This window comes from Streptomyces sp. NPDC052701, assembly GCF_040678355.1.
Taxonomy (GTDB): domain Bacteria; phylum Actinomycetota; class Actinomycetes; order Streptomycetales; family Streptomycetaceae; genus Streptomyces.
On sequence record NZ_JBFATO010000014.1, the window covers coordinates 56,735 to 114,125 of the forward strand.

General features: G+C 71.1%; 49 protein-coding genes, 4 tRNA genes and 1 pseudogene (2 of these 54 cut by a window edge). 38 read left to right on the forward strand and 16 right to left on the reverse strand.

The features are described 5' to 3' along the window. The 5 genes from AB0L29_RS17950 to AB0L29_RS17970 all read right to left on the reverse strand — a co-directional run. A protein-coding gene (locus AB0L29_RS17950; RefSeq protein ID WP_365828182.1) for a 2-oxoacid:ferredoxin oxidoreductase subunit beta crosses the window boundary here: on the reverse strand, positions 1 to 570 show its 5' portion. The gene continues 510 nt to the left of window position 1, outside the view; only the first 570 of its 1,080 coding nucleotides appear in the window; the start codon lies at positions 568 to 570; the stop codon falls past the left edge of the window. After that, positions 563 to 2,500: a 2-oxoacid:acceptor oxidoreductase subunit alpha gene (locus AB0L29_RS17955; RefSeq protein ID WP_365828184.1), complete on the reverse strand. Its 1,938-nt coding sequence runs from the start codon at positions 2,498 to 2,500 to the stop codon at positions 563 to 565. Before AB0L29_RS17955 ends, AB0L29_RS17950 begins: the two co-directional genes overlap by 8 nt. A gap of 255 nt (positions 2,501 to 2,755) precedes the next feature. Next, the gene (locus AB0L29_RS17960; protein ID WP_365828186.1) at positions 2,756 to 3,427 is read right to left on the reverse strand and encodes a response regulator transcription factor; all 672 of its coding nucleotides are present in this window, start codon (positions 3,425 to 3,427) and stop codon (positions 2,756 to 2,758) included. A gap of 220 nt (positions 3,428 to 3,647) precedes the next feature. Further along, positions 3,648 to 5,021 carry a sensor domain-containing protein gene (locus tag AB0L29_RS17965; RefSeq protein WP_365828188.1) on the reverse strand — a complete coding sequence of 458 codons (1,374 nt, stop codon included), beginning with the start codon at positions 5,019 to 5,021 and terminating at the stop codon, positions 3,648 to 3,650. Positions 5,022 to 5,291: 270 nt separating this feature from the next. Further along, positions 5,292 to 6,686, reverse strand: coding sequence for a sensor domain-containing protein (locus AB0L29_RS17970; RefSeq protein WP_365828190.1), 1,395 nt, complete (start codon positions 6,684 to 6,686; stop codon positions 5,292 to 5,294). Positions 6,687 to 6,892: 206 nt separating this feature from the next. On the opposite strand from AB0L29_RS17970, the gene AB0L29_RS17975 reads away from it, so the two are divergent. The 12 genes from AB0L29_RS17975 to AB0L29_RS18030 all read left to right on the forward strand — a co-directional run bounded on the left by AB0L29_RS17975 (position 6,893) and on the right by AB0L29_RS18030 (position 18,582). Then, positions 6,893 to 7,300 carry an NADH-quinone oxidoreductase subunit A gene (locus AB0L29_RS17975; protein WP_365828192.1) on the forward strand — a complete coding sequence of 136 codons (408 nt, stop codon included), beginning with the start codon at positions 6,893 to 6,895 and terminating at the stop codon, positions 7,298 to 7,300. Continuing rightward, the gene (locus AB0L29_RS17980) at positions 7,291 to 7,941 is read left to right on the forward strand and encodes an NADH-quinone oxidoreductase subunit B family protein (protein WP_365828194.1); all 651 of its coding nucleotides are present in this window, start codon (positions 7,291 to 7,293) and stop codon (positions 7,939 to 7,941) included. Before AB0L29_RS17975 ends, AB0L29_RS17980 begins: the two co-directional genes overlap by 10 nt. After that, complete coding sequence (locus AB0L29_RS17985; protein WP_365828196.1) at positions 7,938 to 9,347, forward strand: NADH-quinone oxidoreductase subunit C; 1,410 nt, start codon at positions 7,938 to 7,940, stop codon at positions 9,345 to 9,347. The genes AB0L29_RS17980 and AB0L29_RS17985 overlap by 4 nt, the downstream gene beginning before the upstream one ends. Continuing rightward, on the forward strand, positions 9,344 to 10,312 hold the full coding sequence (locus AB0L29_RS17990; protein WP_365828198.1) for a complex I subunit 1 family protein: 969 nt from the start codon (positions 9,344 to 9,346) through the stop codon (positions 10,310 to 10,312). Before AB0L29_RS17985 ends, AB0L29_RS17990 begins: the two co-directional genes overlap by 4 nt. A gap of 2 nt (positions 10,313 to 10,314) precedes the next feature. Next, entirely contained in the window at positions 10,315 to 10,977 is a 663-nt protein-coding gene (locus tag AB0L29_RS17995) for an NADH-quinone oxidoreductase subunit I (protein WP_365828200.1), read from the forward strand. Further along, positions 10,974 to 11,615, forward strand: a complete 642-nt coding sequence (locus AB0L29_RS18000; protein ID WP_365828202.1) for an NADH-quinone oxidoreductase subunit J — start codon at positions 10,974 to 10,976, stop codon at positions 11,613 to 11,615. Before AB0L29_RS17995 ends, AB0L29_RS18000 begins: the two co-directional genes overlap by 4 nt. After that, on the forward strand, positions 11,615 to 12,004 hold the full coding sequence (nuoK, locus tag AB0L29_RS18005; RefSeq protein WP_365828204.1) for an NADH-quinone oxidoreductase subunit NuoK: 390 nt from the start codon (positions 11,615 to 11,617) through the stop codon (positions 12,002 to 12,004). The genes AB0L29_RS18000 and nuoK overlap by 1 nt, the downstream gene beginning before the upstream one ends. Then, on the forward strand, positions 12,001 to 13,995 hold the full coding sequence (locus tag AB0L29_RS18010) for an NADH-quinone oxidoreductase subunit L (RefSeq protein ID WP_365828206.1): 1,995 nt from the start codon (positions 12,001 to 12,003) through the stop codon (positions 13,993 to 13,995). The genes nuoK and AB0L29_RS18010 overlap by 4 nt, the downstream gene beginning before the upstream one ends. Before the next feature lie 6 nt (positions 13,996 to 14,001). Further along, positions 14,002 to 15,576 carry an NADH-quinone oxidoreductase subunit M gene (locus tag AB0L29_RS18015; protein WP_365828208.1) on the forward strand — a complete coding sequence of 525 codons (1,575 nt, stop codon included), beginning with the start codon at positions 14,002 to 14,004 and terminating at the stop codon, positions 15,574 to 15,576. Further along, positions 15,573 to 17,096, forward strand: a complete 1,524-nt coding sequence (locus AB0L29_RS18020; protein WP_365828210.1) for an NADH-quinone oxidoreductase subunit N — start codon at positions 15,573 to 15,575, stop codon at positions 17,094 to 17,096. Before AB0L29_RS18015 ends, AB0L29_RS18020 begins: the two co-directional genes overlap by 4 nt. A gap of 233 nt (positions 17,097 to 17,329) precedes the next feature. Continuing rightward, positions 17,330 to 18,190, forward strand: a complete 861-nt coding sequence (htpX, locus tag AB0L29_RS18025) for a zinc metalloprotease HtpX (RefSeq protein WP_365828212.1) — start codon at positions 17,330 to 17,332, stop codon at positions 18,188 to 18,190. Then, entirely contained in the window at positions 18,187 to 18,582 is a 396-nt protein-coding gene (locus AB0L29_RS18030; RefSeq protein WP_365828214.1) for a YccF domain-containing protein, read from the forward strand. The genes htpX and AB0L29_RS18030 overlap by 4 nt, the downstream gene beginning before the upstream one ends. Before the next feature lie 753 nt (positions 18,583 to 19,335). Here the strand turns inward: AB0L29_RS18030 and AB0L29_RS18035 are convergent. Continuing rightward, positions 19,336 to 20,583, reverse strand: coding sequence for an APC family permease (locus AB0L29_RS18035; protein WP_365828216.1), 1,248 nt, complete (start codon positions 20,581 to 20,583; stop codon positions 19,336 to 19,338). Positions 20,584 to 20,751: 168 nt separating this feature from the next. After that, complete coding sequence (locus tag AB0L29_RS18040) at positions 20,752 to 21,240, reverse strand: YajQ family cyclic di-GMP-binding protein (RefSeq protein ID WP_166001462.1); 489 nt, start codon at positions 21,238 to 21,240, stop codon at positions 20,752 to 20,754. A 234-nt stretch (positions 21,241 to 21,474) separates the two neighbouring features. Here AB0L29_RS18040 and AB0L29_RS18045 point away from each other — a divergent pair. Next, positions 21,475 to 21,556 (forward strand) — tRNA-Tyr (locus tag AB0L29_RS18045). Positions 21,557 to 21,658: 102 nt separating this feature from the next. Here AB0L29_RS18045 and AB0L29_RS18050 read toward each other — a convergent pair. The 3 genes and pseudogenes from AB0L29_RS18050 to AB0L29_RS18060 all read right to left on the reverse strand — a co-directional run bounded on the left by AB0L29_RS18050 (position 21,659) and on the right by AB0L29_RS18060 (position 25,357). After that, on the reverse strand, positions 21,659 to 23,023 hold the full coding sequence (locus AB0L29_RS18050; RefSeq protein WP_365828218.1) for a site-specific integrase: 1,365 nt from the start codon (positions 23,021 to 23,023) through the stop codon (positions 21,659 to 21,661). Between the two features lie 26 nt (positions 23,024 to 23,049). Further along, positions 23,050 to 23,234: pseudogene (locus AB0L29_RS18055) on the reverse strand (DNA methylase); the annotation flags it as partial. Positions 23,235 to 23,824: 590 nt separating this feature from the next. Further along, entirely contained in the window at positions 23,825 to 25,357 is a 1,533-nt protein-coding gene (locus AB0L29_RS18060) for an MFS transporter (protein ID WP_365828220.1), read from the reverse strand. A gap of 239 nt (positions 25,358 to 25,596) precedes the next feature. On the opposite strand from AB0L29_RS18060, the gene AB0L29_RS18065 reads away from it, so the two are divergent. After that, positions 25,597 to 25,809, forward strand: a complete 213-nt coding sequence (locus tag AB0L29_RS18065) for a hypothetical protein (RefSeq protein WP_365828222.1) — start codon at positions 25,597 to 25,599, stop codon at positions 25,807 to 25,809. Positions 25,810 to 25,828: 19 nt separating this feature from the next. Here the strand turns inward: AB0L29_RS18065 and AB0L29_RS18070 are convergent, their stop codons facing one another. Both AB0L29_RS18070 and AB0L29_RS18075 read right to left on the reverse strand, forming a co-directional pair. Next, a complete protein-coding gene (locus tag AB0L29_RS18070) occupies positions 25,829 to 26,485 on the reverse strand; it encodes an NAD(P)H-binding protein (RefSeq protein WP_365828224.1) in 657 nt (218 codons plus the stop codon). Positions 26,486 to 26,566: 81 nt separating this feature from the next. Next, positions 26,567 to 27,817 (reverse strand): amidohydrolase family protein, encoded by a 1,251-nt coding sequence (locus AB0L29_RS18075; protein ID WP_365828226.1) that lies wholly within the window; start codon positions 27,815 to 27,817, stop codon positions 26,567 to 26,569. Positions 27,818 to 28,074: 257 nt separating this feature from the next. Between AB0L29_RS18075 and AB0L29_RS18080 the strand changes: the two genes are divergently transcribed. The 8 genes from AB0L29_RS18080 to AB0L29_RS18115 all read left to right on the forward strand — a co-directional run bounded on the left by AB0L29_RS18080 (position 28,075) and on the right by AB0L29_RS18115 (position 33,277). Then, positions 28,075 to 28,147: transfer RNA gene (locus AB0L29_RS18080), tRNA-Thr, on the forward strand. Positions 28,148 to 28,192: 45 nt separating this feature from the next. Then, positions 28,193 to 28,265, forward strand: a tRNA-Met gene (locus tag AB0L29_RS18085). Between the two features lie 88 nt (positions 28,266 to 28,353). Beyond that, positions 28,354 to 28,518, forward strand: a complete 165-nt coding sequence (rpmG, locus tag AB0L29_RS18090; RefSeq protein ID WP_003948671.1) for a 50S ribosomal protein L33 — start codon at positions 28,354 to 28,356, stop codon at positions 28,516 to 28,518. 131 nt (positions 28,519 to 28,649) lie between these two features. Continuing rightward, complete coding sequence (locus AB0L29_RS18095; protein WP_365828228.1) at positions 28,650 to 29,102, forward strand: MaoC family dehydratase N-terminal domain-containing protein; 453 nt, start codon at positions 28,650 to 28,652, stop codon at positions 29,100 to 29,102. Between the two features lie 8 nt (positions 29,103 to 29,110). Continuing rightward, on the forward strand, positions 29,111 to 29,539 hold the full coding sequence (locus AB0L29_RS18100; protein WP_365828392.1) for a MaoC family dehydratase: 429 nt from the start codon (positions 29,111 to 29,113) through the stop codon (positions 29,537 to 29,539). A 108-nt stretch (positions 29,540 to 29,647) separates the two neighbouring features. Further along, a complete protein-coding gene (locus AB0L29_RS18105) occupies positions 29,648 to 30,217 on the forward strand; it encodes a helix-turn-helix domain-containing protein (protein ID WP_365828230.1) in 570 nt (189 codons plus the stop codon). 82 nt (positions 30,218 to 30,299) lie between these two features. After that, the gene (locus tag AB0L29_RS18110; RefSeq protein WP_365828232.1) at positions 30,300 to 31,733 is read left to right on the forward strand and encodes an MFS transporter; all 1,434 of its coding nucleotides are present in this window, start codon (positions 30,300 to 30,302) and stop codon (positions 31,731 to 31,733) included. Between the two features lie 488 nt (positions 31,734 to 32,221). Further along, positions 32,222 to 33,277 (forward strand): UDP-N-acetylmuramate dehydrogenase, encoded by a 1,056-nt coding sequence (locus AB0L29_RS18115; RefSeq protein WP_365828234.1) that lies wholly within the window; start codon positions 32,222 to 32,224, stop codon positions 33,275 to 33,277. A 45-nt stretch (positions 33,278 to 33,322) separates the two neighbouring features. Here AB0L29_RS18115 and AB0L29_RS18120 read toward each other — a convergent pair whose 3' ends face one another. Further along, entirely contained in the window at positions 33,323 to 33,955 is a 633-nt protein-coding gene (locus AB0L29_RS18120; protein ID WP_365828236.1) for an NAD(P)-binding oxidoreductase, read from the reverse strand. Positions 33,956 to 34,060: 105 nt separating this feature from the next. Between AB0L29_RS18120 and AB0L29_RS18125 the strand changes: the two genes are divergently transcribed. Next, positions 34,061 to 34,678, forward strand: coding sequence for a helix-turn-helix domain-containing protein (locus AB0L29_RS18125; protein WP_365828238.1), 618 nt, complete (start codon positions 34,061 to 34,063; stop codon positions 34,676 to 34,678). 111 nt (positions 34,679 to 34,789) lie between these two features. Here the strand turns inward: AB0L29_RS18125 and AB0L29_RS18130 are convergent, their stop codons facing one another. Together AB0L29_RS18130 and AB0L29_RS18135 are read right to left on the reverse strand one after the other, a co-directional pair. Then, a complete protein-coding gene (locus AB0L29_RS18130; protein ID WP_365828240.1) occupies positions 34,790 to 35,830 on the reverse strand; it encodes an adenosine deaminase in 1,041 nt (346 codons plus the stop codon). Between the two features lie 124 nt (positions 35,831 to 35,954). Continuing rightward, positions 35,955 to 37,181 carry a pyridoxal phosphate-dependent aminotransferase gene (locus AB0L29_RS18135; RefSeq protein ID WP_365828242.1) on the reverse strand — a complete coding sequence of 409 codons (1,227 nt, stop codon included), beginning with the start codon at positions 37,179 to 37,181 and terminating at the stop codon, positions 35,955 to 35,957. A 293-nt stretch (positions 37,182 to 37,474) separates the two neighbouring features. On the opposite strand from AB0L29_RS18135, the gene AB0L29_RS18140 reads away from it, so the two are divergent. The 15 genes from AB0L29_RS18140 to tuf all read left to right on the forward strand — a co-directional run bounded on the left by AB0L29_RS18140 (position 37,475) and on the right by tuf (position 56,232). Then, positions 37,475 to 37,547 (forward strand) — tRNA-Trp (locus AB0L29_RS18140). Between the two features lie 108 nt (positions 37,548 to 37,655). Next, positions 37,656 to 37,943, forward strand: coding sequence for a preprotein translocase subunit SecE (secE, locus tag AB0L29_RS18145; protein WP_365828244.1), 288 nt, complete (start codon positions 37,656 to 37,658; stop codon positions 37,941 to 37,943). An 81-nt stretch (positions 37,944 to 38,024) separates the two neighbouring features. After that, complete coding sequence (nusG, locus tag AB0L29_RS18150) at positions 38,025 to 38,864, forward strand: transcription termination/antitermination protein NusG (protein ID WP_365828246.1); 840 nt, start codon at positions 38,025 to 38,027, stop codon at positions 38,862 to 38,864. A 179-nt stretch (positions 38,865 to 39,043) separates the two neighbouring features. Next, the gene (gene rplK / locus AB0L29_RS18155; RefSeq protein WP_028420794.1) at positions 39,044 to 39,478 is read left to right on the forward strand and encodes a 50S ribosomal protein L11; all 435 of its coding nucleotides are present in this window, start codon (positions 39,044 to 39,046) and stop codon (positions 39,476 to 39,478) included. An 81-nt stretch (positions 39,479 to 39,559) separates the two neighbouring features. Beyond that, on the forward strand, positions 39,560 to 40,285 hold the full coding sequence (rplA, locus tag AB0L29_RS18160) for a 50S ribosomal protein L1 (RefSeq protein ID WP_365828248.1): 726 nt from the start codon (positions 39,560 to 39,562) through the stop codon (positions 40,283 to 40,285). A 204-nt stretch (positions 40,286 to 40,489) separates the two neighbouring features. Next, positions 40,490 to 41,347, forward strand: a complete 858-nt coding sequence (locus AB0L29_RS18165; RefSeq protein WP_365828250.1) for an LppX_LprAFG lipoprotein — start codon at positions 40,490 to 40,492, stop codon at positions 41,345 to 41,347. A 294-nt stretch (positions 41,348 to 41,641) separates the two neighbouring features. Then, positions 41,642 to 42,172: a 50S ribosomal protein L10 gene (rplJ, locus tag AB0L29_RS18170; RefSeq protein ID WP_365828252.1), complete on the forward strand. Its 531-nt coding sequence runs from the start codon at positions 41,642 to 41,644 to the stop codon at positions 42,170 to 42,172. A 115-nt stretch (positions 42,173 to 42,287) separates the two neighbouring features. Next, entirely contained in the window at positions 42,288 to 42,677 is a 390-nt protein-coding gene (gene rplL, locus AB0L29_RS18175; RefSeq protein WP_110629789.1) for a 50S ribosomal protein L7/L12, read from the forward strand. 558 nt (positions 42,678 to 43,235) lie between these two features. Then, positions 43,236 to 46,721, forward strand: coding sequence for a DNA-directed RNA polymerase subunit beta (rpoB, locus tag AB0L29_RS18180; protein ID WP_365828255.1), 3,486 nt, complete (start codon positions 43,236 to 43,238; stop codon positions 46,719 to 46,721). A gap of 97 nt (positions 46,722 to 46,818) precedes the next feature. After that, complete coding sequence (locus AB0L29_RS18185; protein WP_365828257.1) at positions 46,819 to 50,718, forward strand: DNA-directed RNA polymerase subunit beta'; 3,900 nt, start codon at positions 46,819 to 46,821, stop codon at positions 50,716 to 50,718. Positions 50,719 to 50,881: 163 nt separating this feature from the next. Continuing rightward, positions 50,882 to 51,436, forward strand: coding sequence for a DUF1707 and DUF4190 domain-containing protein (locus AB0L29_RS18190; protein ID WP_365828259.1), 555 nt, complete (start codon positions 50,882 to 50,884; stop codon positions 51,434 to 51,436). A 435-nt stretch (positions 51,437 to 51,871) separates the two neighbouring features. Then, positions 51,872 to 52,243 carry a 30S ribosomal protein S12 gene (gene rpsL, locus AB0L29_RS18195; RefSeq protein WP_003948652.1) on the forward strand — a complete coding sequence of 124 codons (372 nt, stop codon included), beginning with the start codon at positions 51,872 to 51,874 and terminating at the stop codon, positions 52,241 to 52,243. Positions 52,244 to 52,245: 2 nt separating this feature from the next. After that, a complete protein-coding gene (rpsG, locus tag AB0L29_RS18200) occupies positions 52,246 to 52,716 on the forward strand; it encodes a 30S ribosomal protein S7 (protein WP_003998848.1) in 471 nt (156 codons plus the stop codon). Positions 52,717 to 52,755: 39 nt separating this feature from the next. Continuing rightward, the gene (fusA, locus tag AB0L29_RS18205; protein WP_365828261.1) at positions 52,756 to 54,882 is read left to right on the forward strand and encodes an elongation factor G; all 2,127 of its coding nucleotides are present in this window, start codon (positions 52,756 to 52,758) and stop codon (positions 54,880 to 54,882) included. A gap of 156 nt (positions 54,883 to 55,038) precedes the next feature. Further along, on the forward strand, positions 55,039 to 56,232 hold the full coding sequence (gene tuf / locus AB0L29_RS18210; protein ID WP_365828263.1) for an elongation factor Tu: 1,194 nt from the start codon (positions 55,039 to 55,041) through the stop codon (positions 56,230 to 56,232). Positions 56,233 to 56,574: 342 nt separating this feature from the next. Here tuf and AB0L29_RS18215 read toward each other — a convergent pair whose 3' ends face one another. Next, a protein-coding gene (locus tag AB0L29_RS18215) for a family 16 glycosylhydrolase (RefSeq protein ID WP_365828265.1) crosses the window boundary here: on the reverse strand, positions 56,575 to 57,391 show its 3' portion. It continues 467 nt past the right edge of the window; the window shows 817 of its 1,284 coding nt (coding positions 468-1,284); its start codon lies beyond the right edge, outside the window — the gene reads right to left on this strand; the stop codon is at positions 56,575 to 56,577.

A 57,391-nucleotide genomic window follows, 5' to 3' on the forward strand; every position in this document is an offset into this window, starting at 1 on the left:
CGCCACGAAGGACGCCTCCGCGCCGATCGCCAGCGACACCGGGTTGAAGGGCGCGTCCAGCGAGCCCATCGGCGTCGACTTGGTGATCTTGCCGACCTCGGAGGTCGGGGAGTACTGGCCCTTGGTCAGGCCGTAGATCCGGTTGTTGAACAGCAGGATCTTGAGGTTGACGTTGCGGCGCAGGGCGTGGATGAGGTGGTTGCCGCCGATGGACAGCGCGTCGCCGTCACCGGTGACGACCCACACCGACAGGTCGCGGCGGGAGGCCGCCAGACCCGTGGCGATGGCCGGCGCGCGGCCGTGGATGGAGTGCATCCCGTAGGTGTTCATGTAGTACGGGAACCGGGACGAGCAGCCGATGCCGGAGACGAAGACGATGTTCTCCCTGGCCAGGCCCAGCTCGGGCATGAAGCCCTGCACGGCGGCGAGGATCGCGTAGTCGCCGCAGCCGGGGCACCAGCGCACCTCCTGATCGGACTTGAAGTCCTTCATCGACTGCCGTCCCGCGGCCTTCGGGACGAGGGAAAGCGCCTCGATCGTGCCCGTGCCTTCCGTGGACGTCTCAGCCATCGATGGCCTCCTTGAGCGCCGTGGCGAGCTGCTCCGCCTTGAACGGCATACCGTTGACCTGGTTGTACGAGTGGGCGTCGACCAGGTACTTCGCCCGGATGAGGGTGGCGAGCTGCCCGAGGTTCATCTCGGGGACCACCACCTTGTCGTAACCCCGCAGCACCGTGCCGAGATTGCGCGGGAAGGGGTTGAGGTGCCGCAGGTGCGCCTGCGCGATCGCCTCCCCGGCCGCGCGCAGCCGCCGCACCGCGGCCGTGATCGGCCCGTACGTCGAACCCCAGCCCAGCACCAGGGTCCGCGCGCCGTGCGGGTCGTCGACCTCCAGGTCCGGGACGTCGATGCCGTCGACCTTCGCCTGCCGGGTGCGGACCATGAAGTCGTGGTTGGCCGGGTCGTAGGAGATGTTGCCCGTGCCGTCCTGCTTCTCGATGCCGCCGATGCGGTGCTCCAGGCCCGGCGTGCCCGGGATCGCCCACGGGCGGGCCAGCGTCCGCTCGTCGCGCTTGTACGGCCAGAACACCTCGGTGCCGTCGTCCAGGGTGTGGTTGGGGCCCTGCGCGAACTGCACCCTGAGGTCGGGCAGTTCGTCCGGCTCCGGGATCCGCCAGGGCTCGGAGCCGTTGGCCAGGTAGCCGTCGGACAGCAGGAACACCGGGGTCCGGTAGGTCAGCGCGATCCGCGCGGCCTCCAGCGCGGCGTCGAAGCAGTCCGCCGGGGTGCGGGGCGCCACCACCGGGACCGGCGCCTCGCCGTTGCGGCCGTACATCGCCTGCAGCAGGTCCGCCTGCTCGGTCTTGGTGGGCAGACCGGTGGACGGGCCGCCGCGCTGGATGTCCACGATCAGCAGCGGCAGCTCCAGCGAGACGGCCAGACCGATCGTCTCGGACTTCAGCGCCACGCCCGGCCCGCTCGTCGTCGTCACCGCCAGCGAACCGCCGAAGGCCGCGCCGAGCGCCGCGCCGATGCCGGCGATCTCGTCCTCGGCCTGGAAGGTGCGCACCCCGAAGTTCTTGTGCCGGCTCAGCTCGTGCAGGATGTCGCTGGCCGGGGTGATCGGGTACGAGCCCAGGAACAGCGGCAGGTCCGCCTGCCGGGAGGCCGCGATCAGCCCGTAGGACAGGGCCAGGTTGCCGGAGATGTTGCGGTACAGGCCCGGCGGGAACGCCGTGGCGGCCGGGGCGACCTCGTAGGAGACCGCGAAGTCCTCCGTCGTCTCACCGAAGTTCCAGCCCGCGCGGAACGCGGCGATGTTCGCGGCGGCGATGTCCGGCTTCCTGGCGAACTTGGTCCGCAGGAACTTCTCCGTGCCCTCGGTCGGCCGGTGGTACATCCAGCTCAGCAGCCCGAGCGCGAACATGTTCTTGCTGCGCTCGGCCTCCTTGCGGCTGAGGTCGAACTCCTTGAGCGCCTCCACCGTCAGCGTGGTCAGCGGCACCGGGTGCACCTGGTAGCCGTCGAGGGACCCGTCCTCCAGCGGACTCGTTTCGTACCCGACCTTCTGCAGCGCCCGCTTGGTGAACTCGTCCGTGTTGACGATCACCTCCGCGCCGCGCGGCAGGTCGCCGATGTTCGCCTTCAACGCGGCCGGGTTCATCGCCACCAGCACGTTCGGCGCGTCACCGGGGGTGAGGATGTCGTGGTCGGCGAAGTGCAGCTGGAACGACGACACGCCCGGCAGGGTGCCGGCGGGCGCCCGGATCTCGGCCGGGAAGTTCGGCAGCGTCGACAGGTCGTTGCCGAACGACGCGGTCTCGGAGGTGAAACGGTCACCGGTGAGCTGCATACCGTCACCCGAGTCCCCCGCGAACCTGATGATCACCCGGTCCAACCGGCGGACGTCCTTCGTCCCCGCCGGCTCGCGCTGCGCTCCCACGACGGTTCCGTCCGCTCCGTCGGCCTGCTCCGCTGGGCTACTGACCTGGCTGGTCACTGAACTGGACCTCCCTCGAGGCGGCTGTCCGGGACTAGGCCCTCCCGCAGGCCTTCCCAAAATCAACCCTACGTCCGTAAGGGTCGCCTTCCTGGGGCCATCCACAAGATGGACGTGATCCTGAGACGGCCCGTCGTCCTGGACTGCCATGATGTCCGGCCCTCCGGGCGCTTGTCCCGAAGACGCTCCCGTTCGTCCCGTGGTTCGCGGTCCGGCGGCCGCCGGACCGCCCGTGCGGCCGCACGGGCGCACGGGTCAGGAGTTCAGGTAGGTGAGCACGGCCAGCACCCGCCGGTGGTCGCCCTCGCTCGGGGAGAGCCCGAGCTTCAGGAAGATGTTGCTGACGTGCTTCTCGACGGCTCCGTCGCTCACCACGAGCTGCCTGGCGATCGCCGAGTTCGTCCGCCCCTCCGCCATGAGCCCCAGGACCTCCCGCTCCCTGGGGGTGAGCCCCGCGAGCACGTCCTGCTTGCGGCTGCGCCCGAGCAGCTGCGCGACCACCTCCGGGTCCAGGGCCGTACCGCCCCGGGCCACCCGCACCACCGCGTCCACGAACTCCCGCACCTCGGCCACCCGGTCCTTGAGCAGATAGCCGACACCGCGGCTGGAGCCCGCCAGCAGTTCCGTGGCGTAGCGCTCCTCCACGTACTGCGAGAGCACCAGCACACCGAGCCCGGGGTGCGCCTTGCGCAGTTGCACCGCGGCCCGGACCCCTTCGTCGGTGTGCGTCGGCGGCATCCGCACATCGGCCACCACCACGTCCGGCAGCTCGCCCTGCGCGTCCAGCTCGGTGATGGTCTTGATCAGCGCCCCGCCGTCGCCCACCCCGGCGACGACCTCGTGCCCGCGGTCGGTCAGCAGCCGCGTCAGGCCCTCCCTCAACAGCACGGAATCCTCGGCGATGACCACCCGCACCCTGTCCTCCACGGTCCTCGTTCCCCCGTCTCCACGCCCGCCCGCCCGTACGACGGGTCCAGCATTCCAGCATCCGGGGGCGGATGCGGCCGGGCCACGGGAATCAGGGGGGTCTCGGGGGAGGCGATCGGGGAGACAGGGGATGCGAGGGAGGGGAGCCGGGGGACATGGGGGCGGATGCCGGGTGGCCGGGTGGAGTGCCGGGCAGGGCGCCCCGTGTCCCGGCCGGCGCTCACCGAACCTGCCGCACCCGCTCCTCGCGCCACGGCAGCTCCGCCGTGATCCGCGTGGGCCCACCGGGAGGCGAGTCGACCACGAGGATCCCGTCCACCGCGTCGAGCCGCTCCGCCAGTCCCGCCAGGCCGGACCCCTTGGAGACGTCCGCCCCGCCCACGCCGTTGTCCACGACCTGCAGCATCAGCCGGTTCTCCACCCGCCACACCTCGACGGCCGCCCAGGTGGCCCGCGCGTGCTTGCTGATGTTCTGCAGCAGTTCCGACACCGTGAAGTAGGCGATCCCCTCGATCGCCGGAGCCGGCCGCTCCGCGAGGTCCACCTCCACCCGCACCTGCACCGCGCACCGCGACGCCACCGCCGACAGCGCCGCGTCCAGCCCGCGGTCGGTCAGGACGGCGGGGTGGATGCCCCGGGCCAGGTCCCGCAGCTCCTGCAGCGCCGTCTTCACCTCGCCGTGCGCCTCGTCCACCATCTGCGCCGCCGCCTGCGGGTCCTCCAGGAGCTTCTCCTTGGCCAGGCCCAGCCCCATGGCCAGGTTGACCAGGCGGGCCTGCGCCCCGTCGTGCAGGTCGCGCTCGATGCGCCGCAGGTCGGCGGCGGCCGTGTCGACCACGACCCCCCGGTCGGACTCCAGCTCCACCACCCGCGTGGCCAGCCGCGACGGCCCGAGCAGCCCGTGCACCAGCAGCCGGTCGACCGTCGTCAGCGCCCGCACGATCCACGGCGCGGCGATCGTGAACAGCAGTCCCACCAGCGCGGTCACCGTGATCTCGAAGGGGTTGTCGAGATAGATCCGGTGCTGCTCGTCGCCGTACAGCTGCATGCCGCCCTGACCGGCGTACGCCGGGAACACCCAGAACCACAGCGGATACGTCAGCAGCGCCCAGCCGAGCGTCCAGACGGTCACCGCCACCACGAAGGAGAACGTCGCCCACGGCAGGAGCAGCAGCGCGTACAGCAGGGCCCGCCAGGAGGTGCCGCTCTTCAGGAGGGCCCCCATCCACGCCATCACGCCCCGCCGCTGCACGCGCAGCGGCTCCGGGGCGGCCACCTCCAGGCCCAGCAGCGCCCGCGCCCGCAGCCGCTCCAGCGCCCCGAAGCCGCGGCACCCGGCGAGCGCCGCCGCCAGCACCGGGATGCCGAGGAAGGTCACCAGCAGGCCCGCCCCCAGCGACACCGTCGTGACGGCGTAGGTGAACAGCGCGATGCCGATCGGCAGGCTCAGCAGCACATGGCCGAGTTCCCGCCAGGTGCGCCCCTCGACCGGCGCCCGCAGCGCGACCGGCAGCCGGTGGCGGCGTGCCCCGCCTCCCCGGGGGTGCCCGGGCCGGTCGTCGAGCCCGTATCCCTGTCCGTACTCCGTGGCCATCGGCGTCGTCCTTCTCCTCGTCCCGGCGGCTGTCCTGCCGTACCTCCACCCTGCTCCGCCGCGGGGCGCCGGACCATGGAGTCCGTCGGCCTCTCGGACGGGGGGTTTTCCCCACCTCCGGCCGGAGACGTTCCCCGTCCCCGGGGCGGCCCCCGGAGCGGCCCCCGGGGCGCACGCCGCGGGGCGCCTCGCGCGGGACGGATCCCGGCAGGCGCCCCGCGTGAGGCGGCTGCCGGGCACGGCCCGGCAGCCCCACGAACCGGCCCCGGGTCAGTGCTCCCCGCGGCCGCTGCCGCCGGACCCGTCCGGGTCCGTGCGGTCGCGCCACGGCAGTTCCGCCGTGACCGTCGTGGGGCCACCCTGGGGGGAATCGAGGACGAACAGGCCGTCGACGGCGTCCAGCCGGTCGGCGAGGCCCTTCATGCCCGTACCGCCGTCGAGGCGCGCGCCCCCGCGCCCGTCGTCCCGCACCTGTACGAGCAGCCGGTCGTCCGTCCGCCACACGTCCACCGAGGCCGACTTCGCCCCGCTGTGCTTGCTGATGTTCTGCAGCAGCTCCGAGACGGTGAAGTAGGCGATGCCCTCGATGGCCGCGGCCGGCCGCGCCGGGAGGTCGACCGTCACCTTCACCGGCACCGTGCAGCGCGAGGCGACCGAGGACAGCGCCGCGTCCAGGCCGCGGTCGGTCAGGACGGCGGGGTGGATGCCCCGGGCCAGGTCCCGCAGCTCCTGCAGCGCCAGCTTCACCTCGCCGTGCGCCTCCTCGACCATCGCCGCCGCCGCGTCCGGGTCCTCCAGGAGCTTCTCCTTGGCCAGGCCCAGCCCCATGGCCAGGTTGACCAGGCGGGCCTGGGCTCCGTCGTGCAGGTCGCGCTCGATGCGCCGCAGGTCGGCGGCGGCCGTGTCGACCACGACCCCCCGGTCGGACTCCAGCTCCGCGATCCGCCGCTCCAGTTCGTCGGAGGGCGACAGCAGCCCCCGCACCATCGCCCGGTCCGCGTTGGCCAGGCCCCGCGCGATGAACGGCAGGACCGGCCACAGCACGAACAGCGAGGTCAGCGTGACGGTGAAGGTGACGACACCCCAGGGCAGCCGTATGCACTCGTACAGGACCGTGCGCCAGCCGACCGGGTCCTTCAGGGACATCCACAGCTGCTGGAAGAACCCGCCGGCCCCGCGCAGCGGCAGCCGGCTCGGCTCGTCCACCCGCACCCCGAGCAGTGCCCTGGCCCGCGCCCGCTCCACCCTTCCCAGCTGCCGCGCGCCCATCAGCCCGGCCGCGAGCAGCGGGAACCCGACGACGGTGACGGTCAGCCAGAAACTGGTGAACAGCACCGTCACGACGTACGTGAACCCCAGCAGCGACACCGGAAGGTTCGCCAGAAGGTGGACGATCTCCTTCCAGGTGTGCCGGTCGTAGGCGAAGCGGGGCGGCGGCGGACGGTCGTCGTCCCCGGCCGTCGTCAGGGCCGCCGCCGGGGCCGCCGGGATCTTCGCCGGGGCCGCCTGGGCCGCCGGGGTCGTCGCCCGGGCCGCCGTGGAGGCCGCCGTCGAGACGGTCGTCAAGGCCGTCGCGGGGGCCGTCGTGGCGGCCGTCGCGGAGGCCGCCATGGGGGCGTCCGGCGAGGGCGCCGTCGTACCCGCGGACGGAAAGCGTTCGGTCATATGCGTTAGCGTGCCCGGTGGCGGGCAACCGCGCCATGAGGTGAACCGCCACGATCCACGGGGGTAAACCCCACCCCCGCGTGCAGCGCGGTGACGGTCTGCTTACCGTGCCTTTATCAGGGCCTAGACTCCCGTGCGTACAGATCGTCGAACAGCGGTGTTCACAAGGGTCACGCAAGCGCAGACCAAGGGAGCGAGGGACGGACGTGCCGGAACCGACCGTCGTCGAATCGACCGTCGTCGCGGCGGACTACTTCCAGTCCTACTCGGCCGTCGGACTGCTCGCCGTCGTCGGCGTGCTCTTCGTCGCCGTGGCTTTCGGGGCCGGACGTCTGCTGCGGCCGGTGGTCCCCACACCCGAGAAGCTCCTGACGTACGAGTGCGGCGTCGACCCCGTCGGCGAGGGCTGGGCGCACACCCAGGTCCGCTACTACGTCTACGCGTTCCTGTACGTGATCTTCGCCGTCGACTCGATCTTCCTGTTCCCCTGGGCCACCGTCTTCGCCGACCCCGCCTACGGCGCGACGACCCTCGTGGAGATGTTCGTCTTCCTCGGCTTCCTGGCCGTGGGCCTGCTCTACGCATACAAGAAGGGCGTCCTGGCATGGACGTGACCCCCACCCCCGTGTCGCTCCCCGAGCCCAAGCGGCTGGGCGCGCTCGCCCGCCTGGCCCCCGAGCCGATGAAGGTGGTCCTGAACTGGGGCCGCCGCTACTCGCTCTGGGTCTTCAACTTCGGCCTCGCCTGCTGCGCGATCGAGTTCATCGCCGCGTCGATGGCCCGCCACGACTTCATCCGCCTCGGCGTGATCCCCTTCGCGCCGGGCCCGCGCCAGGCCGACCTGATGGTGGTCTCGGGCACGGTGACGGACAAGATGGCGCCCGCCGTGAAACGCCTCTACGAGCAGATGCCCGAGCCGAAGTACGTCATCTCCTTCGGCGCGTGCAGCAACTGCGGCGGCCCCTACTGGGACTCGTACTCGGTGACGAAGGGCGTCGACCAGATCATCCCGGTGGACGTCTACGTCCCCGGCTGCCCGCCCCGCCCCGAGGCGCTGCTCCAGGGCATCCTCAAGCTCCAGGAGAAGATCGCGCGCGAGTCGCTGGGCGAGCGCTACGGCTCCGGCCCGGCGCGCCCGTCGGCGGCGGCACTGCAGAGCGGCCTGGTGCAGCCGCCCCCGGCCCCTGGTCCGGCTTCGGGTTCGGCCTCGGCTCCGGGTTCGGGTCCGGCTCCGGATTCGGGGGAGGGCCGATGACCGCGGTCGGCTGGCTGCCCGCCGACGTGGCGGAACTGTTCGGCACGGAGGCCACGGCCGAGGAGTCCTACGACGTCCTGACCGTCGACGTCCCCCCGGCGACCTGGACCGACGCCCTGCGGACCGCCCGCGACCGGCTGGGCTGCACCTATTTCGACTGGCTGAGCGCGGTCGACGAACCGGGCACGGGCTTCCGCGTCGCGGCGCACGTCGCGGCCCTGGCGCCGGTGCGCCGGCTGCTGCTGCGCACGACCGTCGCGCACGAGTCGCCGGCGCTCGCCAGCGCGGTCGACGTCTACGCGGGCGCGGCCTGGCACGAACGCGAGACCCACGAGATGTTCGGCGTCGTCTTCGAGGGGCACCCCGGGCTGGAGCACCTCCTCCTCCCGGAGAACTTCGAAGGCCACCCCCTGCGCAAGGACTTCGTCCTGGCGGCCCGGGTCGCCAAGGCGTGGCCCGGCGCGAAGGAACCGGGGGAGCCTGCGGCAGGTGCCGCGCACGGCGGCCCCAAGCGCCGCCAGATGCTCCCCCCGGGCGTCCCCGACCCGAACGAGTGGGGCCCCCTCAAGGGCCAGCTGCCCCCCGCCCCGGCCCGCCCGGCCCGTGCCGCGGGCCGCGCGGCGGGCGACCGCCCCGTACGCCGTACGCGTACCGCGGCGGCCGGCTCGGCGAGCCAGGCGGGACCGTCGCCGGAGCCGGGGGCGCCGGCGGCCGCGCCGCGTCGCACGCGTACGGCGGCCGAGGGCTCGGCCAGCCAGACGGCCACCGGACCGGAGACGACGACCGGCGCCCCCACGCCCGCGCCCGCGGCCCCGGCGGCCACCCCGCGGCGTGCGCGCAGCGCGAGCGAGGGCTCGGCGTCGCAGCGCGCGGGGTCCGACGCACCGGCCGGCACGGAATCCGCGCCGGCCACGGACGGCGACGCCGCGACCGCACGCCCTCAGGACCGTGCCGGGCAGGCCCCCGCGGCCCCGCGCAGCCCGGACGCCCCCTGGCACCACGCCCGCCCGGCCTTCGACGAACCGGAACCCCTGCCGTCGCCCGAGGCGGCCCCGTTGCCGGAACCCCGGCCCTCGGCCGGAGCCGCTTCGACGCGGGACGACCAGGCGTCTTCCGGGACGGAGCCCACGCCGACGTCTCCGGCCGGGCCGTCCCCCGAGCCGGGCAGCCCGGAAGACCGCGACAACCCGGAGGACCCCGGAACCACGGGAGGCTCCGGAAACACGGAAGGCTCCGGAACCACGGGAGGCTCCGGAACCACGGGAGGCTCCGGGAGCGCGGCGGACTCCGAAAACGCACCGGACTCTCCAGACACACCGGACTCCGGAGAGCCGGCACACCCAGACAGCCCAGACGACCCAGACAGCCCAGACGACCCCGAGAAGCCCGCAGGAGGTCCGCGGTGAACGACGCGCTCGACGTCACCCTGCGACTCCTGGTCGTCTTCGTCGTCTTCCTCACCCTCCCCCTGATCATCGGCCAGACCGAGCACAAGGTCATGGCGCACATGCAGGGCCGCCTCGGCCCGATGTACGCCGGCGGTTTCCACGGCTGGGCCCAGCTCATCGCCGACGGTGTGAAGTTCGCGCAGAAGGAGGACGTCGTCCCGGCGGGCGCGGACCGCCGTATCTTCCAGCTCGCGCCGGCCGTCGCCCTCCTGCCGTACCTGCTCGTGCTGCTCGCCATCCCGATCGGGCCGGGCGAGGGCGCCGTCGGCCAGGTCCTGGACGCGGGCGTCTTCTTCGTCCTGGCGGTCATGGGCGTCGGCGTCCTCGGCTCGCTCATGGCCGGCTGGGCCTCCGCCAACAAGTTCTCCCTCCTCGGCGGCCTGCGCACGGCCGCCCAGCTGCTGGCCTACGAACTGCCCATGCTGCTCACCGCCGCCTCCGTCGCGATGGCGGCCGGCACGGTCTCCCTGACCGGCATCCTCGACGCCTTCGAGTGGTGGTGGCTGCCCTGGCAGATCGTCGGCGCGATCGTCTTCTTCGTGGCGGGGCTGGCGGAACTCCAGCGCCCGCCCTTCGACATGCCCGTCGCCGACTCGGAGATCATCTTCGGCGCGTACACCGAGTACACCGGCCTGCGCTTCGCCCTGTTCCTCCTCGCCGAGTACGCCGGAATCGTCGTCCTGTGCGGTCTGACCACCGTCCTCTTCCTGGGCGGCTGGCACGGCCCCTGGGGCGCCGACGGCCTCGGCTGGGTGTGGACCCTGCTGAAGACGGCCGTGCTCGCCTTCGTCGTGATCTGGCTGCGCGTCACCTACCCGCGGCTGCGTGAGGACCAGCTCCAGAAGCTCTCCTGGACCCTCCTCGTCCCCCTCTCCCTCGCCCAGATCGCCCTCACCGGCATCGTGAAGGTGGTGATCCAGTAACCATGGCCCCCATTCCCGGCAGCGGCCTGGCCAAGGGCCTGGCCGTCACCCTCCGCACGATGACGAAGAAGACCGTCACCGAGCAGTACCCGGACGTCCAGCCCGACCTCCCGCCCCGCACCCGCGGCGTGATCGGCCTGTTCGAGGAGAACTGCACGGTCTGCATGCTCTGCGCCCGCGAGTGCCCGGACTGGTGCATCTACATCGACTCCCACAAGGAGACGATTCCGGCGGCGACCCCCGGCGGCCGCGAACGCAGCCGCAACGTCCTGGACCGCTTCGCCATCGACTTCTCCCTGTGCATGTACTGCGGTATCTGCATCGAGGTCTGTCCTTTCGACGCGCTGTTCTGGTCGCCGGAGTTCGAGTACGCCGAGACCGACATCCGCGACCTCACCCACGAGCGGGACAAGCTCCGCGAGTGGATGTGGACCGTTCCGGCCCCGCCGGCCCTCGATCCCGGCGCGGAGGAACCGAAGGAACTCGCCGCCGCCCGCAAGACCGCCGAGAAACTGGCGGCCCAGCAGCAGGCCGAGGCCACGGCGGTGCCCTCCGGCACCGAACCGCACGCCGACGAGCAGGCCCGCGCCGCCGAAGGCCCCACCCGCCCGCACGGCGACTCCCGGCAGCAGTCGGACCAGCCGCGGCAGGAGGGCCGGGAATGACCCTCGCAGCGACCGCCGCCCGGCTCACGGCGGACACCACGGCCACCGCCGCCGAAGCCCACGGCTTCCTCTCCCCGACCGGCGTCGAGATCGCCTTCCTCCTGGTCGGCCTGGTCACCTTCGGCGCCGCGCTCGTCACCGTCACCACCCGGCAGCTGGTGCACGCCGCCCTGTGGCTGGTGGTGACCCTGGGCGGCCTGGCCGTCGAGTACCTCCTGCTCACCGCCGAGTTCATCGCCTGGGTGCAGGTCCTCATCTACGTCGGTTCCGTCGTCGTCCTCCTCCTGTTCGGTCTGATGCTCACCAGGGCTCCCATCGGCCGCTCCCCGGACGCCGACTCCGGCAACCGCTGGGCCGCCCTCACCGTGGCCGTCGCCGCCGCCGCGGCCCTGGTCTGGGTCGTCGTCGACGCCTTCCGCACCACCTGGATCGACCTGGACGGGCCCGCCGCCGGGTCCACGAAGGTCACCGGTGAGAGCCTCTTCCAGAACTGGGTCCTCCCCTTCGAGGCCCTCTCCGTCCTCCTCCTCGCCGCCCTGGTCGGCGCGATCGTCCTGTCCCGCAAGGCGAAGGCGGAGGCGGCCACCCGGTCCGACGGCGCCCCGGGCATCCGGGGCGGGAAGGAAGGGGCCCGCTGATGCACCTCGTCTATCCCGCCGTGCTCTCCGCCCTCCTGTTCTGCACGGGCCTGTACGGCGTCCTCGCCCGCCGCAACGCGATCCTGGTCCTGATGTCGGTCGAGCTGATGCTCAACGCCGTCAACCTGAACCTGGTCGCCTTCGACGTCTGGCTCAGCAAGGCCGCCGAGGAGACCCTGCACTCCGGCCAGGCCCTGACCCTGTTCACCATCGCCATCGCCGCCGCCGAGATCGGCATCGGGCTGGCCATCGTCCTCGCCGTCCACCGCAACCGCGGGACTTCGGACATCGACAAGCTCCGCGACACCGCCGAGGGCCACGAGACCGACGGCCCCGACGGTGACACCCGCACGACCGGAGAGACCGAGAAGGCTGAGGCCACCGCGTGACCACGACCACCCTCGCCGTCCTCGTCCCCCTCCTTCCGTTCCTCGGCGCCGCCGCCGGCCTGCTCCTGGGCCGCACGGCCCCCGGGTTCGTCCGCCCGCTCGCCGTCCTGCCGACGCTCGCGTCCCTGGTGCTCGCCGCGCTGGTCGCGGTGCGCCAGGGCGGCGGCCGGCCCGTGGACGCCGCCACCGAGCTCACGCCCACCGGCTCGGTCCCGGTCGACCTCGCCCTGCACATCGACGGCTTCGCCGCCCTCGTCGCCGTCCTGGTCGGCTTCGTCGCCTCCTGCGTGCAGATCTACTCGACGGGCTACCTGCGCGACGACCCGCGCTACCCCTCGTACGCCGCTCTCGTCTCCCTGTTCACCTCCGCGATGTTCCTGGTCGTCTACTCGGGCGACCTGATGGTGCTGCTGGTCGGCTGGGAGGTCATGGGCATCTGCTCCTACTTCCTGGTCGGCCACTACTGGGAGACCCCGGAGGCCCGCGCCGCCTCCCTCAAGGCCTTCCTGGTCACCAAGCTCGGCGACGTCCCCTTCCTCATCGGCCTGTTCGCCCTCGCCGCCGACGCCGGGTCCTTCCGGATCACCCGCGTCCTCGGCGCCGTCGCGAGCGGCGCGATCGACCACCCGACCCTGATCGCCCTGCTGCTCCTGGCCGGCGTGGCCGGCAAGTCGGCGCAGTTCCCGCTGCACACCTGGCTCCCCGACGCCATGGCGGGCCCGACGCCGGTCTCCGCGCTGATCCACGCCGCGACGATGGTCGCCGCCGGCGTCTACTTCGTCGCCCGTCTCCTCCCGCTCTTCGAGGCCTCGCGGGCCGCGATGGTCGTCCTGGCCGTCATGGCCGCCGTCACGATGGTCGGCTCGGCGCTGGCCGCGCTCGCCCAGGACGACATCAAGCGCGTCCTCGCCTACTCGACGATCGGCCAGCTCGGGTACATGACCGGCGCGCTCGCCGTCGGCGACCGCGGTGCCGCCGTCTTCCACCTCCTGTCCCACGGCGCCTTCAAGGCGCTGCTGTTCCTCGCGGCCGGCGTGATCATCCACGCCGCCGGCACCAACTCCCTGGCCGCCATGTCCCGCATGCGCAACCTGCGCGACCGGGTCCCCGACGCCTACTGGACGATGACCGTGGCGCTCCTCGCGCTCGCCGCGATCCCGCCGTTCAGCGGCTTCTTCTCCAAGGAGGCCGTCCTCGGCGCCGCCGAGCACACCGTCACCGGGCACACCGGCCACGCGCCGTCCGCCGCGGGCTGGACCGTCCTCCTCTCCGCCCTGCTCACGGCCCTGCTCACCGCCGCCTACGCGACGCGCCTGTGGCTGCTGGCCTTCCGCGGGCAGGGCGCCGAAGCCCCCGACCACGGCAGGCAGCCGCTGACCATGACCGTCGTGCTGTGGGTGCTCGCGGTGCCGTCCCTCGCGCTCGGCGGGTTCGCGTTCCGCGTGCTGCCCGACTGGTTCGACGGCCGCGGCCTGGCCCCGACGCTCACCACCTCCGTGCTCGGCACGGGCGTGGCCCTGGCCGGCGGCATCGTGACCTACGCGGCCTGGCGGCACACCACGGCGCTCGCGGCCCGCGTCCCGCTGGGCGCGGTGGCGGCGCACCCGGAGGGCGGCGCCGCCCAGGTCGAGGCCGAGGCCATCGCCGGCCACAAGCCCGCCTACGGCACGGTGGCCGCCGCACCCGACCCGTCCGACCCCGGGCGGCTGCTGCTGGGCCCGCTGCACCGCCACGCGGCCCTCGGCTTCCGCCTGGACGCCGTGTACGCGGCTCTCCTCGTCCGCCCGGTCCAGGCCGGCGCGAGTCTCGTCCGGTTCCTGGACCGCGAGGTCGTCGAGGCCTACGTACGGGGCGCGGGTACGCTGCCCCGCTGGCTGGGGGCCGCCGTACGACGCACCCAGACCGGCAATGTGCAGACCTATGTGAGCGCGCTGCTCGCCGGCACCGTCGTCCTCGCGGTCGCCGCCGTCCTCGTCGCCACGGGAGCGTGAGCAGGCGTGATCGATATCAACGAGTCCGTGATGCAGTTCCTTCTGGCATTCGTCGTCGTCGGCCCGCTCCTCGGTGCCGCCGCCGCTCTCCTGCCGGCCCCGCCCGGGCTGAAGGGGAAGTCGCCCGAGCAGGCCGTGCTGCGGCACGGCGTCACCGTCACCGGCGCCGTCCTCGTCGCGGCGATCGCCCTCGCGCTCGGCTTCGACCACGGCCGGCCGTCGAGGATGCAGGCCACGACCGACATCAGCTGGATCCCCGCACTCGACGTGCGCATCCACCTCGGCATCGACGGCATCTCCCTCCCCCTCGTGGTCCTGACCGCGCTGCTGACCTTCCTGAGCGCGCTCTACTCGTACTTCAAGACGCCCGCGGGCCCCACCCCGAAGGCCTTCGTCGCCCTGCTGCTCGTCCTGGAGTCCGGCACCCTCGCCACCTTCGCCGTCCTCGACCTGCTGCTGTTCTTCCTCGCCTTCGAGATGGTCCTGATCCCCATGTACTTCCTCATCGCCCGCTGGGGCGGCGAGGGGCGGAGCCAGGCCGCGTGGCGGTTCATCCTCTACACGCTGCTCGGCTCCGTGGTCATGCTGCTCGGCCTGCTCCTGATCGGAATCGAGGCGGGCACGTTCGACATGGTGGCACTCGCCACTGACAACGGCCGGTCGCTGACCACGTCCGTGCAGGTCGTCGCCGTTCTGGCGATCGGGCTCGGGCTCGCGGTGAAGACACCGATGTGGCCGCTGCACAGCTGGTTGCCCGACGCCCACACCGCCGCGCCGACCGTCGGTTCGGTCCTGCTGGCCGGCGTCCTGCTGAAAATGGGTACGTACGGGTTCGTCCGGATCCTCCTCCCGGTCGCGCCGGACGGCTTCCGCACCTTCGCCCCCTACCTCGCCGCCTTCGCCGTCGTCGGGATCATCTACGGATCCCTGGCCTGCCTGGCCCTCGCCAGGGCGGGGGCGAAGGGCGACCTCAAGCGCCTCATCGCCTACTCCTCCGTCGGCCACATGGGCTTCGTCCTGCTCGGCATCGCGACCATGACCCCGACCGGCGTGAACGGCGCGCTGTTCGCCAACATCGCCCACGGCCTCATCACCGGCCTGCTCTTCTTCCTGGTCGGCGCCCTGAAGGACCGCACCGGCACCACCGACCTCGACACCCTCGCCGAGGAGACGGGCGCCGCCCTGTACGGCAGGGCCCCGCGTCTGGGCGGCCTGCTCGCCTTCGGCGCGGTCGCCTCGCTCGGCCTGCCGGGCCTGGCCGGATTCTGGGGCGAGATGCTGGCGCTGTTCGGCGCGTTCCGGCCCGCCGACGGCCTCAGCCGCCCCGCCTTCCTCACCTTCATGGCGATCGGCGCCTTCGGCACGCTGCTGACGGCCGGGTACCTGCTCGTCGTGGTCCGCCGCGTCTGCATGGGCGCCGTGCCGCAGGACGCCGCCCGGCTCACCGACGTACGCAGCTACGAGTTCGCCGCCTGGACCCCGCTCGTCGTCCTCACCGTCGTCGCGGGTCTGTGGCCCAAGATCCTGCTGGGCCTGTCCGACCCGGCCGTGCAGCAGCTCCTCGCAGGAGGCACCCGATGAGCTCCCTGGCCCAGCCCCTGGCCGGCTCGGCGGTCCAGTCCGTCGACTGGGCGGCCATCGCGCCGCCCACCATCGCCGCCGTCGCCGCACTCGTCGTCCTCGTCGCCGACCTGTTCGTCGGCGAGGGCCGCAAGGCGCTGCTCGGCCGGCTGTCGGTGGCCGGCCTCGCCGGCTCCACGCTCATGCTGCTGCCCCTCCTGGACGGCGACCGCAGCACCTTCTGCCTGACCGGCGACCCCGGGACCTGCAGCTACACCGCGGACCGCTTCACCCTCGTCATCCAGTTCCTGGTCCTCGGCGGAGCCCTCCTCACCGCCCTGCTGTCCGTCACGGCGCTGAAGGACGCGCGCGGGGGACTGCCCGAGGGCGAGTTCTGGTTCCTGCTGCTGTCCTCCGCGGCCGGTGCCGCCCTGCTGCCCGCCTCCCGGGACCTCGCGACCCTGATCGTCGCCCTGGAGGTCGCCTCCCTGCCCGCCTTCGCGCTCGTCGGCCTCCGGCACGGCGACCGGAGGTCCTCCGAGGCCGCGCTGAAGTTCTTCCTGTCCTCGGTCACCGCCACCGCGGTCAGCCTCATGGGCATCAGCTTCGTGTACGCCTCCACGGGCACCCTCTACCTGACCCGGGTGGCCGACCGCATCCAGGACGTCGACGGGCAGCTCACCACGCTCGCCCACACCGGAGTCGTCCTCACCCTCGTCGGCTTCGCCTTCAAGACGGCCGCCGTGCCCTTCCACTTCTGGGTGCCCGACACCTACGTGGGCGCGCCCCTGCCCATCGCCGCCTACCTGTCGGTCGTCGGCAAGGCGGTCGGCTTCACCGGCCTGATCCTGGTCACGGTCGTCGCCCTCCCGTCGTACGGCGACGTCTGGGGCCCGGCCCTGGCCGTGCTGGCCGCGCTCACCATGACCGTCGGCAACGTCGCCGCCCTGCGCCAGCAGGCCGCGCGCGCGTACAGTGCGGTACGGCTGCTCGCCTGGTCCTCCGTCGGCCAGGCCGGCTACCTGCTGGTGCCCATCGCGGCCGCCGCCCGCTCCGGGGACGCCGAGCGGTCGGTCGGCTCCACCGTCGCCTACGCCCTGATGTACGGCGCCGTGAACCTCGGCGCCTTCGCGGTGGCCGCCCTCCTGGGCCGCACGCGCCCCCTCAACCGCGTCACCGACTACCGCGGCCTGTACGCCGCCAGCCCCCTGACCGCGCTGCTCCTGGCCTTCTTCCTGCTCTGCCTGGCCGGACTGCCGCCGGGCGTCATCGGCCTCTTCGCCAAGGTCACCGTCTTCTCCGCGGCCGTCGACGCGGGCCTCGGCTGGCTCGCCGTGGTCATGGCGGTCAACGTCGTCATCGCGCTGTTCTACTACCTGCAGTGGACGGCCCTGCTCTTCCGCGCCCCCGAGGGCACGCCCGAACGGCACCGCGTCCCCGCCCCCCTCACCGCGGCGATCGCCGTGACCGGCGTCCTGGGCATCGTGCTGTCGGGAGCGCCCCAGCTGGTCCTGCGCTTCACCGACACCGGGCTCTTCTGACCACCGGCCGCTTCCGGCACGTGCGCGCGGGGCACCCACCCCCACGCGCGCGTGCCGCATGCCCCGGCCGCCACCCGGACGGCCCGTGCGCGCCGCCGCGCGCACCGGGGAACCAGTCCCTTGCGCCCGGCGTTGACCAGTACGGGAGGGTCCGCCGGACGTGACACCGCGACACCGGTGGACACCGCGACAGCAAGCAAGGGTTCCCCTGCCGCACACTTGGAGGGCGTACCGTGCACCGCCGGCACAACGGGCTCAGGACCGCAGTACTCCTCGGGGGACTGTCCGCCCTCATCATCGCCATCGGCAGCTTCTTCGGCCGCATGGGACTCGTCGTCGCCGTCCTGGTCGCACTGGGCACGAACGCGTACGCGTACTGGAACAGCGACAAACTGGCGCTGCGCGCGATGCGCGCCCGCCCGGTGAGCGAGTTCGAGGCGCCCGGCCTGTACCGCATGGTCCGCGAGCTCTCCACCCAGGCCCGCCAGCCGATGCCCCGCCTGTACATCTCGCCGACGGACGCGCCCAACGCCTTCGCCACCGGCCGCAACCCGCGCAACGCCGCCGTGTGCTGCACCGACGGCATCCTGCGCCTGCTGGACGAGCGCGAGCTGCGCGGTGTCATCGGCCACGAGCTCAGCCACGTCTACAACCGCGACATCCTCATCTCGTCCGTCGCCGGCGCCCTCGCCTCCGTGATCATGTTCCTGGTCAACTTCGCCTGGCTGATCCCCATCGGCCGCTCCGAGGACGACGACGGCCCCGGCCTGCTCGGCATGCTGCTGATCATGATCCTGGGCCCGCTCGCCGCCGGCCTCATCCAACTGGCCATCAGCCGTTCCCGGGAGTACGAGGCCGACGCCTCCGGCGCCCAGCTCACCGGCGACCCGCTCGCCCTCGCCAGCGCCCTGCGCAAGCTCGAGACGGGCACCAAGCAGCTCCCGCTGCCGCCCGAACCCCGCCTGGAGACGGCCGGCCACCTGATGATCGCGAACCCGTTCCGACCGGGGCAGGGCCTGTCGAGGATGTTCTCCACCCACCCGCCGATGGCGGACCGCATCGCCCGGCTCGAGAAGATGGCAGGTCATCAGTGAAGACCGTCCTGAACGTCATATGGCTCGTCCTCAGCGGCTTCTGGCTGTTCCTCGCCTACCTGCTCGCGGGTGTGCTGCTCTGCGTCACGATCATCGGCATCCCCTTCGGCGTCGCGGCCTTCCGCATCGGCGTCTACGCCCTGTGGCCCTTCGGGCACACCACGGTGGAGCGCCGTGACGCGGGCGCGCCGTCCTGCGTCGGCAACGTCCTGTGGCTGGTCCTCGCGGGCTGGTGGCTGGCACTCGGCCACATCGTCACCGGGATCGCCCTGTGCGTCACGGTCATCGGCATCCCGCTCGGCATCGCCAACTTCAAGCTGATCCCGGTCTCGCTGCTCCCGCTGGGCCGCGAGATCGTGCGCACGGACCAGCCGTTCACCCAGTACCGGTGACACCGGGCCGGGCCCGTCCCGGAGCCCGTGGACCGGGCCGTCGTCCACAACCGCCGGGTTGTCCACAGGCCCGCCCGACGCCCGGTGGCGCCCTGCAGGATGGCCCCATGACCGAGACCGAGCAGGTGCCGCCCCGGACGGCGGCCGAGGCCCGCAACACCCGCCCCCGGAGCCGGACTTCCCCTCCCGATCCCCTCGACGTGGCCACTCCGGCCCGCGCCCGGGACGCCCCGGGCCTCTTGCCCGCCCCCGCCGCTCGCCGACCTCCACCCGCGGACAGCGGACGGCCGATTCGGCCCCGAGCACGGCCGGTCGCCCCTGCTCCGCACCCCGCCGGCCGATCAGCCCGCGGCTGCTACGACAGAAGGGCCGAAGGGGCGAAGACACCGATCCGGACCGGCCTGAGCGGACACCCGGCACCCGCGCCGACGAACTGACCCCCGTACGGCACGCGCCCCTGCGCCGGACGCGCACGCGCGTCCACACGGACAACGCCCGGCACACGTGCTCGGCGCGTACGGCGGACACGCCCCTGTGTCAGGAGGGCACGAAGCCCCCGCCCCTGCGCACTGCCCGCTAGGGCCTGTCGTCGAACTCCCGCCTGCCCCGCGACGCCCTGCACGCACTCTCGCCGCACCGGGCGCAGACCCGAGTACGTCCAGTACGAGGGCCCGCGCCCGGCACGCCGAGAGCACGCACCCGACGCCGCGGGGCCCGCCCTCCGGGCGGACGACGGGAGTCCGACGACAGACCCTAGGTCCTCCGTCCGGCCGCCCACCGCCGCGCCCCGTACGCCGCCGCGCCCACCGCCAGCACGCCCGCTCCCACGACCACCGACACACCCGGCAGCGAGAACGCCAGCACCACGCACCCGACGAGCCCCACCGCCGGCACCACACGTGCCACCGGGGCCGAATCCAGCGTCCAGGCCGAGGCGTTGGCCACCGCGTAGTACGCCAGCACACCGAAGGAGGAGAAACCGATCGCGCCCCGGACGTCCACCGTGGCGGCCAGGACCGCGACCGCCGCGCCCACGGCCAGCTCCGCCCGGTGCGGAACCCGGAAACGCGGATGCACGACGGCCAGCGCGCCCGGCAGATGCCGGTCCTTGGCCATGGCCAGCGTCGTCCGCGAGACGCCCAGGATCAGGGCGAGCAGGGAGCCCAGCGCGGCCACGGCGGCGCCCGCCCGCACCACCGGCGCCAGCCCGGGCACCCCGGCCGCCCGCACCGCGTCGGCCAGCGGCGCGGTCGCCTCACCGAGCCCGTCCGGCCCCAGCACCGAGAGGACGGCCACCGCCACGCACGCGTACACCGCCAGCGCGATCCCCAGAGCCAGCGGGATCGCCCGCGGGATGGTGCGCGCCGGATCCCGCACCTCCTCCCCGAGGGTCGCGATACGGGCGTACCCGGCGAAGGCGAAGAACAGCAGACCGGCCGCCTGCAGGAGGCCCGCGCCGTCCGGGGCCCCGAGGTCCAGCCGCCCGGCGCCGGCCTCGCCGGACCCCAGGCACACGACCACCACGGAAGCGAGGACCGCCAGGACCACCGCCACGATCGCCCGCGTCAGCCACGCGGACTTCCGGACACCGCCGTAGTTCGCCGCGGTCAGCGCCACCACCGCCGCGACCGCCACGGCGTGCGCCTGGTCCGGCCGGACGTACGCCCCCACGGTGAGCGCCATCGCCGCACAGGAAGCCGTCTTCCCGACCACGAACGACCAGCCCGCGAGGTAACCCCAGAACTCCCCGAGCCGCTCACGTCCGTACACGTACGTACCGCCCGAGGCCGGATACAGGGCGGCCAGGCGCGCCGACGACGCGGCGTTGCAGTAGGCGACCACGGCGGCGACCGCGAGCCCGGGCAGCAGCCCGGACCCGGCCGCGCGCGCCGCCGGCGCCAGGGCGGCGAAGATCCCGGCTCCCACCATCGAGCCGAGGCCGACGACCACGGCGTCGCCCACGCCGAGGGTGCGCCGCAGCTCGGAGCCGGAAGACGTCATGGGCCGCACCCTACTGATCGCCGCAACCGCCGGGCGGACCCGGCTCGCCCCCTTCATCGGGCCGGCGCGAACGCGCGGGACGAGCACGGCCCGTCCGCAGTGCGCGGCAGGCGAGAAGGGCGGGCACCACCAGGTGCCCGCCCTTCCGCGCGAACCCGCGACGCGGGCCTACCGGTAGTTCACGAACTGCAGCGCGAAGTCGAAGTCCTTGCCCTTCAGCAGCGCGATGACGGCCTGCAGGTCGTCGCGGCTCTTGGAGCTGACCCGCAGCTCGTCGCCCTGCACCTGGGCCTTCACGCCCTTCGGGCCCTCATCGCGGATGATCTTCGCCACCTTCTTCGCGTTCTCCTGGGAGATGCCCTCCTGGATCGACGCGAAGATCTTGTACTCCTTGCCGGAGAGCTGCGGCTCGCCCGCGTCCAGGGCCTTGAGCGAGATGCCGCGCTTGATCAGCTTGGACTGGAAGACGTCGAGGACAGCCTTCACCCGGTCCTCGGAGTTCGCCTCCATGAGGATCTTGTCACCGGACCATGAGATCGAGGCGCCCACGCCCTTGAAGTCGTAGCGCTGCGAGATCTCCTTGGCGGCCTGGTTGAGGGCGTTGTCGACCTCCTGCCGCTCGACCTTCGAGACGATGTCGAAACTGGAGTCGGCCATGTCCTGTGGCTCCTTGTATCAGGGTGCGAATCGGGGTGCGTTCCGGGCGCGTACCGGTGTACGCGGGCGGCCGCCGAGTCCGGCAGGTTCCCGGGCCGCATCCGGACAAGCCTAGCCACCCCCCGCCCCCCGGGCGCCGATCAATCGGGTGGCGAAGCACCCCTCCCCATCGGGTATTGTTTACGTCGTTGCCACGGAGCACCGCCGAAAGGCGGTCCGAACGGCAGCAACCCCGGCGGTGTGCCCGAGCGGCCAAAGGGAGCAGACTGTAAATCTGCCGGCTCAGCCTTCCCAGGTTCGAATCCTGGCGCCGCCACAAGACCGAAAGGGTCTGTGACCAGCAGCAATGCTGATCGCAGGCCTTTTTGGCGTTCACGGGCCCGGCCTAATCGTTATGGATGCTTTTTCCTGGTGTGTCTCACTCTGATTCGGGTGTTGACCAGTCCGTGTGGGGCAGGCGTGGGGCAGCTTTCCAGCCCTCCTGGCTGCCGGTCTTCGGTGCCCGCTCGATTCGGGCGTTCGCTGTGGCGGCGCCGTCCAGACACTTCGCGTACACCCGGAACAGCACGGCCACGCTATGGCCGGCACGAGCGGCCACCTCCTGTGGCTCCCCACCGGAGCTGGACCATGTGGATACGACGGCGTGACGTAGATCACATGGCCGCTTGGCCGGCGGTGACGCGCACTGCGCGGGCGTGAGGGCACGTGCGCGAGCTTCCGCCCACACCTCGCCGTATCCGGTGTCCCGGATGAGCCCGCCGCGCTGCGTCCGGAACAGCCGCCCGTCCGGTGCGACGCCGTACGCCGTGATGTGCCACCGCAGCAGGTTCACGAGGTCGGGCGGGATCGGCACGGTACGGGCCGCCTTCCGGGGCCGGTGTCTCAGGCCCCGCCGGTCGTGGGCTTCGCCGCTGTTCGTCCAGGCCGATCCCGACCGCGGACGGGTCTCCCGGAGCCGCAGAGTTCCCCACCCTCGGCGGGGCAGGTCGCAGTCCTGCAGGCGCAGGCCGATGACTTCCGCCGGCCGTGCCGCCGCGTGGTACATGCACCCGAAGAACGCGACCAGGCGGCGCCCGCGGGTGCTCTGTGTCCGCACGGCGTCGAGCAGTGCGAGCGCCTGTCGGGGATCGGGCACTGAAACGGGGTCCAGCTCCTCGGCCACCTGCTCCGGAGCCTTCCACTGAACCTGCTGCAGGGGGTTGTCCGTCAGACGGCCGGCGTCGACGGCATAGCCGAGTGCGTTGTGGAAGATGGCCCGCTTCCGGCGGATGGTCGACGCGGACGCCGTGGTGCCGTCCAGTTTCTTGGTCAGGGCGTCCAGAGCGGCGCGCACGCGCATCCGGTCGGCCAACGAGGACGTGGGCGGGGACTTCCGCTCGAACCACGCCAGCACGGCGGCCACCTCGTCCGACGGTTCCAGGTCGCGGCGGCTCACGTTGAATGCCCAGCTGTGGAGGGCCGTCCGTACCGTCCTGGCGTCGACCATGCCCTTGGTGCCCTTGGTGCCCTTGACGAGGGCGGGCGTGACGGTGGCCCTCGCTTCCGCGAGCGTCCGGCGTGTCGAGCCGGGGGAGTGCTGCCACTTCATCTCGATGTACTCGCGGACGTGCTGGTACCAGCTCACGCCGTTGCGCTGCCGCAGCTCGGAGAGCGGCACCCCGGTGGCCTCGTCGAACAGCTCTCCGTCGTGCGCCGCCCGCAGCAACTGAGCGCGCCGGCCCTCCGCCAGGGTCTTGGCGCGGAACGTCTGGGAGTGCGGGGTGTCGCCCGTCTTCCGGCGCAATTCCGCGGAGGACCCGGAGCCCGGTTCGGGGGAGAGGCGTGGATGAAGTCGGATTCGTGGCCGTGCGCGCGGATGAACTCGATGGCGTCGCCCTGGTGGAAGACGTCACCGCAGTAGTCCGGCTGCGCCTGGATGTCGACGCCGGTCACGTGCCAGCCGAGCCGCCGGTAGCCGTGCGCGGCGCCGCCGATGAGTAGTAGGCGTCCAGCACCCGTAAGGGCCGGAACGTGCCCGGTACTCGCCGGACGGTGGTGGAGTCGGCCCTGCTGGAGACCTCCAATAGGTCTGTAGTGGACTGGTTGGGCGAGGGCGGCCCCGGACTTTGGCGAGACGGGGGCCGCCCTTGACATGGCTAGGTGGTGCAGCACGTTCCGCGCATGCATGGCCCTCCGGGGTAGCCGGTCGTGCATGGCGGAGGAGAGACAGAGCGGCGGCGTTGAGCCCCGATCGGCTCGATTGCGTTGGGGATTACGGCTGCGGAGATTCGTTGTTGCTTTGGCTGTCTACGGGTGCTGCGCAGTGCTCGCGCACGTCCTGACTGGTAAGTCGTGGGGTAGCGCGCTCTCGTTGGCCGTCGGACTTGCCGTGGGCTGGGTGGTGACGCGGGAGTTCTGGCCGCCCCCGGACCTCCGACGGAGGCAACGCCGTAACCGGTGAGCGTCGGCCGTGAAAGTGGCTGCGCTTGAACGTGGCCTTGCGGATGTTGACCGTGGTGTTCCCCCTGTGGCCGGGGTGCGGCTCACGGCCGTGGCAGGGCGCGGCCACGGCCGCCTGAGGGACCGCACCCCGCGTGTCCAGCGCCTACCGCTCCGCCACCCCGTCCGCCGCCTCCCTGCCGTCCGACCCCACGGGCACGTCCTGGGCACCCGCCCCGGCCGGCACGGAGTCCTCCCGCACGGCCCGCTCCGCCGCCCCGGCCGCCCGCTGCCGGGGGATGAACGCGGCGACCGCGAAGGCGAGCAGCGCGGCGCCCGCGCCGCTGGCGAGGACGGCCTTGAACCCGTTCTCCGACGGCAGGGCCGTCTGCCCGAACCGGGTCGTCATCTGGGCCAGGATCACCCCGGCCACCGCACTCGCCGTCGACGTGCCGATCGACCGCATCAGCGTGTTGAGGCTGTTGGCCGCGCCGGTCTCCGAGGCCGGCACCGCGCCCATGATGAGCGCCGGCATGGCGCCGTAGGTGAAGCCGATACCGGATCCGATGACGCAGGAGACCAGGACGAGGTGCCAGACCTCGGACATCAGCACGATGTTCAGGCCGTACCCGGCGGCCACGATCAGGGCGCCGGTCATCAACGTGATCTTCGGCCCCCGGGCGTGGGAGAGGGCGGCGGAGACCGGCGCCGTGGCCATCATCACCAGGCCGGACGGGGCCATGACCAGGCCGGCGGCCAGCAGCGACCTGCCGAGACCGTAGCCGGTCGCCTCGGGCAGCTGCAGGAGCTGCGGGAGGACCAGGGACATCGCGAACATCGCGAACCCGAGCGCGATGGAGGCGAGGTTGGTGACCAGCACCTGGCGGCGCGCGGTGGTGCGCAGGTCGACCAGCGGTTCCTTCACGCGCAGTTCCCACCAGCCCCACACCGGCACGACGGCGGCGGTCGTCGCGAACAGGCCGAGGGTCGTGCCGCTGGACCAGCCCCAGTCGGCGCCCTTGGAGATCGCCAGCAGCAGGCACACCAGCCCGGTGGCCAGACCGGCGCCGCCGACCAGGTCGAAGCGTCCGCCGGTGCGCACCCGCGACTCCGGCACGATCACCGGCACCAGGACGAGGGCGAGGACGCCCATGCCGGCCGAGGCCCAGAACAGCGCGTGCCAGTCGAGGTTGTCCGCGATGAGCGCGGCGGCGGGCAGGCCGAGGGCGCCGCCGACGCCGAGCGAGGCGCTCATCAGCGCGGTGGCGGAGCCGAGCCGTTCGGCGGGCAGCTCGTCCCTCATGATGCTGATGCCGAGCGGGATCACGCCGGACGCCAGGCCCTGCAGCGCCCGCCCGACGATCATCGGGGTCAGCGAGTCGCTGAGCGCGGCGGTGACCGAGCCGGCCACCAGCATGACCAGGCTGATCAGGAGCATCCGGCGCTTGCCGTACATGTCGCCGAGCCGTCCGGTCATCGGGGTGGCGACGGCGGCGGCGAGCAGCGTGGCGGTGACGGCCCAGGCGGTGTCGGACGGCGAGGAGTGCAGCAGCCGGGGGAGTTCCGGGACGATCGGGATCACCAGGGTCTGCATCAGTGAGACCACGATCCCGCCGAAGGCCAGGACCGCCACGACGGCGTTGGCGCGCGGCGCCGCGCGCCCCGTGTCGTCGGCGGGGCGGGCAGGGGCAGGGGGCATGGTCGGGCCTCCGTAGGGGTGGGGACGGAACGACCCGCACACGCTAATCCCTATTGATTGACTTAAGCAAACATACTCGGATCCCGCGGTCGCCCGCCCGAAGGAACGGGGAGGGGCCGGGCCCGCACCACCCGCCCCGCCGCGCCGGCACCCGCCCGCGTCCCCGCCGCGCCGGCACCCACCCGGGCACACCGGCCTCGTCCCCGCCGTGCCGGCACCCGTCCGGGCACACTGATCCCATGTCCTCCCGCCGCAGACCCTGCCCCGAGTGCCGCCGCGAGATCGCCGTCGTGGCCGGGCGCTACGCACGCCACGACCCGCCCGGCGCGCGGGGCAGCGGCGAACTCACCTCGTGCCCCGGCTCCCGCCGCCAGGCCCGGCCCGGCGCCGAGCAGCCGTCGCTGGACGGCTACGCCGTACCGGAGTTCCCCGGCCAACTGCCGCTGTTCTGAGGCGTCCGCCAGGGACCGCTCAGTTCCCCGCCACCGACTTGACCGCCACCGACACCGGCGCCGGCCCGCTGATCAGCTCCAGCGTCAGCCCGGCCGTCGCGGGCGTGTCCAGCAACTCCGCCAGGACGGCGGCCACGTCGTCGCGCGGGACCGGACCGCGGCCCGTGTGGGCCTCCAGGCGCACCAGGCCGGTGCCGGCGTCGTCCGTCAGCCGGCCCGGGCGCAGGATCGTCCAGTCCAGCGCGTCGAGGCCGCGCACGTAGGCGTCCGCCTCGCCCTTGGCGCGCAGGTACACGTCGAAGACCTCGTCGCCCCGGTGGGCCGGGTCGGCACCCATGGACGACACGATCACGAAACGGCGTACGCCCGCGCGGACCGCCGCGTCCGCGAACAGGACCGCCGCGGCCTTGTCCACCGTCTCCTTGCGGCCCGCCCCGCTGCCCGGGCCCGCGCCCGCGGCGAACAGCGCCGCGTCGGCGCCCCGCAGCCGCTCCGCGACCTCCTCCACGGACGCCGACTCCAGGTCCAGCACGACCGGTTCGGCGCCCGCCTGCCGCAGATCGTCGGCATGTTCCGCCTTGCGGACGATCCCCGCGACCTCGTCCCCGCGCGCCGCGAGCAACCGCTCCAGCCGCAACGCGATCCGACCATGACCACCAGCGATGACAATGCGCATGCCTCCGACCGTACGCCCGCCCGCCCGCGTCCGCCGCACGGCCTCGGTCCGCCCCCTCCCGCGGCACGCCCCGCGCCGGCGTCACAACGGCTGTCCGCGCCCCTGCCGCGGCAGGGGCGGCTCCGCCGACGCCGCCGGACTCCGGTACTCCCGTACCGCGCTGGTCCGTGCCACCACGCGCCCGGCGTGCACCACGATCCGGCTGTACCCCAGCGACAGCGCCCCCGCCAGCCGGTCCCCGCGCACCGCCAGCAACTCGGCGGGGAAACCCGCCTCCACCCGCACCTCGGGCAGTCCCAGCGCCGCCCGCGCCGACGCGCTCACGGCGTCGTAGGCGTCCTCGGGCGGCAGGCCGTGGCGCGAGGCCAGCAGGTACGCCGCCTCCAGCGGATCCCCGCGGCCCACGGGGTTCGACACGTCCCGCAGCGCGCCGCTCCCGGCGGTCACCCGCACCCCGGCCGCCCGCAGCAGCCGCACCGGGGCCGTGCCCCGCCGGTCGGAGCCCTCGCAGCCCCCCTGCGGCAGGCACACCACCGTCACCCCGGCCGCCGCGAGCCGGTCCGCGGTCCGGGAGGCCACCTCGCGGGGCAGCCGGCCGAGGGCGCCGCACGGGCTCAGCGCCACCCCGGGGCGCAGTCCGCCCGCCATCGCCGCCAGCCGGGACAGACGCGCGGGATCGGCGGCGTCGGTGTGCAGGTCGACGGGGCAGCCGTACTCGGAGGCGATCTCGAGGACCCGCTCCGCGTGGCCCGCCGGGTCGGGGTCGAGGTCCGGGCAGCCGCCCACCGCCGAGGCGCCCATCTTCAGCGCGTCGCGCAGCACCGCGAGCCCGTCCGCCCCGGCCGTCCCGGTCAGCACCCGGGGCACCGCCACCGCCGTCAGCTCCACCAGCCCGCGCAGCGCGCGCCGCGCCCGCAGGACGGCCGCCAGCGCGCCCAGCCCCTGGACGCCGCCCACGCGCACGTGCGCCCGCAGCGCGGTCGCCCCGTGCCCGAGCTGGAGCAGCGCGGCCTGCGTCGCCCGGCGCTGGACGTCCCGCGGATCGTCGGAGACCGGGCCGTCCGCGTCGGCCGACAGGGCCGTGTCGGCGTGGACGTGCGGCTCGACGGGGGCCGGCAGGAGCAGGTAGCCGCCGAGGTCCACGCGCGCGTGCGCGCCGCCCGCCGCGAGGCTCCCGGCCGTGCCGACCGCCTCGATGCGCCCGCCGCACAGCCGTACGTCCACGGCCCGGCCGTCGGTCAGCCGCGCCCCGCACAGCAGCAGCGGGGCCGGGTCCGCGGCACCCGACGGGGACGGCGAGGGCGGCGGTGGCTGCGGCCGGCTGTCGGGCATCGTGCTCCAGGGGCTCGGGACGCGCGCGGAGGACGCAAGATCACGCAGAGTGAGTCGAGCCTAGGACGGCCACCTGGTCGTCGCGGGGAGGAGCGCAATAGTCGTACCGGTGTGGTCCGCCGCTCCGCCGCGGGCCCGCAGGGCCGGCGGGAGGGCCGCGCGGCGGGCCGCGGCGGGGGCCGCGCGGCGGGCCGCGGCGGGGGCCGGGAAACGGATTTGGGCGAACGGCCGCCGAGCGTGTAATGTCTTCATCGCTCGCCCCAATAGCTCAGTCGGCAGAGCGTCTCCATGGTAAGGAGAAGGTCAACGGTTCGATTCCGTTTTGGGGCTCTGGTGTGACGGTTCCCGCCGCGAGGCGGGGCCCGGCCGCATCAAAGCGGTGTAGCTCAGTCGGTAGAGCAAGCGGCTCATAATCGCTGTGTCACCGGTTCAAGTCCGGTCACCGCTACTCTCAGTAGCCGATTGCGGGGTCGGTCCTTCGATCGGCTACTCTTCTTGCGTTAAATCAGTCCACCCGTTCGTCAAGGAGCACTCACGTGGCTGCCACCGACGTCCGCCCGAAGATCACGCTGGCCTGCGTGGAGTGCAAGGAGCGGAACTACATCACCAAGAAGAACCGGCGTAACAACCCGGACCGTCTTGAGATGAAGAAGCACTGCCCGCGTTGCAACGCGCACACCGCGCACCGCGAGACGCGATAAAACAGGCTCGTTCGCGAGGCCGTCCCCGTATTGCCGGGGGCGGCCTCGCGGCGTTTCGGTCCGCCGGTCACCTCTGGGTGCCGGCCGGCGGTCCCAGGTCATCCACAGCAGACACCAGGAGGTGCCGGGCCATGGCGCTCGACCAGTCCTTCGTGGGGCGGACCTATCCGCCCACCGAGCCCTACGAGGTGGGGCGGGAGAAGATCCGTGAGTTCGCCGAGGCGGTCGGGGACGCCCATCCGGCCTACACGGACGTGGAGGCCGCCAAGGCGCTCGGCCACCCCGACGTGATCGCGCCGCCGACCTTCGTCTTCGCGATCACCTTCAAGGCGGCGGGTGAGGTCATCCGGGATCCGCAGCTCGGCCTCGACTACAGCCGCGTGGTGCACGGCGACCAGAAGTTCGCCTACCACCGCCCGGTGCGCGCCGGCGACCGGCTCACGGTCACCTCGACCATCGAGTCGATCAAGTCCCTGGCGGGCAACGACGTCCTGGACATCCGCGGCGAGGTGCACGACGAGGCCGGTGAGCACGTCGTGACCGCCTGGACCAAGCTCGTGGCCCGCGCGGCCGAGGAGGCGTGAGCACCACCATGACGGCGAAGATCGCGTACACCGACGTCGAGGTCGGCACCGAGCTGCCCGCGCAGACGTTCCCCGTGACCCGCGCCACCCTCGTCCAGTACGCGGGTGCCTCCGGGGACTTCAACCCGATCCACTGGAACGAGAGGTTCGCCCGGGAGGTCGGGCTGCCGGACGTCATCGCGCACGGCATGTTCACCATGGCCGAGGCGATCCGCGTGGTCACCGACTGGGCCGGCGACCCCGGCGCGGTCGTCGAGTACGGCGTCCGCTTCACCAGGCCCGTCGTCGTCCCCGACGACGACCGGGGCGCCGTCATCGAGGTCGGCGGCAAGGTCGCCGCCAAGCTCGACGGCAACACGGTCCGCGTGGACCTGACGGCGACCAGCGCCGGACAGAAGGTGCTGGGGATGGCGCGGGCGGTCGTGCGGCTGGCCTGAGCGCACCCGCGCGCAGTCCGAAGGACGGGGGGCGTCCGCGACCGCGGACGCCCCCCGCGGTCCGTCGGCTCCTTGACCCGGTTAGTGATTGAGCACTAACTTTCTTCCGTGGTCAGGATGAGTGCAGAAGACAGGCGGGAGAGCGTCATCCGCGCGGCGACGGCCGAGTTCGCCCGCGGGGGCTATCACGGCACGTCGACCGAGGCGATCGCCAAGCGGGTCGGCGTCTCGCAGCCGTACCTCTTCCGGCTCTTCCCGGGCAAGAAGGCGATCTTCCTGGCGGCGGCGGAGCGCTGCGCCGAGGAGACCGTCCGCACGTTCAGGGAGGCCTCGGAAGGGCTGGAGGGCGAAGCGGCCCTGCACGCCATGGCGAACGCCTACACCGAGCTCATCGCCGAACAGCCCGAGCGGCTGCTGATGCAGATGCAGATGTACGCCGCCGCGGCGGCCGCCGAACAGGAGGGCGACCGCGAGATCGGGGAGACGGTGCGGGCCGGCTGGATGCGGCTGTGGGACACCGTCCACCTGCCGCTGGGCGCCGACGTCGACGAGACGACGACCTTCCTGGCGTACGGAATGCTCGTCAACTGCCTGGTGGCCATGGGGTTCCCGCCCGAGCACCGGGTGTGGGAGGGGCTCTACCCCTCGGCGCGGAGCAAGGGCCGGCTGGAGCACTAGGCGCACGAAGGGCGGACCCGTCCGCCTCTTCGTGACCGCGAAAGTTAGTCATTGATAACTAATCATGGATTCCGGGGGAACGATGTCGGAGCAGACCGCACGTCGCGGGGGAGCCGTCTGGGCCCTCGCCCTCACCAGCGTCGCCGGTTTCATGGCGGCCCTCGACAACCTCGTCGTCACCACCGCGCTGCCGTCCATCCGCGAGGACCTGGGCGGGGGTCTGCACGACCTGGAATGGACCGTGAGCGCCTACACGCTCACCTTCGCCGTCCTGCTGATGACCGGCGCGGCCCTCGGCGACCGCTTCGGCCGCCGCCGGCTCTTCCTCGCCGGCCTCACCGTCTTCACCGGCGCCTCCGCCGCCGCGGCCCTGGCACCCGGCATCGACTCCCTGATCGCCGCCCGCGCGGTCCAGGGCGCCGGAGCGGCGGTGATGATGCCGCTGACGCTGACCCTGCTGACGGCCGCCGTGCCGGCCGCCAAGCGAGGCATGGCGTACGGCGTCTGGGGGGCCGTCAACGGACTCGCCGTGGCCTCCGGTCCGCTGGTCGGCGGCAGTCTCACCGAGCACGTCTCCTGGCAGTGGATCTTCTGGCTGAACGTTCCGCTCGGTCTGGCCCTGCTGCCGCTCGCCCGCCTGCGCCTCGCCGAGTCGTACGGCAGCGGGGCCCGGCTCGACGTCCCCGGCACCCTGCTGGCCAGCGGCGGCCTCTTCGGGATCGTCTACGGCCTGGTCCGCGGCCCCGTCGACGGATGGACCGGCGTCACGGTCCTGACCGGCCTGTTCGCCGGCTCCGCGCTGCTCGCCGGGTTCGTCCTGTACAGCGCGCGGGCCGCGCACCCCATGCTGCCGATGCGGCTGTTCCGCTCCCGCGCCTTCGCCGGCATCAACGCCGCGAGCCTGCTGATGTTCCTCGGCATGTTCGGCTCGATCTTCCTGCTCAGCCAGTACATGCAGGGCGTGCTCGGCTACTCGCCCACCGAGGCGGGCCTGCGGATGCTGCCCTGGACCGGCATGCCGATGCTCGTCGCGCCGATCGCCGGCATCCTCTCCGACCGCGTCGGCGGACGCCCGGTCGTCGCCGCCGGTCTCTTCCTGCAGGCCGCCGGGCTCGGCTACATGGCCGTCGTGGCCACGGCCGACGCCTCCTACGCCGCCCAGCTGCCCGCCCTGGTCGTCAGCGGCGTCGGCATGGCCCTGTTCTTCGCCCCGGCGTCCCACCTGGTCATGTCCAGCGTCCGCCCCCAGGAGCAGGGCATCGCCTCCGGCGCCAACAACGCCCTGCGCGAGGTGGGCGGCGCGCTCGGCATCGCCGTCATGGCGTCGATCTTCGCGGCCCGGGGCGGATACGAGTCCGGCCAGGCCTTCGTCGACGGCCTGCGGCCCGCGCTGGTGACGGGTTCCGCGGTGGTCGGCCTGGCGGCGGTCGCGGCCCTGCTGATCCCGGGGCGGCGTCCCGCGCGGCCCGCGACCCCGGACACGTCCGCTCCCGTCCTCGAGACGGCCACCCCCTGACACCACACCCGAAGGAGCAGTCGTGCCCCCTCTCCTGCGGACCGCGCCGGACACCCCCGCGCGCGACACCGAGGCGCACGTCCTCGCCTCCCGCTTCGAGACCCGCACCCGGTGGGAGCCCCGCGGTTCCTCCTGCGGACACCGCGCGCGGGGCGGCAGGCGGCCCGGGCCCCCGGCGCCTGCCGGGCCACGCTGACGGCCGGACCCCTGCGGCGGACCCTCCGGACCCCGTCCGCCCGGGAGTCGTCCGAGGCGCTGCGCGCCTTCGCCCGCTCCGGCCCTCGCGCACCGGCCTCGCGGAGCCCCGCCCCGCAGACGCCGGACGCGGAGCCCGCCACCCGGACGGCGAGGAGCGACGAGCTCCCGCCCGGCCGGGCCGGGACGCCGCGCCGCCCGGTGTGAGCACGCGCGCGTCCGGTCCCGCCACCGGCGGCGGGACCGGACGCGCGCGTGCCGGCCCGCCGGCGCCGTCTCGTAGTCTTGGGCGCGTGCAGGAACTCCACGACGCCCCCCTCGCCCCGCTGACCACCTTCCGGCTGGGCGGTCCCGCCACCCGCCTGGTCACCGCGACCACCGACGACGAGGTGATCGCCGTCGTGCGCGAGGCCGACGACACCGGCACGCCGCTGCTGGTCATCGGCGGCGGTTCCAACCTGGTCATCGGCGACCAGGGCTTCGCGGGCACCGCGCTCGTCATCGCCACCGAGGGCTTCTCCCTCGACGGCACCCGGCTGGAGCTGGCCGCGGGCGAGGTGTGGACCGACGCCGTCGCCCGCACCGTCGAGGCGGGCCTGGCCGGCGTCGAGTGCCTGGCCGGCATCCCCGGCTCGGCGGGCGCCACCCCCATCCAGAACGTCGGCGCGTACGGCCAGGAGGTCTCCTCCACGATCACCGAGGTGATCGCCTACGACCGCACCACCCGGCGGACGGTCGCCCTGGCCAACGAGGAGTGCGCCTTCTCCTACCGCCACAGCCGCTTCAAGGCCGACCCCGAGCGGTACGTCGTCCTGCGCGTCCGCTTCGAACTGGAGGACGCCGGCGGCCTGTCGGGCCCCCTGAGGTACGCCGAGACCGCCCGCGCCCTCGGCGTCGAACCCGGCGACCGGGTGCCCCTCGCGGACGCCCGCGACACGGTCCTGAAACTGCGCGCCGGGAAGGGCATGGTCCTGGACCCCGAGGACCACGACACCTGGTCGGCCGGGTCCTTCTTCACCAACCCGATCCTCACGGACGCCGAATTCGCCGCCTTCCGCGCGCGCGTGCGCGAGCGGCTCGGCGACGGCGCGGAGCCGCCCGCCTACCCGGCGGGGGAGGGCCGCACCAAGACCTCCGCGGCCTGGCTGATCGACAGGGCCGGCTTCCCCAAGGGCTACGGCGACGGGCCCGCCCGCATCTCCACCAAGCACACGCTCGCGCTCACCAACCGGGGCGGGGCGACCACGGAGGACCTGCTCGCCCTGGCCCGCGAGGTCGTCGCCGGCGTCCGCGACGCCTTCGGCATCACGCTGGTCAACGAGCCGGTGACGGTCGGGGTCAGCCTTTAGCCCCTGTCGTCAGGGCCCGGGCGCGCCCTTCGGGCCACGCCCGGTTCAGTAGGCCACTCCCACGCCCTGCTTCACGGTGGCCGGGTCGCCGACCATCGCCAGCATGGCGTGTGCCACGTCGGCGCGCCCGATGAAGCGGCCCTTGGCGGGGAACCCGCCGACGACCCTCCGGTAGGCCCCGCTGACCGGCTTGTTCCGCAGCCGCGGCGGCCGTACCACCGTCCAGTCCGTGGCACTGCGGGCGATGCCGGCCTCCATCTCCCGCAGATCCGCGTAGATGTCCTTGAGGACCGCGGAGACGATGCCCCGCACGGCACGGTCGAAGGGCCCGTCCTCCCGCGGTTCCGGCCCCACCGGCGCGGCGCTCACCACCAGCAGCCGCCGTGTCCCCTCCGCCTCCATCGCGTCCAGCACCGTGCGGGTCAGCCGGGCCGCGACCCCGGCGTCCCGGCGGCTGCGGGCGCCGAGCCCGGAGAGCACCGCGTCCCGTCCGGCCACCGCCGGGCGCACCGTCTCCGGGTCGGCCAGGTCGGCCCGGACCACCTCCAGGCCCCGGCCGGTGACGGACAGCCGCGCGGGATCCCGTACGACCGCGGTGACCTGGTGCCCGGCCTGCAGTGCCTGCCGGACGATCTCCTGCCCGATGCCTCCCGTGGCACCGAAGACCGTGAACCTCATGACGTACTCCCCCTTGCTCCCACCAGTGGGTGAGTACTCACTCACCCTGGTCTCCCCTAGAGTGAGTAAGCATTCACTCACCCGTCAAGCCCGGTTGGAGCAGCCATGCAGTCACCGGCCCTCAAGCCGGCCCGGGAACGCGTCCTGGACGCCGCGCACCACCTGATGCTCACCGTGGGGCTCGCCCGCGCCACCACCAAGGAGATCGCCCGGGCCGCCGGGTGCTCCGAGGCCGCGCTGTACAAGCACTTCGTGAGCAAGGAGGAGCTGTTCATCCGCGTCCTGACCGAACGGCTGCCGCAGCTGGCACCGCTGCTGCACGGCCTGACCGCCGAGCCCGGGCGGGGAACGCTGGTGGACAACCTCACCGAGATCGCCCGCCGGGCGGCCCTGTTCTACGAGCAGAGCTTCCCGATCGCGGCCTCGCTGTACGCGCAGACCCAGCTCAGGCAGCGGCACGACGACGCGATGCGCCGGCTGGGCAAGGGCCCGCACCTGCCGATCGAGGACCTCGCCGGGTACCTGCGGGCCGAACAGGCCGCGGGCCGCGTCAGCGCCGACGCGGACACCTTCGCGGCGGCCTCCCTCCTGCTGGGCGCGTGCGCGCAGCGGGCCTTCGCCTACGAGGCGAGCCCCGGCGGACGCCCCGACGTGGACGACTTCGCCCGGCGCCTCGCCCGCACCCTGCTGAGCGGAATCTCCGTCGCCGACACCCCGGCGTGACCGCGGACCCCGCTGTGTGGGGTTCCCGCGCGCGGCCGAGGCTCCGGCGGCTGCGGCCCGGAACCCGGCAGACCACCGTCCGGTTCCGGCCGCGCCCGCCCCGCGCCCGCCTCAGGCGGCCGGGGCGGTGAGCCAGTCGTCGATCCCCGCCAGCAGCTTCGCCTTCACGCCCTGCGGCGCCGCCGAGCCCCGGACCGACTGCCGGGCCAGCTCCGCCAGCTCCGCGTCCGTGAAACCGTGGTGGCGGCGCGCGAACTCGTACTGGGCCGCCAGCCGCGCACCGAACAGCAGCGGGTCGTCCGCGCCCAGCGCCATCGGCACGCCCGCCTCGAACAGCGTCCGCAGCGGCACGTCCTCCGGCTTCTCGTACACCCCGAGGGCCACGTTCGACGCCGGGCACACCTCGCACGTCACCTGCCGGTCGGCGAGCCGCCTCAGCAGCCGCTCGTCCTCCGCCGCCCGCACCCCGTGACCGATCCGGTGCGCCCGCAGGTCGTCCAGGCAGTCCCGCACCGAGAACGGCCCGGCCAGCTCACCGCCGTGCGGCGCCGACAGCAGCCCGCCCTCCCGCGCGATCGCGAACGCCCGGTCGAAGTCCCGCGCCATGCCCCGCCGCTCGTCGTTGGACAGGCCGAAGCCGATCACGCCCCGGTCCGCGTACCGCACCGCCAGCCGGGCCAGCGTGCGCGCGTCCAGCGGATGCTTCATCCGGTTCGCGGCCACCACCACCCGCATCCCGAGCCCGGTCTCCCGCATCGCTGCGTCCACCGCGTCCAGGATGATCTCCAGCGCCGGGATCAGCCCGCCCAGCCGGGGCGCGTACGAGGTCGGATCGACCTGGATCTCCAGCCAGCCGGAGCCGTCCTTCAGGTCCTCCTCCGCGGCCTCCCGCACCAGCCGCCGGATGTCCTCGGGCTCCCTCAGGCACGAGCGCGCCGCGTCGTACAGCCGCTGGAAGCGGAACCAGCCCCGCTCGTCCGTCGCCCGCAGCCTGGGCGGCTCCCCGCCGGTCAGCGCCTCGGTCAGCGCGTCGGGCAGCCGCACGCCGTACTTGTCGGCCAGCTCCAGCAGGGTGGCGGGCCGCATCGACCCGGTGAAGTGCAGGTGCAGATGGGCTTTCGGCAGCTCAGAGAGATCACGTACACGCTCCATTCCGTGATCCTGCCGTACGCCCCGGCCGCCGCGGTAGCGCTTTCCCCGAACGTGGTCCCGCCGCACGCGCACACGAGAAGCGGGCCGCCCCCCGGGGGAGGACGGCCCGCGCTCGGGAACGGCGTCAGTCCCTGGCCTCCGCCAGCAGCTTCTGGAGCCGGCTCACGCCCTCGACGAGGTCCTCGTCGCCCAGCGCGTACGACAGCCGCAGATAGCCCGGCGTGCCGAAGGCCTCACCGGGGACGACCGCGACCTCGGCCTCCTCCAGGATCAGCGCGGCCAGCTCGACGGTGTCCTGCGGGCGCCTGCCGCGGATCTCCTTGCCGAGCAGGGCCTTCACCGACGGGTAGGCGTAGAACGCGCCCTCGGGCTCCGGGCAGAGCACGCCCTCGATCTCGTTGAGCATCCGCACGATGGTCCTGCGGCGGCGGTCGAAGGCCTCGCGCATCTCGGCGACGGCCTCCAGGCCGCCGGAGACGGCGGCGAGCGCGGCGACCTGGGCCACGTTGGAGACGTTGGACGTGGCGTGCGACTGGAGGTTCGTCGCGGCCTTCACCACGTCCTTCGGGCCGATGATCCACCCGACCCGCCAGCCGGTCATCGCGTACGTCTTGGCGACCCCGTTGACCACGATGCACCTGTCGCGCAGCTCGGGCAGCAGCGCGGGCAGCGACACGGCCGCCGCGTCGCCGTAGACCAGGTGCTCGTAGATCTCGTCGGTCAGCACCCACAGCCCGTGCTCCACGGCCCAGCGGCCGATCGCCCCGGTCTCGGCCTCGCTGTAGACCGCGCCGGTCGGGTTGGACGGCGAGACGAACAGCACGACCTTCGTCTTCTCCGTACGGGCCGCCTCCAGCTGCTCCACGGTCACCCGGTAGCCGGTCGTCTCGTCGGCGACCACCTCCACCGGCACACCGCCCGCCAGCCGGATCGACTCGGGGTACGTCGTCCAGTACGGCGCCGGGACGATGACCTCGTCGCCCGGGTCCAGGATCGCGGCGAAGGCCTCGTAGATGGCCTGCTTGCCGCCGTTGGTGACCAGGACCTGCGACGCGTCGACCTCGTAGCCCGAGTCGCGCAGCGTCTTCGCGGCGATCGCGGACTTCAGCTCCGGCAGGCCGCCGGCCGGGGTGTAGCGGTGGTACTTGGGGTTCTTGCAGGCCTCGACCGCGGCCTCGACGATGTAGTCCGGGGTCGGGAAGTCGGGTTCACCGGCGCCGAAGCCGATCACCGGACGCCCGGCGGCCTTGAGGGCCTTGGCCTTGGCGTCCACGGCGAGGGTGGCGGACTCGGAGATCGCGCCGACTCGGGCGGAGACCCGGCGCTCGGTGGGAGGGGTTGCAGCGCTCATGGGGCCCATCGTCCCAGACCGGAAACGCGCGCGGCACACGGGTTTCACAGACTGAACGGCCCCGGGCAAACCCGTGGACACCAGTGCGGACCAGCCCCGCGGCCAGGGCGATCTCCAGCCGTTCCCCGGCCGGGCCGCCGCCGTTTCACGGCCCCCGGCGCCACCGTCGGGCGCTTTCTGTTCGACGACCGGGCCAGGACCACGTACACTCTCACGTCGTTGGCCTTCAACAGCCGCGCCCGCACGGTGCACACCCAGCATCCGGGCGGATGCGGTACGTTGGGGACACACAAAGGGTCGTAGCTCAATTGGTAGAGCACTGGTCTCCAAAACCAGCGGTTGGGGGTTCAAGTCCCTCCGGCCCTGCTACACACACCTTCGCCAGGATGTGTGCGCATGTACGTACAGCATTGCACCGCCGTGCGGCTCAGACCGGGCGCGGCACGGCCACGACCCGGAATCAGGTGAGGACGAGTGACGGACGCCGTGGGCTCCATCGACATGCCTGATGCCCAGGACGAGGCGCCGGAGTCCAGGAAGAAGAACCGCAAGGGCGGCAAGCGTGCCAAGAAGGGCCCGCTGAAGCGCCTCGCGCTCTTCTACCGTCAGATCATCGCGGAGCTCCGCAAGGTCGTCTGGCCGACGCGATCGCAGCTGACCACCTACACCACCGTGGTGATCATCTTCGTCGTCATCATGATCGCTCTGGTGACCGTGATCGACTATGGGCTCGGCCACGCCGCCAAGTACGTGTTCGGCTGAGCCGCGAGCGAAGAGCGCCGAGGTACCCGGCGCTCCTTTTCGCATGTTCCACCCCTATGTATCCAGGAAGAAGCAGCCACCGTGTCTGACCCGAACGTGAACGACGCCGTCGAGCCTCGCGGCGAAGGGGCCGAGTCCGTCGAGGACGAGCTCGACACCGTCGCGGGCGTGGACAGCGAGGACACCGAGACCTTCGACGAGGTCGAGGCTGCCGACGCCGATGCCGCCGAGGACGAGGACGAGGGCGTCGCCGAGGACGAGGACGCCGAGGAGGCGGAGGCCGAGGTCGAGCCCGAGCCCGAGATCGACCCGGTCGAGAAGCTCCGCCGTGAACTGCGCGGCCTGCCCGGCGAGTGGTACGTCATCCACACCTACGCCGGCTACGAGAAGCGCGTGAAGGCCAACCTGGAGCAGCGCGCCGTCTCGCTGAACGTCGAGGACTTCATCTACCAGGCCGAGGTGCCCGAGGAAGAGATCGTCCAGATCAAGAACGGCGAGCGCAAGACGGTCAAGCAGAACAAGCTGCCGGGCTACGTCCTGGTCCGCATGGACCTGACGAACGAGTCCTGGGGCGTGGTCCGCAACACCCCCGGCGTCACCGGCTTCGTGGGCAACGCCTACGACCCGTACCCGCTGACCCTGGACGAGATCGTCAAGATGCTCGCCCCGGAGGCCGAGGAGAAGGCCGCCCGCGAGGCCGCCGAGGCCGAGGGCAAGCCGGCTCCGCAGCGCAAGGTCGAGGTCCAGGTGCTGGACTTCGAGGTCGGCGACTCGGTCACCGTCACCGACGGCCCGTTCGCCACCCTCCAGGCGACCATCAACGAGATCAACCCGGACTCGAAGAAGGTCAAGGGCCTGGTGGAGATCTTCGGCCGCGAGACGCCGGTCGAGCTCTCCTTCGACCAGATCCAGAAGAACTAGCCGCAGCCGGCCGCTTCTGGACGTACGGCTTCCGAACAGGTCAGACGGGCTTCACGGCCTGTCTGACCTGCTCGGTTTTTGGCCGCGCATGGATACCCGTTATCGTTGTGCGGTATGCCTCCATCCGGATGATCCGGATCGGACGGTGGAAAACTCTCACTAGGACCCGGAGAGAGCACATGCCTCCCAAGAAGAAGAAGGTCACGGGGCTCATCAAGCTCCAGATCCAGGCCGGTGCCGCCAACCCGGCCCCGCCGGTCGGCCCCGCGCTGGGCCAGCACGGCGTCAACATCATGGAGTTCTGCAAGGCCTACAACGCCGCGACCGAGTCGCAGCGCGGTTGGGTCATCCCGGTGGAGATCACGGTCTACGAGGACCGTTCCTTCACCTTCATCACCAAGACCCCGCCGGCCGCCAAGATGATCCTCAAGGCCGCGGGCGTGGAGAAGGGCTCCGGCGAGCCGCACAAGACCAAGGTCGCGAAGATCACCCGCGACCAGGTCCGCGAGATCGCCCAGACGAAGATGCCCGACCTCAACGCCAACGACCTGGACGCCGCCGAGAAGATCATCGCCGGCACCGCCCGTTCCATGGGCGTCACGGTCGAGGGCTGACCTCAACCCCCGTACCAGCAGAAGTGTGGCAGGGCCTGCTCGGCCCGGACCACGACTCCTAAGAACCCCCAGGAGCTTTAAGTGAGCAAGCGCAGCAAGTCTCTCCGCGCTGCGGACGCCAAGATCGACCGGGAGAAGCTCTACGCTCCCCTCGAGGCCGTCCGTCTCGCCAAGGAGACCTCCACGACCAAGTTCGACGGCACCGTCGAGGTCGCCCTGCGTCTGGGCGTCGACCCGCGCAAGGCCGACCAGATGGTCCGTGGCACCGTGAACCTCCCGCACGGCACCGGTAAGACCGCCCGGGTCCTGGTCTTCGCGACCGGCGACCGTGCCGAGGCCGCGCGTGCCGCGGGCGCCGACATCGTCGGCGCCGACGAGCTGATCGACGAGGTGTCGAAGGGCCGTCTGGACTTCGACGCCGTCGTCGCCACCCCGGACCTCATGGGCAAGGTCGGCCGCCTCGGCCGCGTCCTCGGCCCGCGTGGTCTGATGCCGAACCCGAAGACCGGCACCGTCACCCCCGACGTGGCCAAGGCCGTCACCGACATCAAGGGCGGCAAGATCGAGTTCCGCGTCGACAAGCACTCCAACCTGCACTTCATCATCGGCAAGACGTCGTTCGACGACACCAAGCTGGTGGAGAACTACGGCGCGGCGATCGAGGAGATCCTCCGTCTGAAGCCGTCCGCCGCCAAGGGTCGCTACATCAAGAAGGCCGCCATCACCACCACGATGGGCCCCGGCATCCCGGTCGACCCGAACCGCACCCGCAACCTCCTCGTCGAGGAGGACCCGGCCGCGGTCTGAGCCCCGGCGGCTCACGCAACCGGTCACGGGCCCGGCACCTTCACGGTGCCGGGCCCGTTCCCTTTGCCGGCCGACGGCGGCCCGGTCCGCGTGGGACGACCCGGAGCGGCCCCCACCGGCGGAAACCACGGGCCCCGCGCGGCTCCCTGGGATAGGCTCGCGAGCCTGCTGTGCAGCAGCCGTGCATTTCCTTGGGGGGAATCGATGAAGTCGTCCGTGCCGTCCGTGCCGTCCGTGCCGTCCATATCGGCCGCCGCGCTCGCCGCGCTGCTGCTCGCCGGCGGTGCCGTCGGCTGCGGCACCGAGCAGTCGTCCGGGATGACGCCCGCGGCGGCCGTCGCGAAGGCGGCGGAGAAGACCGAGGACATCTCCTCCTTCCGGTACACCATGACCGGCAGGGTTCCGGAGGAGGGCCGGATCGAGGCCGAGGCCGAGATGAGCATCAAGCCCTCCCTCGCCATGAGCATGAAGATGACGGCGCTCGACCGGGGCGCGGACGGCACCGCGCAGATCCGGCTCGTCGACAAGGCGATGTACATCGGCGGGGGAGCCGAGGCCGCCAAGGAGATGGACGGCAAGAGCTGGCTCAAGCTCGACCTGTCCGCGCTCGGCGCCGGCAAGGAGCTGAACGAGCTCGGGACCGCCGGCCAGGCCGACAAGAACCCGGCGGCGGAGTCCGCCCTCCTCACCGGCGCCAAGGACGTGAAGAAGGCCGGCACCGAGCGGGTCGACGGCGTCGAGACCACCCACTACTCGGGCACCGTCACCCTCGACGACTTCCGCGCCTCCCTCGAGGACGAGGAGAAGGCCACCCGCGAGCGGCGCGAGAAGACCATCGAGCAGTACGAGAAGATGGGCGTCGACGAGCTCACCGTGGACATGTGGGTGGACGGCGAGGACCACACCAAGAGGTTCCGCATGCGCGGTGACGCCGACAAGGGCCCGCTCGACATGACCATCACCTTCTTCGACGTCAACAAGCCGGTGACCGTCACGGCGCCGCCCGCCGAGGAGGTCGTCGACTTCGCCGGGATGATGGAGGAGGCGGGCGCCGGCGCCTGAGCGCCGTGAGGAGCGGATTTGCTTGACGGCGACCCGTTCACGTACGCTTCCACAGAAGCCAAAGACCGCTGGTCGTTGCCGTGCGCTCGCATGAGGGCTCGGTGGCCGAAGGATCCGCTGAACTGCGGACGACCCGCGCAGGTGACAGTGGAAGAGCTCCCGGAGTTCGCTGCCGTGTGTGTGCGAATGACCGGTCGAGCTACGCCCCGTGCGCCTGCGCCGGGGCGTTTCGTTTTCCCCAGTCCTCCTTCGGGTCCGCGCGGTCCGAATCACCCGGAAGGAGGCCGAGGCTCTATGGCGAGGCCCGACAAGGCTGCCGCAGTGGCCGAGTTGACGGACCAGTTCCGCAACTCCAGCGCTGCCGTGCTGACCGAGTACCGCGGTCTCACCGTGGCCCAGCTCAAGCAGCTGCGCCGTTCGCTCGGTGAGAACGCCCAGTACGCCGTGGTGAAGAACACGCTGACCAAGATTGCGGCCAACGAGGCCGGGATCACGACGCTGGACGACCTGTTCAACGGTCCGACGGCGGTCGCCTTCGTCACCGGTGACCCGGTGGAGTCGGCGAAGGGTCTTCGTGACTTCGCCAAGGACAACCCGAATCTCGTCATCAAGGGCGGTGTCCTTGACGGCAAGGCGCTGTCCGCCGACGAGATCAAGAAGCTTGCGGACCTCGAGTCCCGCGAGGTTCTGCTCTCCAAGCTGGCCGGTGCCTTCAAGGCGAAGCAGTCCCAGGCTGCCTCCGTCTTCCAGGCGCTGCCGTCGAAGCTCGTCCGCACCGTGGACGCGCTCCGTGCCAAGCAGGACGAGCAGGGCGGTGCCGAGTAATTCGGCTCGCTTTCCGGCCCTCGCCGACCTGAGGCAAGGGTCTTAGCGGGCCCGACGTACGCCCGCCTCACCCAGTACATCCGGCACCTGCCGATTTAGTGGAAGGACCGCCATCATGGCGAAGCTCACCCAGGACGAGCTGCTGGCCCAGTTCGAGGAGATGACCCTCATCGAGCTCTCCGAGTTCGTGAAGGCCTTCGAGGAGAAGTTCGACGTCACCGCCGCCGCGGCCGCCCCGGTCGTCGTCGCCGGTGGTGCCGCCGGTGGCGCCGCCGCCGAGGCCGAGGAGGAGAAGGACGAGTTCGACGTCATCCTCACCGGCGCCGGCGACAAGAAGATCCAGGTCATCAAGGTCGTGCGCGAGCTGACCTCCCTCGGCCTGAAGGAGGCCAAGGACCTGGTCGACGGCACCCCGAAGCCGGTCCTCGAGAAGGTCAACAAGGAGCAGGCCGACAAGGCCGCCGAGGCCCTCAAGGGCGCCGGCGCCTCCGTCGAGGTCAAGTAAGACCTTCCGGGTCCCAGAGACCTGCCGCACAAGGTCCGTCAAGGCCTTGTAACGCTCAAGCGCCGAAGAGCGATCATCCATCCGGGTGGTCGCTCTTCAGCGTTCCCGGAGGCCGGCCACGGTTGCCTTGCACCCGCCGTCGCGGGGGGTATGGTGATCTTCGTCGTGTCTCCGCCCGTCCCGGTTCGGGCAAGGGGGCCTTGACGAACCGCACGCAGCGCGCAATTCTCAGGACGCGTCGTCACAAGGATCCGAATCCGAGGCATGGATCGACGACGAAGAGGGCAGTATCAACGTGCGTTGAGGGCAAGCATGCCGAGGGCGTTGAGGACAACGAGGGTCAACAGGGGTTACGAAAACCCGCACTGGACATCAGTGTGCCAAGTGGCTACACTGACCCTTTGCGCTGCCTGTTAGCTGCCCCCTGCCCGTCACCAGGGGTCTGCCCTCGCCCAAGTACCGACGAACAGATCATCTCCGACCTGGGATATCTGTCTCTGTGCACGGCGGGGGACCGGTACGCGCGTAGTGAGTCCGAGCCCTCGGAAGGACCCCCTCTTGGCCGCCTCGCGCAACGCCTCGACCGCGAATACGAACAACGCTGCCAGCACCGCCCCGCTGCGCATCTCCTTTGCAAAGATCAAGGAGCCCCTCGAGGTTCCGAACCTTCTCGCGCTCCAGACCGAGAGCTTCGACTGGCTGCTCGGCAACGACGCATGGAAGGCTCGCGTCGAGGAGGCCCTGGAGAACGGTCAGGACGTCCCCACCAAGTCCGGCCTCGAGGAGATCTTCGAGGAGATCTCCCCGATCGAGGACTTCTCCGGGTCGATGTCGCTGACCTTCCGCGACCACCGCTTCGAGCCGCCGAAGAACTCGATCGACGAGTGCAAGGAGCGCGACTTCACGTACGCCGCGCCCCTCTTCGTGACGGCCGAGTTCACCAACAACGAGACCGGCGAGATCAAGTCCCAGACGGTCTTCATGGGCGACTTCCCGCTCATGACCAACAAGGGCACCTTCGTCATCAACGGCACCGAGCGTGTCGTCGTGTCGCAGCTGGTGCGTTCGCCCGGCGTCTACTTCGACTCCTCCATCGACAAGACGTCCGACAAGGACATCTTCTCCGCCAAGATCATCCCGTCCCGGGGTGCCTGGCTGGAGATGGAGATCGACAAGCGCGACATGGTCGGCGTCCGCATCGACCGCAAGCGCAAGCAGTCCGTCACCGTCCTGCTCAAGGCGCTCGGCTGGACCACCGAGCAGATCCTCGAGGAGTTCGGCGAGTACGAGTCCATGCGCGCCACCCTGGAGAAGGACCACACCCAGGGCCAGGACGACGCGCTGCTCGACATCTACCGCAAGCTGCGCCCGGGCGAGCCCCCCACGCGCGAGGCCGCGCAGACGCTGCTGGAGAACCTCTACTTCAACCCCAAGCGCTACGACCTGGCCAAGGTCGGCCGCTACAAGGTCAACAAGAAGCTGGGCACGGACACCCCGCTGGACGCCGGGATCCTGACCGTCGAGGACATCATCGCGACGATCAAGTACCTGGTGAAGCTGCACGCCGGCGAGACCGAGACGGTCGGTGACAACGGCCAGTCCGTGGTCGTCGAGACCGACGACATCGACCACTTCGGCAACCGCCGCCTGCGCAGCGTCGGCGAGCTCATCCAGAACCAGGTCCGCACGGGTCTGGCCCGCATGGAGCGCGTCGTCCGCGAGCGGATGACGACCCAGGACGTCGAGGCGATCACGCCGCAGACCCTGATCAACATCCGGCCGGTCGTCGCCTCCATCAAGGAGTTCTTCGGCACCAGCCAGCTGTCCCAGTTCATGGACCAGAACAACCCGCTGTCCGGGCTGACGCACAAGCGTCGTCTGTCCGCGCTCGGCCCGGGTGGTCTGTCCCGTGAGCGGGCCGGCTTCGAGGTCCGTGACGTGCACCCCTCGCACTACGGCCGCATGTGCCCGATCGAGACGCCCGAAGGCCCGAACATCGGTCTGATCGGCTCGCTCGCCACCTACGGCCGCGTCAACGCGTTCGGTTTCGTCGAGACCCCGTACCGCAAGGTCATCGACGGCCAGGTCACCGACACCGTCGACTACCTGACCGCCGACGAGGAGGACCGCTTCGTCATCGCGCAGGCCAACGCGCCGCTGACGGACGAGCTCCGCTTCGCCGAGGCCCGCGTGCTGGTCCGCCGCAAGGGCGGCGAGGTCGACTACGTCGGCCCCGAGGACGTGGACTACATGGACGTCTCGCCGCGCCAGATGGTGTCGGTCGCGACCGCCATGATCCCCTTCCTGGAGCACGACGACGCCAACCGCGCCCTCATGGGCGCGAACATGATGCGCCAGGCCGTTCCGCTGATCCAGGCGGAGTCCCCGCTCGTCGGCACCGGCATGGAGTACCGCTCCGCCGTCGACGCCGGCGACGTGGTCAAGGCCGAGAAGGCGGGCGTGGTCCAGGAGGTCTCCGCGGACTACATCACCACCGCCAACGACGACGGCACGTACATCACGTACCGCCTGGCCAAGTTCGCCCGCTCCAACCAGGGCACCTCGGTCAACCAGAAGGTCATCGTCAACGAGGGCGACCGCGTCGTCGAGGGCCAGGTCCTCGCCGACGGCCCGGCCACCCAGAACGGCGAGATGGCGCTCGGCAAGAACCTGCTGGTCGCGTTCATGCCGTGGGAGGGTCACAACTACGAGGACGCGATCATCCTGTCGCAGCGCCTCGTGCAGGACGACGTCCTCTCCTCGATCCACATCGAGGAGCACGAGGTCGACGCCCGTGACACCAAGCTCGGCCCCGAGGAGATCACCCGGGACATCCCGAACGTCTCCGAGGAGGTCCTCGCCGACCTCGACGAGCGCGGCATCATCCGCATCGGCGCCGAGGTCATCGCCGGCGACATCCTCGTCGGCAAGGTCACGCCCAAGGGTGAGACCGAGCTGACGCCCGAGGAGCGCCTGCTGCGCGCGATCTTCGGTGAGAAGGCCCGTGAGGTCCGTGACACCTCGCTGAAGGTGCCGCACGGCGAGACCGGCAAGGTCATCGGCGTGCGCGTCTTCGACCGCGAGGAGGGCGACGAGCTTCCCCCCGGTGTGAACCAGCTGGTGCGCGTCTACGTCGCGCAGAAGCGCAAGATCACCGACGGTGACAAGCTCGCCGGCCGCCACGGCAACAAGGGCGTCATCTCCAAGATCCTGCCGATCGAGGACATGCCGTTCCTGGAGGACGGCACCCCGGTCGACATCATCCTCAACCCGCTGGGCGTGCCGTCCCGGATGAACCCGGGACAGGTCCTGGAGATCCACCTCGGCTGGCTCGCCAGCCAGGGCTGGGACGTCTCCGGCCTGGCGGACGAGTGGGCGCAGCGCCTGCAGCAGATCGGCGCCGACCGCGTCGAGCCCCGGACGAACGTGGCGACCCCCGTCTTCGACGGTGCCCGTGAGGACGAGCTCGCCGGTCTGCTGGAGAACACCCTGCCCAACCGCGACGGCGAGCGCATGGTGCTCCCGACCGGCAAGGCGCGGCTGTTCGACGGGCGTTCGGGTGAGCCGTTCCCGGACCCGATCTCGGTCGGCTACATGTACATCCTGAAGCTGCACCACCTGGTCGACGACAAGCTGCACGCCCGCTCGACCGGCCCGTACTCCATGATCACCCAGCAGCCGCTGGGCGGTAAGGCCCAGTTCGGCGGTCAGCGGTTCGGCGAGATGGAGGTGTGGGCACTCGAGGCGTACGGCGCCGCCTACGCGCTCCAGGAGCTGCTGACCATCAAGTCCGACGACGTCACCGGCCGCGTGAAGGTCTACGAGGCCATCGTCAAGGGCGAGAACATCCCCGAGCCCGGCATCCCCGAGTCCTTCAAGGTGCTCATCAAGGAGATGCAGTCGCTCTGCCTGAACGTGGAGGTGCTGTCCAGCGACGGTATGTCCATCGAGATGCGCGACACCGACGAGGACGTCTTCCGCGCTGCGGAGGAGCTCGGCATCGACCTGTCCCGGCGCGAGCCGAGCAGCGTCGAAGAGGTCTGACGGGAGTCCGGCGGGGCCCTGACCCACAGGGCCCCGCCGACCCCCAGGCCCCCGTTTCAGACCAAAGACTCACGACCCTGAGAGGGATTGACGCATAGTGCTCGACGTCAACTTCTTCGACGAGCTCCGGATCGGCCTGGCCACCGCTGACGACATCCGTCAGTGGAGCCACGGCGAGGTCAAGAAGCCCGAGACCATCAACTACCGCACCCTCAAGCCCGAGAAGGACGGACTCTTCTGCGAGAAGATCTTCGGTCCGACCCGGGACTGGGAGTGCTACTGCGGCAAGTACAAGCGCGTCCGCTTCAAGGGCATCATCTGCGAGCGCTGCGGCGTCGAGGTCACCCGCGCCAAGGTGCGCCGTGAGCGGATGGGCCACATCGAACTGGCCGCCCCCGTCACGCACATCTGGTACTTCAAGGGCGTTCCGTCGCGGCTGGGCTACCTGCTCGACCTCGCCCCGAAGGACCTGGAGAAGGTCATCTACTTCGCCGCGTACATGATCACGTACGTGGACGAGGAGCGCCGTACGCGCGACCTGCCCTCGCTGGAGGCCCACGTCTCCGTCGAGCGCCAGCAGATCGAGCAGCGCCGCGACGCCGACCTGGAGGCCCGCGCCAAGAAGCTCGAGAGCGACCTGGCCGAGCTGGAGGCCGAGGGCGCCAAGGCCGACGTGCGCCGCAAGGTGCGCGAGGGTGCCGAGCGCGAGATGAAGCAGCTGCGCGACCGCGCCCAGCGCGAGATCGACCGGCTCGACGAGGTGTGGAACCGGTTCAAGAACCTCAAGGTCCAGGACCTGGAGGGCGACGAGCTGCTCTACCGCGAGCTGCGCGACCGCTTCGGTACCTACTTCGACGGCTCGATGGGCGCCGCGGCGCTGCAGAAGCGCCTGGAGTCCTTCGACCTCGAGGAGGAGGCCGAGAAGCTCCGCGAGATCATCCGCACCGGCAAGGGCCAGAAGAAGACCCGCGCCCTCAAGCGCCTGAAGGTCGTCTCCGCGTTCCTGCAGACGTCCAACAGCCCCAAGGGCATGGTGCTGGACTGCGTGCCGGTCATCCCGCCGGACCTGCGTCCGATGGTGCAGCTGGACGGTGGCCGCTTCGCGACCTCCGACCTGAACGACCTGTACCGCCGCGTCATCAACCGCAACAACCGCCTGAAGAGGCTGCTCGACCTCGGCGCGCCCGAGATCATCGTCAACAACGAGAAGCGCATGCTTCAGGAGGCCGTTGACGCCCTCTTCGACAACGGTCGTCGCGGCCGTCCGGTGACCGGCCCGGGCAACCGTCCGCTGAAGTCGCTGTCCGACATGCTCAAGGGCAAGCAGGGCCGCTTCCGTCAGAACCTGCTCGGCAAGCGCGTCGACTACTCGGCGCGTTCCGTGATCGTCGTCGGTCCGCAGCTGAAGCTGCACCAGTGCGGTCTGCCGAAGGCGATGGCGCTGGAGCTGTTCAAGCCGTTCGTGATGAAGCGCCTGGTCGACCTGAACCACGCGCAGAACATCAAGAGCGCCAAGCGGATGGTCGAGCGCGGCCGCACGGTCGTGTACGACGTGCTCGAAGAGGTCATCGCGGAGCACCCGGTCCTGCTGAACCGTGCGCCCACCCTGCACCGCCTCGGCATCCAGGCCTTCGAGCCGCAGCTGGTCGAGGGCAAGGCCATCCAGATCCACCCGCTCGTGTGCACCGCGTTCAATGCGGACTTCGACGGTGACCAGATGGCCGTGCACCTGCCGCTGTCCGCGGAGGCGCAGGCCGAGGCCCGCATCCTGATGCTGTCCTCGAACAACATCCTCAAGCCGGCCGACGGCCGTCCGGTGACGATGCCGACGCAGGACATGGTCCTGGGTCTGTTCTTCCTCACCACCGACGCCGAGGGCCGCGACGTCAAGGGCGAGGGCCGCTCCTTCGCCTCCGTCGCCGAGGCGATCATGGCGTTCGACGCCGGCGAGCTGTCGCTCCAGGCGCCGATCGACGTCCGCTTCCCGGTGGGCACCATCCCGCCGCGCGGCTGGACGCCGCCGGCGCGCGAGGAGGGCGAGCCGGAGTGGCAGCAGGGTGACAGCTTCCGTCTGCGGACCACGCTCGGCCGTGCGCTCTTCAACGAGCTGCTGCCCGAGGACTACCCGTTCGTCGACTACGAGGTCGGCAAGAAGCAGCTCTCCGAGATCGTCAACGACCTCGCCGAGCGCTACCCGAAGGTCATCGTGGCGGCGACGCTCGACAACCTGAAGGCGGCCGGCTTCTACTGGGCCACCCGCTCCGGCGTCACCGTCGCCATCTCCGACGTCGTCGTCCCCGAGGCGAAGAAGGAGATCGTCCGCGGCTACGAGGCGCAGGACGAGAAGGTCCAGAAGCAGTACGAGCGCGGTCTGATCACCAAGGACGAGCGCACGCAGGAGCTCATCGCGATCTGGACCAAGGCGACCAACGAGGTCGCCGAGGCGATGAACGACAACTTCCCGAAGACGAACCCGATCTTCATGATGGTGAACTCGGGCGCCCGAGGGAACATGATGCAGATGCGTCAGATCGCCGGTATGCGCGGTCTGGTGTCCAACGCCAAGAACGAGACCATCCCGCGGCCCATCAAGGCGTCGTTCCGTGAGGGTCTGTCCGTGCTGGAGTACTTCATCTCCACGCACGGTGCCCGTAAGGGTCTGGCGGACACCGCCCTGCGTACCGCCGACTCGGGTTACCTCACCCGTCGTCTGGTCGACGTCTCCCAGGACGTCATCATCCGCGAGGAGGACTGCGGCACCGAGCGCGGCCTGCGGCTGCGGATCGCCGAGCGCAACGCCGAGGGCACCCTGCTCAAGGCGGAGAACGTCGAGACGTCCGTGTACGCGCGCTGCCTCGCCGAGGACATCGTGGTCGACGGGCAGGTGCTGGCCCCGGCCGGCACCGACCTGGGCGACGTCCTCATCGAGGAGCTCGTCCAGCGCGGCGTCGAGGAGGTCAAGACCCGCTCGGTCCTGACCTGCGAGTCCGCCGTCGGCACCTGTGCGATGTGCTACGGCCGTTCGCTGGCCACCGGCAAGCTGGTCGACATCGGTGAGGCGGTCGGCATCATCGCCGCCCAGTCCATCGGTGAGCCCGGTACCCAGCTGACGATGCGTACCTTCCACACCGGTGGTGTGGCCGGTGACGACATCACCCAGGGTCTGCCGCGTGTCGTCGAGCTCTTCGAGGCCCGTACCCCGAAGGGTGTCGCCCCGATCTCCGAGGCCTCCGGCCGCGTGCGGATCGAGGAGACCGAGAAGACCAAGAAGATCGTCATCACCCCGGACGACGGCAGCGACGAGACGGCGTACCCGATCTCCAAGCGCGCCCGTCTCCTGGTCAGCGAGGGCGAGCACGTCGAGGTGGGCCAGAAGCTCACCGTGGGTGCCACCAACCCGCACGACGTGCTGCGCATCCTGGGCCAGCGCGCCGTCCAGGTCCACCTGGTCGGCGAGGTCCAGAAGGTGTACAACTCGCAGGGTGTGTCGATCCACGACAAGCACATCGAGATCATCATCCGGCAGATGCTGCGCCGTGTGACGATCATCGAGTCCGGCGACGCCGAGCTGCTGCCCGGCGAGCTGGTCGAGCGCTCCCGCTTCGAGCAGGAGAACCGTCGTGTGGTCCAGGAGGGCGGTCACCCGGCCTCCGGTCGTCCGCAGCTCATGGGTATCACCAAGGCCTCGCTGGCGACCGAGTCCTGGCTGTCGGCGGCGTCCTTCCAGGAGACGACCAGGGTCCTCACGGACGCGGCGATCAACGCCAAGTCCGACTCCCTGATCGGCCTCAAGGAGAACGTCATCATCGGTAAGCTCATCCCGGCCGGTACGGGTCTGTCCCGCTACCGCAACATCCGGGTCGAGCCGACCGAGGAGGCCAAGGCCGCGATGTACTCGGCCGTCGGCTACGACGACATCGACTACTCGCCGTTCGGCACGGGCTCCGGCCAGGCCGTGCCGCTGGAGGACTACGACTACGGTCCGTACAACCAGTAAGGCGTACGTCTGACGCGTCGAAGGGCGGTCTCTCCCCTGCGGAGGGCCGCCCTTCGGCGTGTGCGGGCGGCCGTTCGCCGGCTCCCGGCGGGAACCGATGCCGCCGCCGGTGCGTTGGAGGATGATGGAGCCACCATCCGGCTTCCGGCGGGGGAGGTGTTTCGTGTCGTATCCGACACCGTGGCAGGGGCAGCACCCCTGGCCAGGGCAGAGCAGCTCATCGATGCTGGCCTCGCACGCCGACCGGGAGCGCGCCGTCGACGTGCTGCGCGCGGGCTTCGGCGAGGGGCGGCTGCAGCAGACCGAGTTCGACAAGCGGATAGCGCGGGTCTACGAGGCGCGTACGGTGGGCGAGCTGGCGCTGCTGGTCGCCGACCTGCCGCAGGGTCCCGTGGCGCAGCCCGCGCCCTTCCAGGGCCCCGGAGCGCAGCCCGTACCCTTCCCCCAGGTCCCCCGGACGTTCCTGCCGGCCCCGGCGCCGCCCACGAACGGCAAGGCGGTCGGTGCCATGATCTGCGGTGTGCTCACCACCATGACCGCCGGGCTCACGGGCGTCCCCGCGGTGATCCTGGGGCACACGGCCCGCGCGGAGATACGCCGTACCGGCGAGGGCGGCGAGGGTCTTGCCCTGGCCGGGCTGATCCTGGGCTGGCTGTCGGTGGCGGGCTGGGCGGTCTTCGTGACGGTCCTGGTCGTGGCGAGCGTGGCGTCCGTGTGACGGCCGTCGGCAGGAGGGCACGACCGCCCGTGCGGCGCCTCCGGACACGGGGGCGTGGCGTCCCGGCGGCGGCCGTACGCCTACCATGTGAAGATCGTGGGCGAAGTTCGTGGAGGGGTGTCCTGACCTGCGCCGCTCGTGGACGCGAAGATCATTCGTTGCGCGTGGTCTTGACAGGGGCCGTACGGCGATGCGGGCCGGGCCCATTTGTTTTGACCGCAGCGAATGCGATAGGTACGCTCAGACCTTGTGCCTGGGGTGTGCCTTGGCTCTCCTGCGTGCCTTCAACCGCATAGGGAGCTGTGAACGGCCACCGTAATCTGCGCCTCTTTCTGCCGCTCGGCAGGAATCCGCGGGATTCGACACACCCGACCGCGTGGGTCGGCGACGTTCCAGGTTAGCTGTACCCATCGGCACACAGAAACCGGAGAAGTAGTGCCTACGATCCAGCAGCTGGTCCGCAAGGGCCGGCAGGACAAGGTCGAGAAGAACAAGACGCCCGCACTCGAGGGTTCCCCTCAGCGCCGCGGCGTCTGCACGCGTGTGTTCACGACCACCCCGAAGAAGCCGAACTCGGCCCTCCGTAAGGTCGCGCGTGTGCGTCTGACCAGCGGTATCGAGGTCACGGCCTACATTCCGGGTGAGGGACACAACCTGCAGGAGCACTCCATCGTGCTCGTGCGCGGCGGCCGTGTGAAGGACCTGCCGGGTGTTCGCTACAAGATCATCCGCGGTTCGCTCGACACCCAGGGTGTCAAGAACCGCAAGCAGGCTCGCAGCCGTTACGGCGCCAAGAAGGAGAAGTAAGAATGCCTCGTAAGGGCCCCGCCCCGAAGCGTCCGGTCATCATCGACCCGGTCTACGGCTCTCCTCTGGTGACCTCCCTGATCAACAAGGTGCTGCTGAACGGCAAGCGCTCCACCGCCGAGCGCATCGTCTACGGCGCCATGGAGGGCCTGCGCGAGAAGACCGGCAACGACCCGGTCATCACGCTCAAGCGCGCTCTCGAGAACATCAAGCCGACCCTCGAGGTCAAGTCCCGCCGTGTCGGTGGCGCCACCTACCAGGTCCCGGTCGAGGTCAAGCCCGGCCGTGCCAACACCCTGGCGCTGCGCTGGCTGGTCGGTTACTCCCGCGCCCGTCGCGAGAAGACCATGACCGAGCGTCTGCTCAACGAGCTCCTCGACGCCTCCAACGGCCTCGGTGCCGCGGTGAAGAAGCGCGAGGACACGCACAAGATGGCCGAGTCCAACAAGGCCTTCGCGCACTACCGCTGGTAGTCGGAACCCCTTCGAGAACCGAGAGAAGACTGAAGCCTTATGGCTACCACTTCGCTTGACCTGGCCAGGGTGCGGAACATCGGCATCATGGCCCACATCGACGCGGGCAAGACGACCACCACCGAGCGGATCCTGTTCTACACCGGTGTGTCCTACAAGATCGGTGAGGTCCACGACGGCGCTGCCACCATGGACTGGATGGAGCAGGAGCAGGAGCGTGGCATCACGATCACCTCTGCTGCCACCACCTGCCACTGGTCGCTGGACGACGTCGACCACACCATCAACATCATCGACACGCCGGGCCACGTCGACTTCACCGTCGAGGTGGAGCGTTCCCTGCGCGTGCTCGACGGTGCCGTGACGGTGTTCGACGGCGTCGCCGGCGTCGAGCCGCAGTCCGAGACGGTGTGGCGTCAGGCGGACCGCTACGGCGTTCCGCGCATCTGCTTCGTCAACAAGCTCGACCGCACCGGTGCCGAGTTCCACCGCTGCGTCGACATGATCAGCGACCGCCTGGGTGCGCAGCCGCTCGTCATGCAGCTCCCGATCGGCGCCGAGGCCGACTTCAAGGGCGTCGTGGACCTGGTCCGCATGAAGGCCCTGGTCTGGTCCGCGGAGGCGACCAAGGGCGAGATGTACGACGTCGTCGACATCCCGGCCACGCACACCGAGGCCGCCGAGGAGTGGCGCGGCAAGCTGCTGGAGGCCGTCGCCGAGAACGACGAGGAGATGATGGAGCTGTACCTGGAGGGCGAGGAGCCCTCCGAGGAGCAGCTGTACGCGGCGATCCGCCGTATCACCATCGCCTCCGGCAAGGGCCAGGGCACCACGGTGACCCCGGTCTTCTGCGGCACCGCCTTCAAGAACAAGGGCGTCCAGCCCCTGCTCGACGCGGTCGTGCGCTACCTGCCGTCCCCGGTCGACATCGAGGCCATCGAGGGCCACGACGTCAAGGACCCCGAGACGGTCATCAAGCGCAAGCCGTCCGACGAGGAGCCGCTCGCGGCGCTGGCGTTCAAGATCATGAGCGACCCGCACCTCGGCAAGCTCACCTTCGTCCGCGTGTACTCCGGCCGCCTGGAGTCCGGCACCGCCGTGCTGAACTCCGTCAAGGGCAAGAAGGAGCGCATCGGCAAGATCTACCGCATGCACGCCAACAAGCGTGAGGAGATCGAGTCGGTGGGCGCCGGCGACATCATCGCCGTCATGGGTCTGAAGCAGACCACGACCGGTGAGACGCTGTGCGACGACAAGAACCCGGTGATCCTGGAGTCCATGGACTTCCCGGCGCCGGTCATCCAGGTCGCCATCGAGCCCAAGTCGAAGGGCGACCAGGAGAAGCTGGGCGTCGCGATCCAGCGCCTGGCCGAGGAGGACCCGTCCTTCCAGGTCCACTCGGACGAGGAGACCGGCCAGACCATCATCGGCGGCATGGGCGAGCTGCACCTCGAGGTGCTGGTCGACCGCATGCGCCGTGAGTTCAAGGTCGAGGCCAACGTCGGCAAGCCGCAGGTCGCGTACCGCGAGACCATCCGCAAGTCGGTCGAGAAGGTCGAGTACACCCACAAGAAGCAGACCGGTGGTACGGGCCAGTTCGGCCGCGTCATCATCTCGGTCGAGCCGATCGAGGGTGGCGACGCCTCCTACGAGTTCGTCAACCAGGTCACCGGTGGACGTATCCCGAAGGAGTACATCCCCTCGGTCGACGCCGGCTGCCAGGAGGCCATGCAGTTCGGCATCCTCGCCGGTTACGAGATGACCGGTGTGCGCGTGACGCTGCTCGACGGCGCCTACCACGAGGTCGACTCCTCCGAGCTCGCGTTCAAGATCGCCGGTTCGCAGGCCTTCAAGGAGGCCGCGCGCAAGGCTTCGCCCGTGCTCCTCGAGCCGATGATGGCCGTCGAGGTCACCACGCCCGAGGACTACATGGGCGACGTCATCGGCGACATCAACTCCCGCCGTGGCCAGATCCAGGCCATGGAGGAGCGGGCGGGTGCCCGTGTCGTGAAGGGCCTCGTGCCCCTGTCGGAGATGTTCGGCTACGTCGGCGACCTCCGCAGCAAGACGTCGGGTCGCGCAAGCTACTCGATGCAGTTCGACTCCTACGCCGAGGTTCCGCGGAACGTCGCCGAGGAGATCATCGCGAAGGCCAAGGGCGAGTAACGGAGCCCGTCTCCACGCCGTAGGCTTGACTCCGGAGCCTCGCGGGGCAAACACCCGTAACCAAGGGCGTTTGCCCCCGGGATCCGGGCCATCCAGCAAAGATCACCTGGCGCCGATGAAGTAAGGCGTACAGAACCACTCCACAGGAGGACCCCAGTGGCGAAGGCGAAGTTCGAGCGGACTAAGCCGCACGTCAACATCGGCACCATCGGTCACATCGACCACGGTAAGACGACCCTCACGGCCGCCATTACCAAGGTGCTGCACGACGCGTACCCGGACCTGAACGAGGCCACCCCGTTCGACAACATCGACAAGGCGCCCGAGGAGCGTCAGCGCGGTATCACCATCTCCATCGCGCACGTCGAGTACCAGACCGAGGCGCGTCACTACGCCCACGTCGACTGCCCGGGTCACGCGGACTACATCAAGAACATGATCACGGGTGCGGCGCAGATGGACGGCGCCATCCTCGTGGTCGCCGCCACCGACGGCCCGATGCCGCAGACCAAGGAGCACGTGCTCCTGGCCCGCCAGGTCGGCGTTCCGTACATCGTCGTCGCCCTGAACAAGGCCGACATGGTGGACGACGAGGAGATCCTGGAGCTCGTCGAGCTCGAGGTCCGTGAGCTCCTCACCGAGTACGAGTTCCCGGGCGACGACGTTCCGGTCGTCAAGGTCTCCGCTCTGAAGGCGCTCGAGGGCGACAAGGAGTGGACGCAGTCCGTCCTGGACCTCATGAACGCCGTCGACACCGCCATCCCGGAGCCGGAGCGCGACGTCGACAAGCCGTTCCTGATGCCGATCGAGGACGTCTTCACCATCACCGGTCGCGGTACGGTCGTCACCGGCCGTATCGAGCGCGGTGTCCTCAAGGTGAACGAGGAAGTCGAGATCATCGGCATCAAGGAGCAGAAGACCAAGACCACGGTTACGGGCATCGAGATGTTCCGTAAGCTGCTGGACGAGGGTCAGGCCGGTGAGAACGTCGGTCTGCTGCTCCGCGGCATCAAGCGCGAGGACGTCGAGCGCGGCCAGGTCATCATCAAGCCGGGCACCGTCACCCCGCACACGGAGTTCGAGGCCCAGGCCTACATCCTGTCGAAGGACGAGGGTGGCCGCCACACCCCGTTCTTCAACAACTACCGCCCGCAGTTCTACTTCCGTACGACGGACGTGACCGGCGTCGTGACCCTCCCCGAGGGCACCGAGATGGTCATGCCGGGTGACAACACCGAGATGAAGGTGGAGCTCATCCAGCCCGTCGCCATGGAGGAGGGCCTGAAGTTCGCCATCCGTGAGGGTGGCCGGACCGTGGGCGCCGGCCAGGTCACCAAGATCACCAAGTGAGTTCACTCGCTTGAGGGTCGACTGACCTGGTAGCTCCGACTGCGAGCTCCTGAAGGGCCCGCACGACTTCGGTCGTGCGGGCCCTTTCGTGTGCGCGCGAGTCGTTGGCGCGGGGGCGGAGGTACGGGGCGCGGATGCGGAAGTACGGGCGCGGAAGTACGGGTGCGGAGGCGTGGGGTGGATGTACGGGGACGGGGACGGAGGGGCGGACGTGCAGGGGCAGAGGCGCGGGGACGGAGGCGTGGAGGCGCGGGGACGGAGGTGCGGAGGCGCGGCGGACGCAACGAAGACGCCCCCGGTTCGCGGGGAACCGGGGGCGCGGGTGCGGGTGAGGTCAGGGACTCAGCCGACCGTCCACTTCTGGTTGGCGGCGCCGGTGCACGTCCAGAGCTGGAGCGGGGTGCCGTCGGACGCCGAGTTGCCCTTGGCGTCCAGGCACTTGTCCGCGCCGACGTTGACGAGGTCGCGCGCGGCGGTGTGGACCCACTGCTGGGCCTTCGTGCCGTTGCAGGTGTAGAGCTGGACCGCGGCTCCGTCGGCGGTGGACCCGCCGCGCACGTCGAGGCACTTGCCGAGGGCGCGCACGGTGCCGTCGCTGCCGAGGGTCCACTTCTGGGCGTCGACGCCGGTGCAGTTGTGGAGCTGGATGGGCGTGCTGTCGGCCGCCGAGGCGCCGGCGACGTCGACACACATGCCGCCGATGCCCTTGATGGCGCCGGTCTTCGAGGTGCCCCCGCCGCCGGTGGAACCGCCGGAGGTCGAGACGCGGACGTAGTCCACGGTCATCGTCTGCGGGAACTGCGTGTTCGCATCCGGGCTGCCGGGCCAGCTGCCGCCGACGGCGAGGTTGAGGATCATGAAGAACGGGTGGTCGTAGACCCACTTCTTGCCGCCCAGGTCGGCCGGGGTGCGGGTCTGGTAGGTCTGCCCGTCGACGGACCAGGTGATCTTCTCGGGGCTCCAGTCGACGGCGAAGACGTGGAAGTCGTCGGGGAAGGCCCTGCCGCCCGAGAGCGTGTACGCCGCGCCGATGCCGCCGCCGCCGGAGTAGCCGGGGCCGTGCAGGGTGCCGTGGACGGCGCCGGGCTCGTAGCCGACGTTCTCCATGATGTCGATCTCGCCGCTGTTGGGCCATCCGACGCTGCCCAGGTCGTTCCCG

What these genes read in the sequence shown, in the direction of transcription:
- AB0L29_RS17965 (WP_365828188.1), bottom strand. Translation starts at nt 5,021, where the DNA reads ATGGCCACGGAGTACGGACAGGGATACGGGCTCGACGACCGGCCCGGG.
- AB0L29_RS18035 (WP_365828216.1), bottom strand. Translation starts at nt 20,583, where the DNA reads ATGACGTCTTCCGGCTCCGAGCTGCGGCGCACCCTCGGCGTGGGCGAC.
- AB0L29_RS18020 (WP_365828210.1), top strand. Translation starts at nt 15,573, where the DNA reads ATGAGCTCCCTGGCCCAGCCCCTGGCCGGCTCGGCGGTCCAGTCCGTC.
- AB0L29_RS17980 (WP_365828194.1), top strand. Translation starts at nt 7,291, where the DNA reads ATGGACGTGACCCCCACCCCCGTGTCGCTCCCCGAGCCCAAGCGGCTG.
- AB0L29_RS18100 (WP_365828392.1), top strand. Translation starts at nt 29,111, where the DNA reads ATGACGGCGAAGATCGCGTACACCGACGTCGAGGTCGGCACCGAGCTG.
- AB0L29_RS18095 (WP_365828228.1), top strand. Translation starts at nt 28,650, where the DNA reads ATGGCGCTCGACCAGTCCTTCGTGGGGCGGACCTATCCGCCCACCGAG.
- AB0L29_RS18125 (WP_365828238.1), top strand. Translation starts at nt 34,061, where the DNA reads ATGCAGTCACCGGCCCTCAAGCCGGCCCGGGAACGCGTCCTGGACGCC.
- AB0L29_RS18130 (WP_365828240.1), bottom strand. Translation starts at nt 35,830, where the DNA reads ATGGAGCGTGTACGTGATCTCTCTGAGCTGCCGAAAGCCCATCTGCAC.
- AB0L29_RS18060 (WP_365828220.1), bottom strand. Translation starts at nt 25,357, where the DNA reads ATGCCCCCTGCCCCTGCCCGCCCCGCCGACGACACGGGGCGCGCGGCG.
- AB0L29_RS18075 (WP_365828226.1), bottom strand. Translation starts at nt 27,817, where the DNA reads ATGCCCGACAGCCGGCCGCAGCCACCGCCGCCCTCGCCGTCCCCGTCG.
- fusA (WP_365828261.1), top strand. Translation starts at nt 52,756, where the DNA reads ATGGCTACCACTTCGCTTGACCTGGCCAGGGTGCGGAACATCGGCATC.
- AB0L29_RS18065 (WP_365828222.1), top strand. Translation starts at nt 25,597, where the DNA reads ATGTCCTCCCGCCGCAGACCCTGCCCCGAGTGCCGCCGCGAGATCGCC.
- AB0L29_RS18070 (WP_365828224.1), bottom strand. Translation starts at nt 26,485, where the DNA reads ATGCGCATTGTCATCGCTGGTGGTCATGGTCGGATCGCGTTGCGGCTG.
- AB0L29_RS18000 (WP_365828202.1), top strand. Translation starts at nt 10,974, where the DNA reads ATGACCCTCGCAGCGACCGCCGCCCGGCTCACGGCGGACACCACGGCC.
- AB0L29_RS18040 (WP_166001462.1), bottom strand. Translation starts at nt 21,240, where the DNA reads ATGGCCGACTCCAGTTTCGACATCGTCTCGAAGGTCGAGCGGCAGGAG.
- rplL (WP_110629789.1), top strand. Translation starts at nt 42,288, where the DNA reads ATGGCGAAGCTCACCCAGGACGAGCTGCTGGCCCAGTTCGAGGAGATG.
- rplK (WP_028420794.1), top strand. Translation starts at nt 39,044, where the DNA reads ATGCCTCCCAAGAAGAAGAAGGTCACGGGGCTCATCAAGCTCCAGATC.
- AB0L29_RS18120 (WP_365828236.1), bottom strand. Translation starts at nt 33,955, where the DNA reads ATGAGGTTCACGGTCTTCGGTGCCACGGGAGGCATCGGGCAGGAGATC.
- AB0L29_RS17970 (WP_365828190.1), bottom strand. Translation starts at nt 6,686, where the DNA reads ATGACCGAACGCTTTCCGTCCGCGGGTACGACGGCGCCCTCGCCGGAC.
- AB0L29_RS17995 (WP_365828200.1), top strand. Translation starts at nt 10,315, where the DNA reads ATGGCCCCCATTCCCGGCAGCGGCCTGGCCAAGGGCCTGGCCGTCACC.
- rpsG (WP_003998848.1), top strand. Translation starts at nt 52,246, where the DNA reads ATGCCTCGTAAGGGCCCCGCCCCGAAGCGTCCGGTCATCATCGACCCG.
- AB0L29_RS18135 (WP_365828242.1), bottom strand. Translation starts at nt 37,181, where the DNA reads ATGAGCGCTGCAACCCCTCCCACCGAGCGCCGGGTCTCCGCCCGAGTC.
- rplJ (WP_365828252.1), top strand. Translation starts at nt 41,642, where the DNA reads ATGGCGAGGCCCGACAAGGCTGCCGCAGTGGCCGAGTTGACGGACCAG.
- AB0L29_RS18165 (WP_365828250.1), top strand. Translation starts at nt 40,490, where the DNA reads ATGAAGTCGTCCGTGCCGTCCGTGCCGTCCGTGCCGTCCATATCGGCC.
- AB0L29_RS17985 (WP_365828196.1), top strand. Translation starts at nt 7,938, where the DNA reads ATGACCGCGGTCGGCTGGCTGCCCGCCGACGTGGCGGAACTGTTCGGC.
- nuoK (WP_365828204.1), top strand. Translation starts at nt 11,615, where the DNA reads ATGCACCTCGTCTATCCCGCCGTGCTCTCCGCCCTCCTGTTCTGCACG.
- AB0L29_RS18110 (WP_365828232.1), top strand. Translation starts at nt 30,300, where the DNA reads ATGTCGGAGCAGACCGCACGTCGCGGGGGAGCCGTCTGGGCCCTCGCC.